Origin of the sequence: Rhodoferax sp. (assembly GCF_037143375.1) — a bacterium.
Classification (GTDB): domain Bacteria; phylum Pseudomonadota; class Gammaproteobacteria; order Burkholderiales; family Burkholderiaceae_C; genus Rhodoferax.
This window is the reverse complement of record NZ_JBAWYV010000004.1, coordinates 1-57,258: the sequence shown is the minus strand read 5'-3', so window position 1 is coordinate 57,258 and position 57,258 is coordinate 1. Positions and strand designations below refer to the sequence as shown.

Below are 57,258 nucleotides of genomic sequence, written 5' to 3'. Positions count from 1 at the left end.
TCGAAACTTATCTGGATAAGTTGGTGAACTGGGGATTTGCTGAAGCAAACTTCGCTTAAGTAGTTCTGCTCGTGAAAAAGCCACCTTCAAGGTGGCTTTTTCACATGGAATGCACTGATAGGCTAGGAGAAACGTGCGAACCTAGCTATGAAAATTGAAGCGTTACTTACTGTTAAATGATTCTCCACCCAGCTTGAATCCGGCCTTTATTCCCTTTTTCTCAAACCAACCCTGGTTCATTTCCAGCACAAAACGAACAGGTTTAGTTGAGCAGTGCGCATCAGTCGTTTGCGGCTTCATATCGGCTAGATTGACGATAGTCCCGTCATCTGCAACAAATGCAGCTGTCAGCGGCAGCAAGGTGTTTTTCATCCAAAAACACTGTTGGGAGGCTTGCTCAAAAATGAAGAGCATGCCTTCAGAAGTAGGCATTTCTTTGCGGTGCATGAGACCGGTAGCCCTTTGCTCAGGAGTGGCAGCCACCTGGGTGTCGATGAGGTGCATACCTGCAGAGAGTTTGATTCGCTGCAAATCCAGTTGCGGTGAATTCTGTGCAAAACAAACGTTGACCAGAGAGATGGTCAATCCAAAAAGCCCGATTGAGATTTTATTCATTCTGCTATTTTCATTTACATACAAATGATTCAGACGAAAAAAATGCCCGCGTTAGCGGGCATTTAAGCTTAAATGGTCAAGAATTTCTTCTTGACTACCTAATTACTTAGCTGCGGAAGCAGCAGCTTTCTTGGCAGGAGCCTTGTCAGCAGCAGGTGCTTTCTTAGCAGCGGCTTTTTCAGCAGCAGCGGCTTTCTTAGCAGCGGCTTTTTCAGCAGCAGCGGCCTTCTTGGCTGCTTTTGCGTCGACTTTGGCTTCGGTCTTGGCAGCAGGTGCAGCAGCAGAAGCGGCAGCAGCAGGTGCAGCAACAGCAGCTTTAGCAGCAGGAGCGGCAGCAGCAACTGGAGCAGCAGCTTTGGCTGGTGCAGCAGCAGGTGCGTCAGCGGCGAATGCGCCAGCAGCAAAAAGACCAGCAACCAAAGCGGCGAGAAGTTTGTTCATTTTTCAGTTTCCTTGAGATAACGTTATTTCAAAAATTTCCTCCCAATCTCTGGAAGGTCTAGTCGTAACGGGGTTGGTTTGACATCGGTTGACAGAAAATCAAATTTATTTGAGACTAGAATTCAAAAATTGTTGAATAAAACTGTCTTTTCATTGGGAAAACGTTCAGGTTTTTCTTCAAAAAAGCGTTAGCCAAACTAATCAACGGAGACTCCAACCCATGTATCAACACATCAAAGTGCCTTCTGAAGGCCAAAAAATCACCGTCAATGCTGACATGACTTTAAATGTGCCTGATCAGCCGATCATCCCGTTTATTGAAGGTGATGGTACTGGCTTGGACATTACACCGGTGATGATTAAAGTTGTTGATGCAGCGGTGGCAAAGGCTTACGGCGGCAATAAGAAGATCCATTGGATGGAAGTCTATGCCGGTGAGAAATCTACCAATGTGTACGGTCCTGATGTGTGGTTGCCAGCAGAAACCCTTCAGGCGTTGCGCGACTACGTGGTGTCTATTAAGGGCCCTCTGACAACGCCCGTGGGGGGCGGTATCCGTTCATTGAACGTTGCCATGCGTCAAGAGCTTGATTTGTATGTCTGCTTGCGCCCCATTCAATATTTTGACGGTGTGCCCAGTCCCGTGAAAGAACCCCATAAAACCAATATGGTGATATTCCGTGAGAATTCGGAAGACATTTATGCCGGTATTGAGTTTGAAGCTGAATCAGATAAGGCCAAGAAAATCATCAAGTTTCTTCAAGAAGAGATGGGCGTAACCAAAATTCGCTTTCCTGATACGTCTGGTATCGGTGTCAAGCCGGTGTCACGTGAAGGAACAGAGCGGCTGGTTCGCAAGGCGCTGCAATATACGATTGACAATGACAAGCCAAGCCTGACGATAGTTCACAAAGGCAACATCATGAAGTACACCGAGGGTGCTTTCCGTGATTGGGCCTACGCTTTGGCTCAAAAAGAATTTGGTGCTGAATTGATCGATGGCGGACCTTGGTGCAAATTTAAAAATCCAAAAACCGGAAAAGATATTGTGGTTAAAGACAGCATTGCCGATGCTTTCTTACAGCAAATTCTTTTGCGCCCCGCAGAATACAGCGTCATTGCAACCTTGAACTTGAACGGCGACTACGTTTCGGACGCCTTGGCGGCACAGGTTGGCGGTATTGGCATTGCACCTGGCGCGAATCTGAGTGACACCATTGCCTGCTTTGAGGCAACTCACGGTACGGCCCCCAAGTACGCGGGTAAAGACTATGTCAATCCGGGGTCCGAAATTCTCTCGGCTGAGATGATGTTGCGCCACATGGGTTGGACCGAAGCGGCTGACCTCATCATCAGTTCAATGAAAAAATCTATCAACAGCAAAAAAGTTACTTATGACTTTGCCCGTTTGATGGATGGCGCGACCCAAGTCAGTTGCTCAGGATTCGGGCAGGTCATGATCGACCACATGTAATCGCGTACAAAGGCCGCTAAAGGCCTAAAACAAAAAAGCCCCAAGTGATTGATTTACTTGGGGCTTTTTGTTTATTCATGCGGATGCTACCCGCGACGCAAATCCCGCGTAAACGGAAACTCCCGGCTACCCGCCACGTTGATGGTGGCTGGCGGCACATTCATTATCCCAGGCGTGTGGCCCATCGCGACAAAGCGTGACATCCGACGGCTTTCGGCCTCGTAGGCATTGACCGGGAAAGTGTCGGGGTTCAAACCGCCCGGGTGCGCGACGTGGTACTCGCAACCGCCGAGTGAGCGTTTCATCCAGGTGTCCACAATGTCAAAGGTGAGGGGCGTATGAATGCCAATGCTAGGGTGCAGCGCCGACGGTGGGTTCCAGGCTTTGTACCGTACACCCGCCACAAATTCACCGGTGGTGCCGGTCGATTGCATTGGCAGCGCCTGCCCATTGCAGGTGATCACGTAGCGGCTTTCGTTCATGCCGGTGACGCGCACTTCCATGCGCTCCAGCGAAGAGTCCACATAGCGGGCGGTGCCGCCCGGTGCGCCTTCTTCGCCCATCACATGCCAAGGCTCCAGCGCATTGCGCAGCGTCAGCTCAATGCTGGCGGACTGGATGGATCCCACAATGGGGAAACGGAACTCGTAGTGCGGCGCAAACCAGCTGCTATCGAAAGCGTAACCCGAATCGCGCATCTCTTGCATGACGTCATCAAAATCCTGCTTGATGAACGAGGGCAGCATGAAACGGTCGTGCAACTCGGTGCCCCAGCGCGAGGCCGGTGCCTTGTAAGGCGTTTTCCAGAAACGTGCCACAAAGGCCCGCAACAAAAGCTGCTGCACGATGCTCATGCGTGGGTGCGGTGGCATCTCAAAAGCGCGCAACTCCAGCAAGCCCAGACGTCCGGTCGCCGAATCGGGCGAATACATCTTGTCGATGGAAAACTCGCTGCGGTGGGTGTTGCCCGTGGCGTCAATCAAAATGTTGCGCAAGGTGCGGTCGACCAACCACGGCGGCATGCTGTGGCCGTGCAGCTCCCGATTTTTGTATATTTGCTCGATGGCGATTTCAAGCTCATACAGCTGGTCATTGCGGGCTTCGTCCACACGCGGGGCCTGGCTGGTGGGGCCGACAAACATGCCGCTGAACAAATAGCTGAGCGAAGGGTGGTTGTGCCAATACAGCAGCAGGCTGGCCAACAATTCTGGCTTGCGCAAGAACGGACTGTCGGACGGCGTCGCTCCACCCATCACAAAGTGATTGCCACCGCCGGTGCCGGTGTGGCGGCCGTCTTTCATGAATTTTTCAGCAGACAGGCGTGACTCAAAGGCGACGTTGTACAAAAACTCGGTGTTCTTGACCAGATCACCCCAGTTGGTGACCGGGTGAATGTTGACCTCGATGACACCCGGATCGGGCGTGACTTGCAGCAGTTTCAGGCGCGGATCACGCGGAGGAGGGTAGCCTTCGAGCACCAGTTGCATGCCCAGTTCTTGGGCTGTGGCTTCGACGGCGGCCAACAGATCAAGGTATTCCTCCAGCCTTTCGAGCGGTGGCATGAAGATGTAGAGTACGCCCGATTTTTCACCAACCGCTTCAGCCTTGGGGCCACTGGCGCGGCGTGGGTCACGCACTTCAACACAGATGGCGGTGCGAGTCACCCAACCGGCGGATTCTTGCGCCTTGGGAGCGGCGGCGAAACTGGCTGGCTCGGCTTGCGTTGCGCTTTGGGCGCTGGCTGACAAGGGCGCAGCCGTGCCGATCGTGGTCGAGGTTTGAAACTTGCGCGTTGCCTCAGTCGCAGGCCCGGTGCCCGACAGGTAAGGCGCTGCGGTAGAGGCTGCTGCTGCCGCGGCCACACTGGCGGTGGCGGTTGGCACATAACGCGTTGCAATGGCTTCGTGCGCCGGCAATTCTTCGCGGGGGGCCGAAGGGTCTTGCGCCAGCATGTAAGGGTAATCGGCCTTGCTAACCCAAGGCTGGGAGTCCAGCGGCAGGCGCAGGCCCATCGGTGAGTCGCCCGGCATCAGGTACAGGCGTTCATCGCGCAGGAACCACGAGCCCGTGGTCCATTCAGGTTTGCCATTGCTGGACTTTTCAGTCACTTTAATGGGCAACACGTAACCAATGACCGAGTCCAGTTTTTGCTCGAACACGCGGCGCAGTCGGGCGCGCTCCATTTCGTCGTCGAGCTTGGAGTTGAACGGATCGACATTAACCGGCAGACGACGCTCGCGCCACAGGTAATAAAACACGTCCTCGTGCGCGCTTTGCATGAATTTGTCAGTGATGCCCAGGCGCGCGGCCAGGGTCATGGTGAAAAGACAGGCGTCATCCGACGTGTAGTGCGTGGGCGTGCGTTCATCGGTGAACAGGGCCGGGTTGGCCCACACCGGTTGGCCGTCAGCGCGCCAATAAATATTCAACGCCCAGCGTGGCAATTGCTCACCGGGATACCACTTGCCCTGACCAAAATGCAGAAAGCCGCCATCGCCATATTCGGCGCGAAGTTTTTGCACCAATTCGGTGGCAAATCCCCGTTTTGTGGGCCCGAGTGCGTCGATGTTCCATTCTGGTGCGTCGCGGTCATCCACCGCTACAAAAGTGGGCTCGCCGCCCATCGTCAGGCGGACATCACCCGCCTTCAACTCTTTGTCAACGGCGCTACCGAGTGCCATCACTTCAGCCCATTGCTCTTCGGAGTAGGGCTTGGTGACACGGGGTGACTCGTAAATACGCGTCACGGCCATGTGGTGCTCAAACTCGACCTCGCACTTGTCCATGCCGCCTTCTATCGGCGCTGCACCGGAGGGCTGCGGTGTGCAGGCCAGTGGAATATGGCCTTCGCCCGCCAGCAAACCAGAGGTGGCGTCCAGCCCGACCCAGCCGGCGCCGGGTAGGTAAACCTCGCACCAGGCGTGCAGATCGGTGAAGTCGACTTCGGTGCCGCTGGGGCCGTCGAGCGATTTCACATCGGGCTTGAGCTGAATCAGATAACCCGACACAAAGCGTGCAGCCAAGCCGCAATTGCGCAGCAGTTGCACCAGCAACCAGGCTGAATCGCGGCAAGAGCCAGAGCCTAAAGTGAGCGTTTCGTCTGGCGTTTGCACGCCGGGTTCCATGCGAATCGTGTAGCTGATGGCCTTGTGCACCATCTGGTTCACATCCACCAGAAAATCGATGCTGCGGCGCTTTTTGAGATCAATGCGCGCCAAGCAGTCCTTCATATTTTCAGTCAGCTCTTCGGTGGCTAAGTAGGGCGCCAGCTCTTGCTTGAGCAGGCTTTCGTACTTGAAGGGGTATTGTTCGGCGCTGGGCTCCAGGAAGAAGTCAAACGGGTTGTACACCGCCATCTCGACCACCAAATCGACCGTGACCTTGAATTCGCGGGTCTTTTTCTCAAAAACCAATCGGCCCTGGTAATTGGCAAACGGGTCTTGCTGCCAGTTGATGTAATGGTCTTCAGGCTCAATTGTCAGCGAGTAAGAAATGATCTTGCTACGGCAATGCGGTGCAGGGCGCAATCGGATCACCTGAGGGCCAAGATTGACCAGGCGGTCGTATTTATAGTGGGTAACGTGGGTCAGCGCAGCGTGAATTGACATAAGTTGTCTCGTTGATGTGGCGAGGAAAAAACCCCGCCGTGTTCAAGTAAAAGCAATGTTAGTGCCACATTGTTGCGGTGGCAGTCAAAGCGGACGTATGAGCGCGTTGGATTCATCGAATCCGGTAAGCGAAATGGCAACTGACACACGATGTGGTCAGTGTTGGGAGTGAATCGAGTGTTTTTTCACGGTCGCCTGTGGCGGCAATCAGCGCAAAAGCACTGGCAGCTTTGTGCCCATCCATGGCGATGGCGTGCATGGCAGGTGGCATGTGTGGCCCCGGTCGGGCCTCAAAAGGTAGTTTTCTGTTTTTACCCATGGCCGTGTTGCCCAGTTCTTGCTCGGCCAAAACGCCTGCTTCTGCAAGTTTCCCGCTAACGGTCAAGCTGATAATTTCGTTGAGGGTGAGTAAATTGGCGCGCATTTGATCGCGTAAGCTCTCGGCCGCCGCCGCTGGTAGCGGTGCCAACTGACGCACATCTTCAGCCTCAACGGCGCTACAAACCAGCACAGCCAAGCACAACGTCAATTTTTTTTTCATCATAATTTCCTTGGTAACGAACTATAAGTGGCCGAAGGTTGAATTTTGATGACGTAACGCTGATTTCAGTCAGTTTTTACGGATCAGGGAAATTCCACTGACGTGAGCCGAGTTGGCAGGTGACTCTATGCACTGAAGTGTTGCGTGTACGATTAAAACCGTCACCCTCAACCAGAAACACACTCGCCATGCCTCACCACCGTAATCCGCGTGCCTTGCTGACACCCGCCATGCACCATGTGCTTGACCGCATGGCGCGTGCTGGTCAGGTGCCGTTGCACGCCCTGTTGCCTACGCAAGCGCGTTTGGCTTATGAGGCCGGTGCAGGCATGCTCGACGTCCCTGCTGTCAAGTTGGCGCGTATTGAGAGTTTTACTCTTCCGGCGCGTGATGGTTTTGAAATCCCCGTGCGGCTTTACGCCCCCTCGCCTGACAAACTGCCCGTGCTTATTTATTTTCATGGGGGTGGATTCACCATCGGCAGCCTCGCCACGCACGATGTGCTGTGCCGCAGTTTGAGTCACTTGAGTGGCTGTGCAGTACTGTCGGTGAACTACCGACTGGCGCCCGAATATCAATTTCCGGTGGCCCAAGACGATGCCTGGGATGCGGTTCAATGGGTCGCAAATCAAGGGGATGTCTTGGGACTGGACACCCGTCGACTGGCGGTGGGGGGCGATAGCGCGGGGGGAACACTGGCTTGCGCTTGTGCCATACAGGCCCGTGATGCTGGCTTGACCTTGGCCCTGCAACTGCTCTTCTACCCCGGTTGCGCGGCACATCAAGACACGCTTTCTCATAAAAAATTCGCCCACGGGTTTCTCATTGAAGAAGACCTGATTAACTATTTCTTCAATCACTACTTGCGCTCGGCTGCCGACCGCGAGGACTGGCGTTTTTCACCCTTGACAGCGCCTGATCTGGACGGCTTGGCCCCCGCGTGGTTCGGGTTGGCTGAATGTGATCCGCTGGTGGATGAAGGTGTTTTGTATGCCGATAAATTACGCGCGTCAGGTGTGGCGGTCGATTTGGAAATTTACCGGGGCGTGGTGCACGGTTTTATCATGATGGGCCGCGCCATCCCAGAAGCCCACCGGGCCCACGCGGATGCCGCGCGGGCGCTAAAAACAGCTTTTTCGGTTTAAATATCTGCCAGCAATGGGTATGGCGCGGGTGCGATGATCAATGCTGGCCCAGTAGCACTGCCATGATGCAACTCACCGGCTTCTGCGGCGCTAACCTGAAGCACCACGATAGCGTCAAACCCGCTCAAACCTGAATCAGCTGGGACTGCCGCAGACTGAGCCACGGTGCCGCAAGGCTGAGTGGCATCGTTTGCCTGAAATATTTCATCGCCTGCCTGAAGGGGTAGGTCTGAATGTACGAGGTAAGCACGTCGTTTCAAGGTGCCGCGAAACTGGCTTCGCGCCACGACTTCCTGGCCGGGGTAGCAGCCTTTTTTGAAGTTCACGCCGCCCACCGATTCGTAGTTGAGCATTTGGGGGACGAACGCTTCAACGATGGGTGCCGTGATCATGGCAATGCCGCTTCTCACCTCGCCCCATTGCCAATCTTGCGTGCTCAGTGCCACACCTTGAGGTGATGCTTCATTTGCGGGTGTCAGGTAAAGCGCCCGCTGGACGCCATCGGCCGGGTAAAGAAAAACCAGGTTTGCAGGCCCTGAATCGACCTTGGCCCAGGTGCTACCTGCGCTGGTAGCTACTAAATCAATAGCGTCACCCGCCAAGCCAAATAAAGCGTAGTCGTCGCTGGCATCGCTCAATTTGGCCTTGGCGCGCATCACGAACATGGCCAAACGCTTCAGGGTGGTGTTCAAAATATCGCGACTACACACCAGCAAAATTTCAGTGTGACTCCGTTTGAAACCCACAAAACTGGCCTGCATCCGGCCCTTGGCTGAGCAAAAAGCTGCCAGACGTGCCTCTGACAAACCCAACAAGGAAAAATCCTGGGTCAACTGGCCATGTAAAAACTTGGCCGCCTCTTCACCCTCGATGCGAATGACACCGAGATGAGTGAGTGGAGCCACACCATTTAATTTGTTTTTCATGCGGTGAATTATCATCGCCCATCAATTTCTTGGAAGGCTGTAGGGCTGTGCGTCGACTCCTGACTTTATTTCTAATTTTTGCGGCACTGGCCGGTGGTGCAGCGGTCTGGTGGCTGAACCAAACCCTGGTTCTCAATGCCGACTCCGTCGACCTTTCTATCGAGCCTGGAACCTCTGTGCGAGGTGTGGCGCTAGCTGCCAACGAGGCCGGCGTTCAGGTCAACCCGTCTCTTCTCTATTGGTGGTTTCGCATGTCTGGGGACGCGCGCCTGATCAAGGCGGGAAGCTACGAAATTACAGCCGACGCCACGCCGCGTAGCCTTCTGAGAAAACTCGTTCGGGGCGAAGAGTCCTTGCGTGCAGTGACCCTGGTCGAGGGGTGGAACTTTAGCCAGGTTCGCGCTGCACTCTCAAAAGCAGAGCAGCTTAGGCAAGATACACGGGGGCTAGAGGCTGATTCGATCATGAATTCTTTAGGCCGGCCAGGTCTGCATCCTGAAGGGCGCTTCTACCCTGACACCTATACCTATGCCAAAGGCAGCAGCGATCTGGCGGTACTTAAGCGTGCCCTGCGGGCCATGGACAAAAGACTGGACGAGGTCTGGCGCCAACGCCAGCCCAACACGATTTTAAAAACACCCGAGCAAGCCCTGATCCTGGCCAGCATCATCGAGAAGGAAACCGGTCGTACCAGTGACCGCGCCATGATTTCCGGCGTGTTCACCAACCGCTTGCGCATTGGCATGATGCTGCAAACCGACCCCACCGTCATTTATGGGTTGGGAGAAGATTTTGACGGCAACCTGCGGCGTCGCCATCTGCAAGCCGACACGCCCTGGAATACTTACACCCGCGGCGGTTTGCCACCCACGCCCATCGCCATGCCCGGCAAGGCTTCTTTGTTGGCGGCGGTGCAACCGGCCCCAACCAAGGCCCTGTATTTTGTGTCGCGCGGTGACGGCACCAGCCAGTTCAGCGCGAGCCTCGAAGAGCACAATCGGGCCGTCAATAAATTTCAGCGGGGACAGTGAAGGCGTATGAAAAAAGGTGGACTTTTTATCAGTTTTGAAGGCATCGATGGTGCTGGAAAATCAACCCACATTGACGGGTTGACGCAAGCGTTTAGGGCGCAGGGCAGGGCCGTCACACTCACCCGTGAGCCTGGCGGTACGCCATTGGCTGAAAAAATCCGAGCCATGGTCTTGAACGACCCGATGGATGCCATGACCGAGGCTTTGCTCGTCTTTGCCGCTCGCCGGGACCATTTGCAACAAGTGATCGAGCCCGCACTCATGCGTGGCGATGTGGTGCTGTGTGATCGTTTTACCGATGCCACCTTTGCCTACCAGGGGGGTGGTCGGGGGTTTGATCTTGAAACGCTATTAATTATGGAGCGCTGGGTGCAGACGAAACGGGGGCTAGAGGGTGATTTCATTAGAAACCCTGATCTGACCGTCTGGTTTGACCTGGCGCCGGAAATTGCGGCCCAGCGTCTGGCGGGCGCCCGAATCCCCGATAAATTCGAGGCCCAGCCGCTTGAGTTTTTCAGGCGCGTGTCAGAAGGCTACCGTCAGCGCATGAACGCGTCGCCCGGTCGTTTCGCCCGGATTGATGCCGACCAGGCGCGAGAAGCCGTTTGGCTTGACGTATTAAAATCAGTGATTGCCCGGAGCTGGCTGGTATGAGCGGCAACGCTTTAGCGCCCTGGATTGCAGTTCAGGCCAAACAATTATTGGCGCAACGCGGCCACGCCTGGCTACTGGCCGGGCCTTCTGGCTTGGGTCAATACAGTCTTGCTTTGGCCCTGGTTCGGGCCTGGTTGTGCGAACACCCCAACGAACAGGGTGCCTGTGACCAATGTGGCAGTTGCCATGCCATTGACGTACGCACCCATGCCGATTTGTGTGTGCTCATGCCTGAAACCGTCATGATTGAGCTGGGTTGGCCCCTGAGCGAAAAAGCCCAATCCGACATTGATGACAAAAAACGCAAGGCCAGCAAGGAGATTCGGGTGGATGCCATGCGCGATGCTGTGGAGTTTTCGCAGCGCACCAGTGCGCGGGGTCGTGGCAAGGCGGTGCTGGTGTTCCCAGCCGAACGCATGAACAATGTGACCGCCAATGCGCTGCTCAAGACCCTGGAGGAACCGCCAGGCGATGTGAAGTTTGTGCTGGCGAGTGAGGCGGCCCACCAACTCTTGCCCACTATTCGCAGCCGCTGTTTGGGGCACAGCATGGTCTGGCCCGACACTGTGACATCTTTAAAGTGGATTGAAGGGCAAGGCATAGCCTCCGCGCAAGCCAGCGTGATGCTGCGTGCCGCAGGAGGGCGTCCCGAGGATGCGCTGCTTTTTTCGCAATCTGGGCGCGACCCGCAGTCCTGGGTCAAGTTGCCTAAAGCCGTTGCGCGCGGCGATGTGAGCATCTTCAAAGATTGGTCACCAGCGCAAGCGGTTGATGCCCTGCACAAGCTGTGTCACGACGTCCTGGCTGTCAAAACCGGTGCGGCGCCACGTTTTTTTGAAGTTACGGACCTTCCTGCAGGCAGTTCTTTGTCTGCACTGACGACGTGGTCAAAAGCACTGGCCGCCACCACCCGCACGGTTGAACATCCTTTTAACGCGGGTTTGATGTTGGAGGCGCTTGTGAGTCAAGCCCAAAACGCCCTAAACTCAAGGCACTAGATTCTGCACATGAGCACCACCACACCCTCTACACCACGCCCCAGCGTCATTCAATTGGCGATCAAGGAAAAGTCGGCCCTCTACGCGGCTTACATCCCCCTGTTTTCAGAGGGCGGCGTTTTTATACCCACGGCGCGTGAATACAAGCTCGGTGACGATGTCTATGTGTTGTTGTCCCTGCCAGAAGACCCTCAGCGTTACCCGGTTGCGGGCAAGGTGGCTTGGGTGACCCCCGCCAAAGCGTCTAATAACCGGACCCAAGGTATCGGAATACTGTTTCCAAAAGACGAAAAATCGCGTGTTCTGAAACACAAAATTGAAGAGATATTGGGCGGCCATCTGGCCTCAGACCGAGCAACGCAAACGATCTAATCGATCTAACGGGTCTACTCAACCTATCGATGCAGAGTCAGTTTCTGCATGTCAGCTATTGTTAATTCATTATGTTTACCGATTCTCACTGCCACTTGAATTTTCCCGAATTGGTTTCTCAGCTTCCGGCTATTCGGCAAGCGATGAGCGAGGCGCAGGTTGATCGTGCCTTGTGTATCGCCACGACGCTGGAAGAGTTTCCAGCCGTTCACGCGTTGGCTACTGAATATGATAATTTTTGGGCAACCGTCGGCGTTCACCCAGACAACGAAAATGTCAAAGAACCCAGCCTTCAGGATCTATTAACTTTGGGTCAGCTGCCTCGGGTCGTCGCTATCGGTGAAACGGGTCTGGATTACTACCGCTTGGGTGAGCGCACGGTGGCTGACATGGCGTGGCAGCGCGAACGATTCATGACTCACATTCGCGCGGCCCGTCGGTTGGACAAACCCCTCGTCATTCACACCCGTTCGGCCTCGAATGATACTTTGGCGATTCTTCGCGAAGCGGGTGAAGATGGCTCCGCAGGATCTGCCGGCGGTGTGTTTCACTGTTTTACGGAGACCGCCGAGGTGGCGCGCGCCGCCTTGGACATGGGTTTCTACATCTCCTTTTCAGGCATTTTGACGTTCAAAAATGCGCAAGATTTGCGCGATGTGGCGGCATTCGTACCCCTCGACCGTATGCTGATCGAAACTGACAGCCCTTATCTGGCGCCCGTTCCTTATCGCGGAAAAACCAATAATCCCTCGTACGTTCCTTACGTTGCGGCTTGTATTGCTGAACTTAGAAAATGCACGTTGGAACAAATAGCCCAAACAACCAGCCATAACTTTGAGGTGCTCTTCAACGGGGTTTTGCAGTGAAGGTATTTGTGGTTTTAAATTTAATTAATAACTTTAAGAATTTCTTTTATCTTATTGTTTTAATTGGGTTTTCTGCGTCTCACGCAGGGTCGTTTGATGACTTCTTCATGGCGATTAAACGAGACGATGCGGGAGTCGTCAGCGCCTTGTTAAACCGCGGTTTTGATCCGAATACGCTTAATCCAGACGGTGAACATGGACTGATACTGGCGCTTCGCGAGCCGTCTTTGAAGGTGATCGCTGTCCTGATCAACTGGCCGAAAACCAACGTTGAAGCTCGAACGCTTCAAGACGAAAGCCCGCTGATGTTGGCTTCATTGCAGGGGTTGACTGATGTTTGCGAACAGCTCATTGTCAAAGATGCAGACGTTAACAAGCCTGGCTGGTCGCCGCTTCACTACGCCGCCACCAATGGTCACCTGTCCGTCATGACCTTGTTGCTCGACAACCATGCTTATATTGATGCCGCTTCACCCAACGGAACCACGCCGCTCATGATGGCCGCTCAATACGGAACGCCTTCGGCGGTCAAGTTGTTGCTTGAAGCCGGGGCTGATCCCACGTTAAAAAATGATTTGGGTTTGTCGGCCCTTGATTTTGCTCAACGCCCGAGTCGTCCGGATGTCATCGAGATCATTGCGTCTTTCATACGCAGCCGGCAATCCAACGGTAGCTGGTAACTTTAATATGCATTTATTCAGTGCTCTTCGCCTTAAGTTTTGGCAAATCTCCCTTCTTTTCCTTCTCGTTCTGGGAGGTTGCAGCACTGTGCCGTCGGTCAATCGGGGTTCTGTTTCGATTGATTCTTCTTCAGTCCCGTCGCGTCTGTCGCAAGGGCAGGCGAACGACATCACCATCTATGCGGTGGGCCTGGTCGGAACCCCGTATCGCTACGGCGGCAACACGCCAGACGCCGGCTTTGACTGCAGTGGCCTGATTGGCTACGTCTATCAGACGAGGGCCGGGGTTGCGCCTCCTCGAACCGTCGCCATGTTGCAAGATTGGGGTCGACCGGTATCTGGTGACAACATTCGCACGGGCGACCTGGTTCTCTTTGCGCAAGGCGACGTGCCCACCCATGCGGGTATTTATGTTGGAGATGGCCGTTTTGTGCACGCGCCATCTACGGGCGGTGAAGTCAGGCTTGACCGTTTGAATTCAAAATATTGGTCTTCCCAGCAGGTGGCCTTTCGTCGGCCATGAATTCGGTTGAAGCTGGCGCAGTGGGCCTTTGGATTCGCTCGATTCAGACCGTGGTCAATCCCCGGTAAAGCATATAGGCGGCCAGCAGATAAAGAATACTGGCGAAAACACGCTTCAGCGGTTTAACCGGAAGCTTGTGCGCTGCTTTGGCGCCCCAAGGTGCTGTTAACACGCTGCAACATGCAATCACACCCAGTGCGGGCAACCAGATGTAGCCAAAAGAATGGGGCGGCAGGTTTTGCAAGCCTTGACCACTGATGACGTAACCCACCACATTGGCCAGAGCAATAGGAAAACCCAGCGCAGCCGAGGTGGCTACTGCGTTGTGGATGGGGACATTACACCAGGCCATGAACGGCACACTCACAAAACCCCCGCCAGCTCCCACCAAGCCCGACAGGAAACCAATCACACCACCGGCGCCCACCAGTCCGACGGTCTCTGGTACTTGACGAGTGGGTGCGGGTTTTTTGTCCAGGAACATCTGGGTCGCCGAGAAACTCACAAAAGCAGCAAAAAAAAGGGCCAACCATGCACCCTTGAGAAGTGCAAAAACCCCCAGGCTGGCAATAACGCCCCCCAGCACAATACCTGGCGCCAGACCTTTGACGAGATCCCATCGCACGGCACCGCGCTTGTGGTGTGCACGCACGCTGGACAGTGAGGTGAAGAGGATGGTAGCCATGGAGGTTGCAATCGCCATCTTGACGGCCAGGTCAGGACTTAAGCCGCGGCCCGACAAGATGATTGTGATGAATGGCACCATCATCATGCCGCCGCCAACGCCCAACAGGCCAGCCAGAAAGCCAGTCGTTAAGCCTAAAAGGGCAAGTTCAACGATCAACTGGGGTTCAAGAATCATGGGGGGTATATAAAAGGGAAGGTGTCTGCAGTGGCACCAGACCGGCATCCTGAACCGGGGTTCAGGTGGGCGAGGTCAGCTGATCATTGGGTCCATCTAACGCGAGATGGTCACGCCTGACCAGCGATGTTCCAAGCCCGGGCTCTAAGAGCATTGGTACAAGAAATATAAAGCCCAGCGAACACTGCAGACACTGAATATTGTAGAGCTGGAATGCGCCAGGATGGACAAAAATCGTGGTTTAAAACAAACGCCCGTCCTCACCCAGAGCAACATTCAGGCGACCCAGAAGAGCGGAGAGTGTGGGGTCATTGCCCTCAGCTTGATCACCCAGCAAGCTGCCTTGCATCATGGCGGGCGGTGTTGCCCGCTCTGGCACTATCGGTTTGACAGTATCGTGATCTGCCAAATCAAAGGCCAGGTTGAGCGCTGCCAGAACAGCGATGCGGTCACGGGCGCGAACTTTTCCGCCATCGCGGATTTTGCACATAGCGGTATCCACACGTTCGACGGCTTCCAGCAAGCGGGAGTCGCCCCCTTCAGGGCAACCCAGCAAATAGCTTTGGCCCATGATCTGCACTTCAAGTTGTTTCATGAGGCACCATTTTGAAGAGGGGTGGCAATTGATTCGGGGAGCCGCTCAAGGAGTGCATCGACCCGTGCGCGGGCAGCGCCGAGCCGGGATTTGAGTGAATCGCGTTCTTGGGTGAGGGATTCGACCTGAGCGCCGAGCAGTGCATTAGTGCGCTGCAGCTCTTCGTAACGGACGAGCAAACGCTCAACACGCTCGGCAATCTGGTCGATTTGAGATGGGTTCGACATAGCCGCCTATTGTAGGGTTTGGATCAGCTTGAGGTTGTAGAATCCTCCCGTTGGTGCTCGCGGCGTGGTTCACACGGCGCAGTTCAACGGGAAGCAGGAGGGAGAAGCTGTTAACAGCCAACCTAACCTGCGCTGCCCCCGCAACGGTAAGTGGACGAATCCTTTGATTCCGCTTCCATCACGGCCACTGAGCGTTCTGAACATGCGCTTGGGAAGGCGATGGAGGTTGCTTCCACCAGCCCGGATACCGGCCAACACGGTGGTTGCACGCTTGCGTGCTGCCGTGACGCTCATGCACTGTCGGGGACGACGGTGAGGGTATTTATTGTTGATTCTTCGAATTTATGAAAACTTGTATTTCCTGCACACGCTTGTCCGTGATGACATTGGCTTTGGCCGCTGCATTTCCCGCTTTGGCGCAAACCCAAACGACACCAGTCCTGAAGGAGGTCGTGGTGACTGCGACGCGATTTGCTGAGCCTGCTGCATCGCTTCCATTTGGCGTCAGCGTTATTACGGCTGAAGAGATTCAGGCCTCGGGTGTTACTTCGGTCAATGAGGCAGTGATGAAGTTGCTGGGGGTTCCGGGGCGTCTGGATACTTCTGGTGGTAATAACTACACGCTGGATCTGCGGGGGTTTGGCATCACTGCTGACAGTAATCAGGTCGTCATTGTGGATGGTTTGCGTCTGAATGAGGGCGATCAATCGACCGCGGGGCTGTCGTCCATCCCCATTGATTCCGTCGAGCGGATTGAGGTTTTGCGTGGAACCGGCTCGGTGCTGTATGGCGAGGGCGCGACAGGCGGTGTCATTGTGGTGACGACCAGGGCGGGCTTAGGTGTGAAGCGCGTTAACTCGGCTCAACTGTATGCGGCCACCGGCAGCAACGGTTTGCAGGATGTTCGGGCGAATGTGGTGCTCGCCTCGGGTGGCTTCTCTATGGACATAGCTGCGGATGACCGCCGTAGTGATGGACACCGGGAAAATTTTGCTTCTGTTTCCAATGGCTTGAATGTTTCCGGGCAGTGGAGTAACGACTGGCTTCGCTTGGGTGCTCGGGCCGGCCAGAACTCGCTGGATAGTCGTCTTCCGGGTGCATTGACGGCGGCGGATTACGTTGCTGATCCTCGCAAGGCTAGCACCATAAGTGACTATGGCTCAATCAAGAAAGATAATTCTGGAGTTTTTGCCGAGGCCAGCGTGGGCGATTGGCAATTGGCCGCTGATGCGAACCAGCGTTCAAAGAAAAATATTGCGTTTATGTTGGGGTGGGGTGGGCTTCAAGGTTACAACGTGGAAGCGTCAAACTACAGCTTGCGAGCCCGCCACGAGGTGAAAATGGGCACGACTACCGCTAACGCCTTCGTGATCGGATACGACCAAAATAATTGGGATAGTGTCGTGACCCATACCACCTCACCCTATAAGTTGATTGGTACTTTGGCATCTGCCGATGCCACCGCTGTTTATTTTAAAGATGATCTAACTTTTCTCGCGACCGGAACCCGTTTGAGTGTTGGCTGGCGTTCGGAAGAAGTGAAAAAAGCAGAGGGATCATCGGGTACAAATTTGAATCCAACTCAGAGCGCGTGGGAGTTGGGTGTAAGTCAGTCTGTTCTGAATGATATGTTGCTTTACGGGCGGTTAGGCAGCAGTTATAGATTACCTAATGTGGATGATTTGGCTTCATTTTCATCAACCGTAACCATAAAAACCCAAACCTCACGCGATTTAGAGCTTGGTGCACGCTGGAAACTGCCAAGTGGTCAAGTTGAACTGCGCTGGTACCGAAATGACCTCAACAACGAAATTGGTTTTGACCCCATTGCCTACGTCAACATTAACTTTGACCCAACCCAAAGGCAAGGGCTGGAACTAGAGGTCAAGCAGGCCCTCAACGCGTCAGTAAACATGCGATTTAACGCGGCAATGCGCGAGGCAAAGTTTACGGGTGGCGTCTATGCCGGCAACGAAATGGCGCTGGTTCCCAAACAAACATTGGCCGTCAGAGCTGATTGGCATCCGCTGCCCGGCCATACCTTGGATGGGGGTGTGAATTGGGTCGCCGAGCAAAGCGCTGATTTCGCCAACGTTTGCAAAATGCCGAGTTACACCACAGTGGACTTGCGTTATGCCTACCAATTTCGCAATGCCGAGTTCGCCTTTGGTGTTGCGAATTTGTTGGATGAAAAATATTACACCCAAGCTTATTGGTGTGATGCAGGTGCTACGACGTCCATCTACCCCGAAGCCGGCCGTGCCTTCACCGCCTCCCTTCGCGTGAAGTTCTAAGCGCTCATCAGCTTCACCACAAGGAAAAATCATGTCTGACGATGCCCTGTTTCTAGCGGAACTTACTCCCCAACGCATCGTCTGCATGACCGAGGAAACCACCGAGTGGCTTTACCTGCTCGGTGAAGAAAGCCGCATTGTCGGCATCTCCGGTTACACCGTGCGACCAGCGCGGGCGCGGGCTGAAAAACCCCGCGTCAGCGCCTTCACCAGCGCCAAGATCGACAAAATCCTCGAACTCAAACCCGATTGCGTGTTCGGTTTTTCCGACATGCAGGCCGACATTGCCGCCGCCCTGATCCGTCAGGGCGTGCAGGTGACAGTGTTCAACCAGCGTAGCGTGGCCGAGATTTTTGCCATGCTGTACCAAGTGGCGGCGATGGTGGGGCAGGGTGCGCAAGGGTTGGAGAAGATTGCGCTCATGCAGCAGCAATTAGCAGCCATCAAAACACAAGCCGCCAGCCTGCCGCGTCGCCCCAAAATTTTCTTTGAAGAATGGGACGTGCCCCACATCAGCGCCATTAAATGGGTGTCCGAACTGATGGGTATTGCCGGGGGCGATGACTGCTTTCCTGAACTGGCAAGCCAGTCATTAGGCAAAAACCGCATCATTGCCGATGGCGATGAGATCGTCCGGCGCAACCCCGACATCATCATCGGATCGTGGTGTGGGAAGAAATTCCGGCCCGAAAAAGTGGCGGGCCGTCCCGGTTGGGAAAACGTCAATGCCGTTAAAAACAAACAACTGTTCGAGATCAAATCGGCCGACATCCTGCAACCCGGCCCCGCCTCGTTGACCGATGGTGTGGCGCAACTGCACCGCATCGTGATGGACTGGAGTCGCCTCCATGTTTGAACCTCGCCTAACGCTAGCCCGCAGCGAATTCATCCTGGGCGGTCAAAAAAGTGGCAAATCTCGCCGCGCAGAAATGCTGGCGCGCGACTGGCTGGCACAGTCCACCAGCCACCGCGCCGTGCTGATCGCCACCGCCCAGCCGTGGGATGACGAGATGCAGCAGCGCATTGCCCGCCACCAGACCGACCGGGCCGTGCGCGTGCCCGGCATGACCACCGTTGAAGAGCCGCTGGCGCTGGCTGAAAAAATCACCGAACTCAGCCGCCCCAACACACTGCTGGTGGTTGATTGCCTCACGCTGTGGCTGACGAATCAGATGATGCCAATGGCGTCATCCCTCACCCCAGCACTCGCCCAAGAGGATCTAGGGACTGTAGAGGCGGCTTCTGATCAAGAATTTTTAAGAAATCAGCCTCTAGCCCCCGTACATCATGCGCAAGCAGCTATTTTATTAATAGCAATCTCCAGCGCGCCCGGCCCAGTGATTCTGGTCGGTAACGAGATTGGCCTGGGCGTGATCCCGATGGGCTCCGAGGTGCGCGCCTTTGTCGATGCGCTGGGCACGCTCAACCAGCAAGTGGCCGGTGCCTGCCAGCGCGTCACCTTGATGGCGGCCGGTTTGCCACTGACTTTGAAAGAAACGCCATGGCAATGAATCAACCCAGTCGTTTTTTTGCGCTCTTTAGTCATCTCGGACGCGGGGCGGTAGTGGGTTTTGCGCAGGTCAAGGAGGAGCCCGCAACGCGGGCGGGGGACACGAAGCAGAACCCACTGCCGCCCCGCGTCCTGGCAGCACTGTCTTTGACCTTAGCGTTCACGCTTTCTGGTACCTCCCACGCCCTGCAAGTCACCGACGACCGGGGCCTGGTTGTTACTTTCGATAAAACCCCCATGCGCATCGTCAGCCTGTTGCCCTCGCTGACCGAGACCGTGTGCGAGCTGGGCCAATGCCAGCGCCTGGTCGGTGTTGATCGCTATTCAAACTTCCCGGCAAGCTTGCAAAAACTGCCGCAAGTGGGGGGCGGTCTGGACCCCAATATCGAAGCCATCGTGGCGCTCAAACCCGACGTGGTACTGATGGCTATTTCTTCGCGCGCTGGCGAACGCTTGCAGTCCCTGGGCATCAAGGTCGTGGCGCTGGAACCCAAAACCCATGCCGATGTGAAGCGCGTATTGGAAACAATCGGTCAGCTGTTGCAAGTGCCCGATGCCCAGCGCGTCTGGCGTGTGATTGATGCCGGCGTGCTGGCCGCAGCGCAGTCGCTGCCTGCCAAAGTCAAAAATACGCGAGTTTATTTTGAGGTCAACCGCGCGCCCTATGCCGCCGGTGAAGCCTCTTTTATTGGCGAAACACTGACGCGTCTCGGCGCTAAAAACATCGTGCCTGCCAGCCTCGGCCCGTTTCCCAAACTCAACCCCGAGTACGTCGTGCGCGCCAACCCCGATGTGATCATGGTCGGCGACCGCAACTACGCAGGCATGGAAGGACGCCCCGGCTGGCCCGGCATTCGCGCCATCAAGGAGCGTCGGGTGTGCGTATTTACCGTCGAGCAGTCTGATGTGGTGGTGCGCCCCGGGCCCCGCATGGCTGAAGGCGCCCGCATCATGGCCCAATGTTTAGGGGATAAATCGCAGTGACCGATATTTGCCGTCAGCAACGTATCGCCTCTTTGTTGGGGCTGGGCTTGTTGTTGGCAAGCGTTGCTTTGCTGTTGATCGGTGCCAGTGTCGGCAGCACCGGTTTTGAGAGTGTGCTTAAAGCCTGGTCAGACCCTGTAGCGATGCAAATCGTGTGGGACATTCGCCTGCCACGCACGCTGGGCGCCTGGACCGCAGGCGCGCTGCTTGGCCTGGCTGGCGCCGTGGCGCAAGGCTTGTTTCGCAATCCGCTGGCCGACCCGTATTTGCTGGGCAGCGCATCGGGCGCTTCGTTGGGCGTGTCGCTGGCGCTGGTGTTTTTTGGCGTGTCGCCGTTTGCCACCCAATGGCTGGTGCGCTTGGGGCTGACCGGGGCGGCGTTTGCCGGGGCGGTCGGTGCGGTGCTGCTGACGCTGCTGTTGGCCAAAGGCGTGCAACACACCTTGCGCCTGCTGCTGGCCGGGGTGATTGTGGGCGTGGTGCTGGGTGCTTTTGCCTCGCTCACGATGCTGATGGTGCCCGAAGTGACGCAGGCCATGCAGGCTTTTATGCTGGGTAGCACCGGCTTTGTGGGCTGGACTGCTTGCGCGCTGATGGCCGTAGTTTGGATGGTCTGCATGGTGGTGGCCTGGATGCTCAGCCATGCGCTGGATGGTCTCTCGTTGGGCGAAGCTACGGCCGCCAGTTTGGGCTTGCCGCTGGCGCAAATGCGCGTGGCGCTGGTCGCGGTAATGGCCTTGGCTACCGGTACGGCGGTGGCGCAGACCGGCTTGGTTGCCTTTGTGGGCTTGGCCGCGCCTCATCTGGTGCGCTCGGTGTGCAAAACCACCCATGGCCGCCTGATTTTTCTGTCCAGCCTGATGGGTGCCGTCTTGCTGATGGCCGCCGACATGCTGGCGCGTTGGCTGATCGCGCCTCAAGAGTTGCCGGTGGGCGTGCTCACGGCGGTACTGGGTGGCGGCTATTTGCTGTGGCTGATGCACCGTAGCACCCGTGCATCTTCTGGGGCTGCGCTGTGAAAAATACTATAAATTCAATAGCTATCCAGGCAGACGCCATAAGGGCTAGCCTCGGAAATGTTCAAGTTTTACATGGGATTGACCTCGCGTTGCAGAGTGGCTGCTGGACCAGCATCGTGGGGCCCAACGGCGCGGGGAAGTCAACCCTGCTCAAAGCTTTGGCCGGGCTGCTGCCCCACACCGGCACGGTCACGCTCTTGGGCCAGTCGTTGGCCAAAATGCCGGGCCGCATGCGGGCCCAGCAACTCGCCTGGCTGGGTCAAAACGAAAACTCAGGCGAAGATTTGACGGTCTGGGATGTCGCCATGCTGGGCCGATTGCCGCATCAACCCTGGTTGGCCGCCCCGAGTGTTGCTGATCAAGTCGCTGTCGAACAAGCATTGCGTGCCACCCAAGCCTGGGAGTGGCGTGGCCGAACGCTGGGCCAACTCTCCGGCGGTGAGCGACAGCGCGTGTTGCTGGCCCGCGCTTTGGCGGTGCAGGCGCAGGTGTTGCTGATGGACGAACCGCTGGCCAACCTTGACCCGCCGCACCAGGCCGACTGGCTGGTGGTAGTGCGCGATTTGATTGCGCAAGGAAAGACGGTGGTGAGCGTGCTGCATGAAATCTCGTTTGCGCTGCACGCCGACCAAATGGTCATCATGGCAAAAGGGAGCGTGACGCACCAAGGTGCCTGCGCCGACCTCGCCACCCATCGCGCCCTTGAAGATGTGTTTGACAAACGCATCACCATTCACGCCCTAGCTGAACAGTGGGTCGCTCTGCCTAATTAATGGGGGTCAGAACCTCATTAATTTCAAACTTTAGATTTTTCAAAACAATCGTGATCTGACCCCCATTAAAACTATGCACATCGAAACAGCTCCGACTGAGAAGCCCTACGAAAAAGCCGAAGGCGAACGCCGTGGCATCGTCATCGTCAACACCGGTGACGGCAAAGGCAAAAGCACGGCCGCCTTTGGTCTGGCCTTGCGGGCGCACGGGCGCGGCAAAGCGGTCAAGATTTTCCAGTTCATGAAAGTGCCCAGCGCCCGCTTTGGCGAGCACCGCATGTTCGAACAGTTGGGCATCCCGATTGAAGGTCTGGGCGACGGTTTTAGCTGGAAGAGCCAGGATCTGGAGCATTCCGCGCAGCTGGCCCGCGACGGCTGGCAAAAAGCCAAGACGGCCATCCTGAGCGGCGACTACTTCATGGTGACGCTGGATGAAATTACCTATCCCTTGATTTACGGATGGATGCCGATTGACGACGTGCTGGAGACCCTTAAAACCCGCCCCAGCCATGTACATGTGGTGCTGACTGGCCGCCGTTGCCCGCCGGAGATCATTGAGTTGGCCGACACCGTGACCGAGATGCAAATGGTGAAACACGCGTTCAAGGCGGGGATTCCGGCACAGCGTGGCATTGAGGATTGAGCATGACCTACAGCGTCAAAGAGATTTTTTACACCCTGCAAGGTGAAGGCCAGCACGCCGGGCGCCCGGCCGTGTTTTGCCGCTTTGCCGGTTGCAATTTATGGAACGGCGTTGAAGCCAGTCGGGCCAGTGCCGTTTGCCAGTTTTGCGATACCGATTTTGTCGGGACGGACGGCGTTGGTGGCGGCAAGTTCAACGACGCACCAACCTTGGCGGACCGCATTAACCAGCTATGGCCCGTGTCTTACCCGGATCACAAATATGTGGTGTTCACCGGCGGCGAGCCTTTGCTGCAATTCGATGTCGCGTTGATTGTCGCCCTGCACCAAGTGGGTTTTGAGATTGCCATCGAAACCAATGGCACCTTGCCGGTGCCCGAAGGAGTGGATTGGGTGTGCGTCAGCCCCAAAATGGGCGCCGAGTTGGTGGTGCTTCAGGGCAACGAAATCAAGGTGGTGATTCCGCAGATGGGGCAACCATTGTCCGAGTACGAAGCCCTCGCGTTTGAGCACCATTTTGTTCAGGCGATGGATGGCCCGTTGCAAAAAGAGAACTTGCAACTCGCCATTGCCTACTGCAAAGCGCATCCGCTGTGGAAGCTCAGTCTGCAGACGCATAAACTGCTTCAAATCCCTTAACTTCGCCCAGAAGCCCTGAACATGCTCACCATCACCCGAAAAATGGAATTCGATGCCGGTCACCGGATTCCTGACCACAACAGCCAATGCCGCAACCTGCATGGCCACCGCTACACCTTGCTCATCACCCTCACAGGAGAGGTGGTTGAAAAAGCCGGTGAATCCGACAACGGCATGATCATGGATTTTGGCGATATCAAGGCGCTGGCGAATCAGTATCTGGTCAACCTGTGGGACCACGCCTTTATCGTCTATCAGGGCGATACCCAGGTGCGCGAATTTCTGGACAGCATGCCGGACCACAAAACGGTCGTCATCGACCGCGTGCCGACGGTCGAAAACCTGGCCAAGATTGCCTTCGATACTCTAAAGGGCGTTTACCAGGATCGTTATGGCCGCCACCTGTCGCTGACCAAAATCACACTGTATGAAACCCCCAATTGCTGGGCTGAGATCGATGGTTAAGGCGAAGCCGTTGACGGTCAACTTTGTCTGCAATCTGCTAATTCAGACCTGATTTCTCCGATGTTTTTTACCTTCATTCCGCTCACCAGTACCGGCTTGGAGGCGTTTGTTTTTTCTGCGGCGTTGCTACTTGCCTTGGTGATCGACCACTTTTTAGGCGAGCCCGCATCGCGGTTTCACCCGGTGGTGTGGATCGGTAACTACCTTGCTTGGGCCGGGCGCAAGTTGCAGCGCGTGGCGCGGCAGGAGCTGTTGTTTACACCGCAGGCTGGCGCTGATCAAGCGCAAGACCTTAAGGCTTTCTGGCTTGCAGCCCTTACGTGGTCTGCGGGAGTAGCTATATTTAGCATAGCATCTTACTTGTTTCAAATCGGGTTGATGTGGTTGCCCTTGGTGCTTGGACCCTGGGCCGGTGGCGTGCTCGCGGCGCTGTTGCTGGGCGTGGCGCTTAAGCCGATGTTGGCCTGGGCGATGTTGCGCAGCGAGGTGCTGTCGGTTGAAGCCGCATTGAACCCCGCGCAAGGTGGTTCGCTGGCAGCGGGGCGTGAGCGCCTAAGCTGGCTGGTGAGTCGTGAGGTAACTCATTTGACTGAAACCCAGGTGCGCGAAAGCGCGATTGAGACACTGGCCGAGAACCTGAACGACTCGGTCGTCGCGCCGATTTTCTGGTTCGTTCTGCTGGGCCTGCCGGGTGCCGCGCTCTACCGGCTTGCCAACACCGCCGACGCCATGTGGGGTTACCGGGGTGTTTACAAGGGCCAAAACTGGGAGTGGGCGGGCAAGTGGGCGGCGTGGGCCGACGACGTGCTGAGCTGGATTCCGGCGCGCATCACCGCTTGGCTGCTGGCCTTGGTGTTCTGGCTGCAGACGCTGGCCAGTGCACGCCCGCAACTGATCGACGCCATCAGCCCCGATCAAAATGCGCCGGATTCAAACCCTTTTATGGCACGACTGCGCGACGAGGCACGCCGCACCGCGTCCCCCAACAGTGGTTGGCCGATGGCTGCGATGGCGCTGGCGCTGGGTGTGAGCCTGCAAAAACCGGGCGTCTATGTGCTCAACGCCGCCGGCCGAGCGCCGCTGGCGCAAGACACGCAGCAGGCCACCGTTTATGCATCAAAAGTGCTTGTAGCCCTCGTATTCATTGCGCAAGCAGCTATTTACTCAATAGCGTATGGAGTGAGCCGATGAACCCGCGCATTCACGGTGGCCCGGACGCTTTGGGCGTGCCAAGGTTTGATTTTTCGACCAACAGCAACGCCTGCGGCCCGTGCCCCAGCGCCTTGGCCGCCGTGCAGCAAGCCGATGCCACGCGCTACCCCGATGCCAGTTACACCCATCTGCGCGCGCAGTTGGCGCAGTTTCACGGGGTTGAGGCTGGGCGCGTGGTCCTGGCAGGCAGCGCCAGCGAGTTCATTTTCCGCATCACCGCGTATGTTGCGCAGCGGCTTAATGGCCAGACCGGACAGGACCAAACTGGCGAGTTGTCGGGCAGGGGCCAGATCCAAGGCCGCGTGTGCCTTCCGCCTCACAGCTACGGCGACTACGCTCAAGCCGCGCAAGCCTGGGGCTTGGCCGTGACGCGGCAAGCTGACAGCGCGCAATTGGTTTGGGCCTGCGAACCCTCCAGCCCGTTGGGTGGGGCGCACGCTTTGTGGCCAGCCGAACTAATCAACGCTTACCAAAGCGAAGTTCAAAGTGGAGATTCAAATTCAGCTTCGCAACCCGAAACTAACCGCTCTGAGCGCTTCAAAGGGGCTGGTCAAACACCGCTGGTACTCGACCGCGCCTACGAAACCCTACGTCTGAGCGGTCAGCCCAGCCTGACGGACGACAAACTTTCTCAAGTCTGGCAACTATGGACACCCAACAAAGCGCTGGGCCTTACCGGCGTGCGCGCTGCCTATGTGATTGCGCCGCTTGGCGCCGAAGAAACGGTCACCGCACTGGAGCGCTTGTGCCCGTCCTGGCCAGTCGGCGCTCATGGCGTGGCGATGCTGCAAGCCTGGGTGCAGCCTGAAGTGCATGCCTGGCTGGCCAGTAGTTTGCTGACCTTGAGAGCCTGGAAAACCCGCCAGATCACCCTGTTGCAAAACCTGGGCTGGCACTGTCTGCCCAGCGACGCCAATTTTTTCTGTGCGCGTCCAGCGCCGGGTTGTGACCTGTCAACTCTTCGCGCCAAAGGTATCAATCTGCGCGACACCACCTCGTTTGGCTTGCCTGGCCATGTGCGGCTCGGCGTGTTGCCGCCACAGGCGCAGGATGCGCTGGAATTTGAGTTGCAAAAGTGCGATGTGCCGGCCATTGAGGCTGCACAAAATCAACCAGAATTTAGTGTTCCGTTTAAAGCCAGCAGAACCACTGAGTTGGCCTGAAAAGTTAAAAAATGACAGATCCCCTAAAACCCCTTGCCAAATGCGTGATGGTGCTCGGCACCACCAGCGGTGCTGGCAAAAGCTGGCTGACCACCGCGCTGTGTCGCCACTACGCTCGTCAGGGCCTCAAAGTAGTCCCTTTCAAAGCGCAAAACATGAGCAACAACGCCCGCGTCGTGGCTGGCACTGTCTCCGCAGGCGCTGGTGTTGACGTGAGTTTGGCCAGTGCCGGTGGCGAAATCGGCAGCGCCCAGTACTTTCAGTCGCTCGCGGCCCGCGCCGTGCCCGAGGTGCGCATGAACCCGCTGCTGCTCAAGCCCGAGCGCGACACCCACAGTCAAGTCGTGATGATGGGGCAGGTTGATGAAGCGCTGACCGCCATGCCGTGGCGCGGGCGCAGCCTGAAGGTCTGGCCGCAGATTGCAGCAGCGCTTGACGAACTGATAGCCGAGAACGACGTGGTGGTGATTGAAGGCGCGGGTTCCCCAGCCGAGATCAACCTCTCAAGCAGCGACATCGTCAATATGCGAGTGGCGCTGCACAGCAACGCGGCTTGCCTACTGGTGACCGACATCGACCGCGGTGGCGCGTTTGCCCATCTGTACGGCACTTGGGCGCTGCTGCCGGAAAACGAGCGAACGCTGATCAAAGGCTTTGTGCTGAACAAGTTTCGCGGCGACGCCAGCCTGTTGGCCCCCGCGCCGCAGATGCTGCAAGACCTCACCGGCATTCCCACGGTGGCCACGCTGCCGATGTGGTGGCAGCACGGTTTGCCGGAAGAAGACGGGGTATTTGATGACCGCAGCACAGCCAAGGGTGCCGTGACAAAAACGGTGGCCGTCATCGCCTACCCGCGCATCAGCAATCTGGATGAGTTTCAACCGCTCAAGAACATTCCTGGTATTCGCCTGCAGTGGGTGCGCTCGCCCTCGGAGTTGGTGGGTCTGGTGCCGACCGACTGGATCATCCTGCCGGGCTCCAAAAACACCAGTGGCGACCTGGCCTGGTTGCGCGAGCAGGGACTGGACGCGGCCATTGCCAAGCATGCAGGGCAGGGCGGTGCGGTGCTGGGTATTTGCGGCGGCCTGCAACTGCTGGGCGAGGCGCTGATTGACCCGCACGGTATTGATGGCAATGCGCCCGGCTTGGGCTTGTTGCCCTTGGTCACCGTGTTTGAAACTGAAAAAACCGTGCGTCACACCCAGGCGGTGTTTGATGTCAGCATTGCCCTGCATGACAAGCTGTTTAAAACCGATGACGTGCATGGCGAAATCCAAATCAAAGTGTCGACGCCGTGGGCCACCTTGGCGGGTGTGCAAGTAACCGGCTACGAGATTCACCACGGCCAAACGGCGCAGCACCCTGCCATGGCCAAAGCCGGTGACGTGGCGCGCATCGTCATGCCCGGTGGCCTGGCCTGGCAGAACGCCTCAGGCAACGTGCTGGGCCTGTATTTGCACGGTCTGTTTGAAGATGCCGCCGCTTTGCAAGCCTTGTTTGGGGACAGCATGCAAGGCCCGGTACCGACGCTGGACGTCGTTTTTGATGGCCTGGCCGACTTCATTGAACAACATTTTGAAGCCGGTGTTTTAGCCGGTTTGATTGCCTGATTTTTTACTGAACCAACTCGAAGAACCCTTATGAACACGACTTTGCCGACCCTGGCTGACATCCGCGCACCCGCCCTCACGCAAGCCCTGCAACACAAGCTCAACAACAAAACCAAGCCGTTGGGCTCACTCGGTCGGCTTGAAGCGCTGGCGCTGCAGTTGGGTGAAATCCTGGGCACTGAATCACCGGTGATGGACCAGCCCCAAATGGTGGTGTTTGCCGGTGACCACGGTCTGACTGCCCGAGGTGTCTCCGCGTTTCCAAGCGATGTGAGCTGGCAGATGGTGGAGAACTTTTTGGCTGGAGGCGCAGCGGTGAGCGTGCTGGCACGCCAGAACGGCATCAGCCTGACTGTGGTTGACTGCGGCGTGAATCATGACTTTTTGGCCGGTCTGCCTGCAGGCACCCAGCGCCCCGGCTTGCTGGTGCGCAAGGTGGCCGGTGGTGAAAAGGGCACGGCCGATTCGTCGGCGCAAGCCGCCATGACCGCCGCCCAATGCCAGCAAGCGCTGCAAAACGGACGCGACATCGTCAAGGGTTTGCCGGGCAACGCGCTGTTGCTGGGTGAAATGGGCATCGGCAATACCTCGGCGGCATCCTTGCTGCTGGCCCGTTTGACCGGTCTGGACATTGAGGTGTGCACCGGCGCCGGTACCGGTCTGGACGCGCCTGCGGTAGTGCGTAAAACAGCGGTGCTGCGCGAAGTGCTGGCCTTTCATCCACAGGCAACCGCGCCGCTTGAAGCGCTGGCCGCTTTGGGGGGCTATGAGATTGCCACCATGGTCGGTGCGGTGATGCAAGCCGCTACCGAGCGCCGCGTGGTGGTGGTCGACGGCTTTATTGCCACCTCGGCAGTGCTGGTTGCGCATGCGCTGCAACCGCTGGTGTTGCAGTCATGCGTGTTTGCGCACCGCTCGGGGGAACGCGGCCATGAGTTCATGTTGCAGTACCTCGGCGTGCAAGCACTGCTCGATCTGGGCTTGCGTCTGGGCGAAGGCTCGGGTGCGGCGCTGGCGTGGCCGCTGTTGCAATCGGCCTGCACCATCCTGCGTGAGATGGCCAGTTTTGAGTCGGCCGGTGTCTCTGAAAAATCGGAGACTACGCCGGTTACTGCGGCCTGATTTCTAATCTGATTTGGTTGCGGCTGACTCCCTCCGCAGGAGGCTTCCTCAATCTAGCGCCTGGGCTTTATCCGCTACCAACAGCACCGGCGGTGAAGTGATATGCGAGACAGGGAAGAAATGGTTTCGCCCTCCCAGCGTTGGCCACACCGGCACACCCTCCCATGTGACGCTCAGGGTGTGGAAAGTGAGCTCGCCAAGCTGCTCAGGTTTTGCGCGTCGGTAAGCCACGGCGCAGCCTGGGCATAGACCTGCGCGTTCAACACATCGTTCATGCCCGCGACAACCAGCGCCACGACGGCGGACCACAGCGCACTCTGCAGCCTAGTTGTGCGCGAATCGAGCTGTGCATGCTCTTGCATATCGCGCGTCGTGTAAAACAACACTCGTTTAGCCAGGTACTCGCGTAGCAACGTGCGTACTGCGGCGGCCTTAACCTGGTTCAACAGATCGGCGCGAACGAACTCGGTGCCAATTGCGCTGGTCGTAGCGGCTCACGGCCATCGAGAAGCTGAAGCCAATGAAGAGGCTGAGCAGCGAGAGCACTAATACGATCAGCGGGGCGTTCAACATCGACATAGACGTAGTCGCTGGTTTATGGAACGCTGAAGACTTCTCAGCCTGCATTGGGAGCAACAGCGGCAGGGTCGCACGGAAAGTCCAATCGTACGCGCCACCATCAGTGCTGGTCGCGTAATAGCGCGGGCCGCCGCTGAACTCGATCGGCTGGCCGTCATGATTGCCTCTACGTAGGCGAAGAAACAAAAGTATTTACATCTATGCCATTCCTCGATTGAGAATTCGCATTAGTTTCATCCTTTAAAAAACTCGCGGCCCATTGCATTTGATAACTCGTGCTCCAGGAAGCCGCTGGTCGTGTGACCCTCAGACTCAGATTGTTGCGGTTAGCTGTTATTGCGGACGGCGAGTCAATCCTTGCATTTCGACCAAAAAATGTGTTTCGTCTGGGGGGAACTGGCGCAAGTGCTGGGTAAAATTGAACTTCGGGTTTGTTGGGTCCTATAGTTCAAAACTTCCTAATTGGAGGTTGCGGCTAGAAGGCATCTGAATATTCCGGTCGATCGGTGGTCGCTGACCAATGTTACGGTTCAGCATTACGTCTTCGACCTCACGCCAGACATGTTGAAAATTATCTATGCTTTGTGTATGTGCAAGGCCTAGTCTGTACTGACCTTCAGTCGATAACCGCCACATATTTTCGGACTAAGAATTTACCTTGACATCATGAACATTCAGCGCAAATGGAAGGAACACAGTGTCTGGCAAGCACTGGTGGGGTTGGTTATGGTTGCCGTGCTGCCGTTGCTAATCTTTGGTGGCGGCGTTGCCTGGATGATCGTTGACCAAAAGAAGTTGGCCATTGCTGATAACTTGAAGAGCACCACCAGTGCACTGAGAGTGGCTGTTGACCACGAATTGCTAGGTCAGATGAAGCAAGTCGAAATTCTGGCGACAGACGCCAGCCTCGACGCCGATAACTTGGCCGCTTTCATAATGAATGCCAAGCGAGTGATCGCAACCAACGGCAAATGGTTTACGGTGTCTCTGATCGATCCAAGATCGCATGCCATTGTCGCCACTACTGCTACACCGGTTGCGGGGGCGTTGGCCAGTGTTGCATCAAATGCAGTGGATGATGTTTTTAAGACGCGCAAGTCCATGATTGTTGGCGCGTTCACTTCTGGCGTCGTCACAAAGAAGCCGTTCTCCCTTCTCATGGCACCCGTCTTTCGCAACGATCAAGTTCGATTTGTGTTATCTGTCGCGATGGATCCCAATGCAATCAATAGTTTGTTTGCGGAACAGAATCTACCTTCGACATGGACGGGTGCAATCATTGACAGTCGTCTGGTATTAGCTGGCCGCTCACGTGACCCGGAACGCTATGTGGGTGTTCCTGCTACGCCCTCTCTGGCGAAACCGATTTCTGCTTCACAAAGCGGACTCTTCACCGCCATCAATCAAGAGGGAAACACCGTCTACACCGTATTCGACCGCTCAGTAGTGACCGGATGGTCGATGGTCATCGGTATTCCCGCAAAAGAAGTGGAAGAGCCGATTCAACTTGTCTTAAAGCAACTTATTCTGGCTGCTACAGCTCTGCTTGCTTTTGCGTTGGGTTTGGCATGGCTGGTTGGACTTGAGATCGTTCGAAGGCAGCAGGCTGAATCACAACTTAACAAAGATATTGAAGAAAAATCTGCACAGCTCGAGACAATCTTCGCTTTGAGTCCGGATGGTTTTGTATCTTTTAATGCAAGCCATTGCGTAAATTATGTAAGCCCGGCGTTCTCACGGCTTAGTGGATTTTCAATAAAGTCCGTTTTGGGGCTGAATGAATTTGATTTCTCAGAGAAGTTGGCAAGCGCATGCATTCCGACGCGGCGATTCAGTGGGATCGCATCCATGATGACGAAGCAGGTCGAGGACCAAGGTCGTGATCATCATTTTAAAAACACTATTGTCGTTGCCGCTCCCGGCAATAAGGTTCTCCGCATCGCATTACGGAAAGGTACTTCTGATTCGGTCTCACAAATTTTGCACATTCGTAATGTCACTCATGAAACTGAAGTTGAGAATCTTAAGAATGAGTTCTTGGCCACCGCAGCCCATGAATTGCGCACGCCAATGGCTAGCATTTTGGGGTTTTCCGAGGTGCTCCTCAATAGTGATTTCGACGAGGATGAACGACACGAAATGACGTCCATCATTCACAGGCAGTCAGTGCTAATCGCCAAGATCATTAACGATCTTCTCGACCTCGCCAGAATTGAGGCAAGAAGGGGTGATGACTTCATTCTGGAAACTGCAAACATTCATGACCTTGTCACGAAAACAATCAAAGACTTCAAAGTTCCCGAGCATCGCGACTTTCCTATAGTGGTTGCCGCATCCGAGTCACTCAATATCAACGTTGATTGTGGAAAATTTCAGCAGGCGTTAACCAACATAATTTCGAACGCCTATAAGTACTCCCCCGAAGGCGGCAATGTCATCATTAATTTCAGAATAAAAACCGAGAAAGACAGGCAGTTTGTTGGCGTAACCGTCATTGATCAGGGTATCGGCATGACAGCTGCTCAGCTAGAGCGAGTGTTCGAACGATTCTATCGTGCGGATACTTCGGGCAAAATTCCCGGAACGGGATTGGGCATGAATATTGTCCAAGAGATAATCGAAATTCACCATGGTCGTGTTGACGTTCACAGTACGATGGGCAAGGGGACGACGGTTACGGTTTGGCTGCCAAGAGCAATTTAGTCGAAACGATTGAGTGGACTAAATACTGCCGTTCTAGCCAGTCGCCTGTGTACCGGGTTTTGATTTTTCTCCATGCAGATGTTCAATTTTGAAGGCCTTCTGAAAAAATGATGGGATTCAAAAGATGAAAACCGGCTTCGCAAGATCTGCATGAAACTGCTATTGAATGTGCGAGATAAAAAGCTCCTAAGCTTGAACAACCAATTTAGTTTGAAGGTTGACCAACCCAAGTGGCAATCAGGTCAACAACCTCTTTTTCCTTTCCTATGTAGCCGTGATAGTGCATTGGTTCACATGGGTCGCCCGTTGGATCGGCGCCGCCGCTAATTAAAATGGTCTTTTTGATGGGTGAATTTTTCAGGCCATCTGCAATGTTCTTAGCCTCATACGGTGTGCATACCTTGCAAGCATCTTGTTCGTGATGCACAACCAGCACCGGAACCACTATTTTGCTCAATTCTTGGGTTGGCACCGCACCCTTGATTCGATAGGCGGTGATAGACGATGTGAGAACGATCCCTGCGATGTTCTGACCACCGTCATGGATCGCAGCAGCGGTGGCTGAAATGGTGCCCATACTGGTTCCAATCAACCAAATCGGCACGGGACTTTTTAACTTGATGGCTCGAAAAATTGCTTGGTTATCCAGATTATGGTTTTCACCAATGCGGGTGACTCCATCAAGGGTGGGTACATCCGTAGCCCTGCCGACCAAAACAAGGTTGAAAGGGTGGGCTGCAAAAAGTTTTGCAGATCGAATTAGAAAATTCGAACTGCTGGGCCAGCCGTCATCGCCAATTTTTCCGTACCCGCCACCACCACCGGAATACAGCACCAAAGTCGCAACAGCCTTTTCATTCCAGATTGTGTAAATTGGAAGAACAGCACCACGAGTCTCAATCTTGACGACATGACCTTGAAGCACTTCATTGGCCCTAGTAAAGTTGCTGAAGCTGGTCATAGCCAGAAAATAGACAATTAGAAATAATCTGTACTTCATGCTCATTTATTTCTCCAACGTTAAATTGTTGGTCATGGAATTTGATCCGTGACTCCATGGACAAAGTACCACTATCCTAATCCGACGTCACACGCTAGCTGATCAAAAGCAGGCTGGATTCTCCAATTGCAAGCCCAGTCCACTGGCCCGCTGAGATTGCCGAACGATGGCTTGTTGCAGCAGACCCGCTTGTCCCTCAATCAGCGTGAAACGCTCCCGCGCACGGGTGATGCCGGTGTAAATAAGTTCACGCGTCAAGATCTTGGCACCACCCGGTGGCAGCACCAAGGCCGTATGCAAAAACTCGGAGCCCTGGCACTTGTGAACCGTCATGGCAAAAGCAGTTTCCACATAAGCCAGACGGCTCACCCCGACGGAGCGCAAGCTGTCGCCATCGAGGAAGTAGACGCGCAGGGCGGTGGCGCCCCGGGTGCCTGGCAGTGCCACCCCCACATCGCCATTAAAAACCCCGAGTTCCGGGTCGTTGCGGGTGACCATGACCGGTCGCCCCACAAACCATTCACCCTTTGGATTTAAAAGTCCCGCACTCGTCAAGGCCTTCTGGATCGACTGGTTCAAACTGCGGGTGCCCCAATCTCCGTCATGGACCGCGCACAGCAGACGAAAACGATCAAAAGCTACCAACACAGTTTTGACCCAGGTGTCGTGACTGCTGGTGTCTTGCAGCGCTTGGACAGGGCGTTCGCTGATGAGGCGCAAATAATCCGCAAAACAGGCAGTCGCACCAGGGCGACCACGGACCGCCAAGTTCAAGACCGTCTCGACGCTCGGATGGTGGGTCGCCTGCAATACCGCCGTCGTATCGTGCGTGATCAATGACTGGGCCAATTCGCTGTTACCACCATTGATCGCCAGCGCCAGTTGTCCGATCAACCCGCCAAAGCGGCGACTCTTGCGCAGCATGACGGTTTGCTGCGCCAACGGGGTGGTTTGGGTGCTGGGAGCGAGAAACTCATTCGGCAGGACTTGGCCGGTCACCGCCAGCGCATAACGGGCTGTCTCCAGGTCGTAATGCCCGTTACCGGCATCCCGACAAAGATCACCCAGCACGGCACCAGCTTCCACAGAGGCCAGCTGATCTTTGTCACCCAGCAAGATCAGCTTGGCGCCAGGCGGCATGGCTTGCAGCAAGGCCGACATCATCTCCAGATGAATCATTGATGCCTCATCCACGATCAGGATGTCCACATCGAGCAAGTGGTTGGCATTGAAACGAAACTGACGGGTGTCGGGGCGGGCACCCAACAAGGAGTGCAGGGTTCTTGCGGCGCCAATGCGTTTGGTAAACGTTTCCAGATCAAGGTCCTGACCCAGACGCTTGCTCAACTCCTGCAAGGACGCATCAATCGACTGACGCAGTCGGGCTGCGGCCTTGCCGGTTGGAGCTGCCAGCGCGACGCGCAACCGCTGAGGCTCTTTATCCGTGGCCAACAGCAAGGCGAGCAGTCGGGCTGCGGTGTACGTCTTGCCCGTGCCTGGGCCACCGGTGATGACGGTGAGGCTGGCGCGCAAAGCCACCGCACAGGCCAGCTTTTGCCAATCCACCTCTTTTGGCGCAGACACGTCAGTGGCGGTTGGATCAAACAAACGGTCTAGCCATTGGCGTGCCAAGGCTTCATCTATGGTCTGGCTCGCCGCCGTTCGGTGCAAGACCTCGCTGGCCACCTGACATTCATGCAGCCAGTAACGGCGCAAATACAGCAAAGGTTCGGTTGTGGTGCCCCCCAGCACCAGAGGTTGGCCACGATCCGCTTGGGCTTGCACTGCATCCTCGCCTTGGACCAAAGTAACCGAGCGCACCAGGGGACTCTCAAGCAAGGCGGCCAGCCAGTCTGACAAGCTGGTGGGCAAGGTTTGCCACAAGGCTTTCAGATCATCTTGGGCCGCCGCGGGCCAGGCCAGCACTTCATCGGGTTGTGTCACCAGCAGGCGCAGGGGCAGACAGGTGTGGCCACGCCCCTCCATTTGTGCCAAGACGGCGGAACTCACCAGTAAGACGGGCGAGGCTGCAGGATCGAGTTCGTGCATAAAAGCGGCCAGTGCGCTGTCCAGGCGGCGCAACCAGCCCTTGTCGGCCCAACTGTGCAGGGTGCTCAACGGATTGACCGGCAATTTAGCCGCGTGGTCAGGGGCGGCGATCAAGGTGGCGGTCATGGCAAGGCTCGGGTCATGGGTTATCGTGTAGCTGTTCATGCTGGCAAGGCCTCTTCGCCCAACATGGCATCAAGGGCATCGAGCAAGGGTAGGCAGGCGGGAATCAGATAAACCCCGTTTTGCGGCCCCTTGATGCCGCGCAGGAACAGGTACACCGCTCCTCCCAGATGGTCCTCGGGGCGGTAACTGCGCCCGAGTCGCTGCTTTAACAAGCGATGCAGGGCCAACAGATAAATGGCCGCCTGGACGTCATAGCGGTGCTTGGCCATGGCATGGGCCAGCGTGTCATGGTCATAAGCTGCATCGTCTTCGCCCAGATGATTTGACTTGTAGTCCAGCACCCAGTATTTGCCTTGGTGTTCAAACACCAGGTCGGCAAAACCCATCAACATGCCATGCAACTGGCGCTCTACCAAGCCAGGCCGTTCCACCCCCGGCAACAGGTGAAGCCGACACTGGGCATCGATTTCTTTGGCCTCCATATGTTTTGCCGGCAGCCAGAATTCCATCTCCGGCAAGACATCAACCAGATCGGCCAGTGCGGTGTTCGGGCCCGGCAGCGTGGTCTGCACTACATCAGTGAGCCAGGACACAACCTCTTGCGCCTGCGCGCCACGTCCGGCGCGTTCACAGCGGCGTTGCAAACGCGTGGCCAGCGGTTCGCTCCCAGCCAAGGTGAAATTTTCAGTCGCCAGCCATTCAAGTTGATTGTGCAGAAAATTGCCGGCTTCAGCGCCGCGCGCAAACTTGTGCCATGCCGCAGGGTTGGCAAGTTTCGCCGCACGTTCAAGGGCTTGCTGAACGTCAGCACTAAATTCCAACTCATCGTCCGCCGGTCTGGGCGTTTGGAGCGGTGACAAGGCTGATGCCGCCCAGGTTGGGGTCAGATCCCTGGCCAGGCGAGAAAAGCTGCCGATCGTCCAATGGCGCTCGAAGTCAGCTTGGTAAGGGGGATGGCTATGTAACGCGACCTCTGCCTGGCTGCGACTCAATGCGGTGCAGGGGGTAGAGAGTGCGGCCGGTTGCAGCACCACCGCAGGGCAGTTGGAGGCAAATTTTTCCAAAGGAATAAGCCAGTCGGCGGCCGATATCGGGTCGGTGCCACCGAGCAAATAACCGGCGGCACTGTGGTGGGAGATGCAGGCCTCACTGTTGCCGGTTTTAAGCGCTGAAAAACCCACCCACAAGGCATGGCGGGCGCGGGTCAGTGCCACGTACAGCAGACGCAGGTCTTCGCGCAGGCGGTCTTTGTCTGCAAGTGCCAGTTCATCTTTACTGAACTGCAGCAGCAGTTCGCGCTGACCTGCCGCGTTGGCGAGGTTGACGAAACTGGTCGTTCTGTTGTCTTTGGCTCTGTAGCTGGTGGCGTAGGGCAAACATACCAGGGGATATTCCAAGCCCTTGCTCTTGTGAATGGTGATGACCTTGACCAGATCGGCATCGCTTTCGAGTCGCACGACCTGGTCATCGCTCTGGGAACTCCCTTCGCTCATTTCATTGAGCAACCAGCGAATCAGGGATTGCTCGCCGTCGAGGGTTCTGCTCGCTGTTTGCAGCAACTCCGCCAGATGCAAAAAATTGGTCAGTTTGCGCTCGCCATCGGGGGCAGCGAGCCAGCGTGATGCCAACCCCAGCTGATGCAAGGTTTGGCGCAGCATGGCCAACACACCCTGCATTTGCCAGACAGTACGCAATTGGCGCAATTGTTCGCTGCGCGCATCAAAGGCGTCGTCGTTGTTGGCCAGCCAGCCCAATTCATCCAGGCTCAAACCCACAGTGCGAGTGGCAAGACCGGCTCGCACCAGTCGCACATCCTGCGGCGTGGCGACTGCGCGCAACCAATGCACCAGGTCCTGTGCCTCGTTACTGTCAAAGACAGAGTCTTTGTCGGACAGGTACACCGAGGCTATTCGACGACGTTCGAGTTCGCGCCTTACGGCAGCCGCTTCCTTGCCGGTGCGCACCAGGATGGCAATATCTGCCGGGCGTAGCGGCTTGAAGCTGGCCGCTTCGCCGTTGACACCGGCGGTAGCAAAACCAGCTTGGCTGTCGTTGAGCCAGGCTGAGATTTGCTCCGCGCAGCGAGCGGCAAACAGCTTGCGCATGCCGTCCGAATTGCGAATTTCGAGGTCATGCACCAGCGTCATGGCGGGCACCGGCCCCCGAGCATTGACCAGTTGTTCTGTGCGGCCGTGGGCCTGCACCTTGACGAAGGGCAATGGGTTGTCGTCACTCTGGCGGTACATGAAGGCGCCTTCGCTGCGTGCGTCATCGGCTTGGGCAAACCAGTGGTTCACGACCTCGATCAAGGTCTGGGTCGAGCGGTAATTGGTCTCCAGCATGTAATGACGCCCTGCGGTGGCCCGGCGTGCTTGCAAGTAGCTGTAGATGTCCGCGCCACGAAAGCCATAGATTGACTGTTTTGGGTCGCCGATCAGCAGCAACGCACTGTGGGGATCATTGGATTCGGTCTGGTAGATATGGTCAAAAATTTGGTACTGCAGAGGCGAGGTGTCTTGAAACTCATCAATCAGGATGACCGGATACTGGGCCAGAATGCGCTCACGCAAGCGCGTGCCATTTTCTCCAGCCAGTGCGGTGTTTAGCCGGTGCAGCATGTCCGCAAAACCGAAGCTGGCACTTTGGCGTTTGAGTTGCAACAGCCGTTGGGCGACCGTAGCCGCAGCATGCAGTCTTACGGCCACGCTGATCTCTGGTAGCTTCTCGAGTGCGGTTTGAAGTTCAAGAAATTCAGAGAACTCAGACGGCAAATGCAAGTACGCGGCCCCGGCAAGGCGCACCTTTTCCATGCCACTGGGTGTTAAGCGTTCCCAGGCCGTTTTCCCCATTTTTTGTTGCGGGGTTTCCGCGATATCGCTTTCAGCCCAATCTTTAAGCGCGCCCAACCAGGTTTCGAAATCTGCTTTTCTAAGCGTTTTCCAACCATGATCCTTGGCTGGCAATTGGCTGTTGAGCCAGTCCTGCATGGTTTGAGCCCGCACCGCCCAACCGACTTTGAGTTGGTTCAGGGCGACAGCACGCTGCGCAGTGGCTTCGGTCAGCACCTCTCCCAGTGTCCCCTGCCCAGCCTGTGCCGGGATGTCCTGGCTCATCAGGTCGCGCAGGTCAGCACTGAGTTTGTCGACGCCACTCCAAATGGTCAGCACTTGGGCCAGCGGCTCTGGAGTCAGGGGGTAGCAGGCCTGGCGCCAGTAATCGTGGGTGGCTTCGATGCGCATCGTTTCTTCATCCGCCACCAGTTCTTCGTCAAACAAACAACCGCTGTCAAAGGCGTGCTCTTTCAGCATGCGTTGGCACCAGGCATCAATGGTGTGCACTGAGGCGTCGTCCATGCTTTCAGCCGCCATGGCCAAGGCAAAAGCGGCGCGGTTGCGTTCTGTTCCTGGTGCGTAGTCGGCCATCAAGCTGATCAGGAAGGTGTCGCCCGGGTCAGGTAGTTTTTCGTCCCGAAAACATTGCGCCGCAATAAGCAATCGCTCGCGAATCCGGTCTGACAGTTCCCGCGTGGCGGCCCGGGTGAATGTCATCACCAGAATCTCGGAGGGCCTTAGTGGGCGCACGAATCCATGTGCGCCGCCATGACCGAGCACCAGACGCAAGTACAAGGCCGCGATGGTCCATGTTTTGCCGGTGCCGGCACTGGCTTCTATCAGGCGGCTACCCCAGAGGTCAAAGGTGGCTGCGTTCAGCACCTGGCTGGCGGGCTCGCTCATGGGAAGGGTCATGGACGCTTGTTCCTGTTGAATCTGAAAAGTCATCATGCGGCACGCTCATCAAACACGGGCTCGGTGCTGTGAAAGCGGGCCGTTACGTGCGCAGTCGCCCATAACAAGAGCGGCGCATAAACTTGCTGCGCCAACGCCTCGAAGCGGCCATCCGAAGTCAGGGCCTCAAAGTCCGCGAACATGCGGGCCAGGCAGGGCTCGTTCGACTCACCACTGATCATGTAGCCGCCATCGTATTGCGATGCGGCATCTTTCTCCGCCAACCAGGCCAGTGCCGTTTTGGGTGGTAAGGGGAGGGCTGCGTTCATGCCTTCTCGCCAAATAGACAGCAGTAGGCTCAAGGTCTCCTGCGCTTCGTCCTGAGGCATGGGCGAGATGTCCAGCACGCCATCGCGCCCGACCAGAACGCCGTGAGCGCAGATGCCACTGGCCGAAATTGCCAGGCTGCGCACCCACGGGCCGAGCAGTTTGTCGCGGCGGGCCGCTGGCTTCTTGGCTTTCTCCAGCAGCTTGCCGGGGTCGAGTTGCAGCCAGGCGGTGGTCATGCCCGTTTCTGAACCGGGCACCGGGTCCCTCAGGCACTCGCCCAGGCTCAAGTGGTCGATCCAGTCTTCCAGCACCACATCGCCCGTTTGCAATCGAACCGATTGCCGATCAGCCGGGTACGGAAAGCGGGCCTGCGCGGTATGCCAAGCCTGTAGCATCGTGCTCAGGGTTTCTTGCAACGTTTGTTGCTTAAGTTCTCCCAGCCCTTTCAGCGGCAACTCACCGGCAATTCTGAGTTGGTTCAGGGCGTGCGTGACACTGTCTTGCTCCTGTGCATCATGGGTCTGTGCCGTGGTCAGCAGAGCCTGGATCAGCCCGTATTCATCAAGGGCGTTAACTGCGAAACATTCTTCGTCAGCATTCTCTTCCTGGTCTTCTTCAAAAGTCACCAGCAAGCGCTGTCGAAAGAAGGCTTTCACCGGATTACGCAGAAAGCGGGTCAACTGGATCAGCGTTAGCGGGATATTGGCGTCCGGCACAAAGGCGGGTAGCGGTGCGATGGCTTTGGGGTCGTCATTTTGCTGTGCAGCATCGGCAGTTTCCGACTCCTGGTGCTCATGCGCCGCCCGCCACTCCCGGGCATAGGTCACCAAAGGGCTCCCGGTTTCAAAATACCGCCGGCTAAACGGTTGCAGGGGATGGTGGGTGGTCCGGTCTGACACCACGTTCTGGCCCCAGCCCGCATTCAAGTAATCCCGCAATTGCGACACCAATACTGAGGGCGGTTGTTCGCTGTTGTCGCGCACACTGCGCCCGCACCAGCTGACATAAAACAGTCGGCGCGCTGACAGCAAAGCCTCCAGCATCAATTGGCGGTCATCATCACGGCGCGAGCGGTCTCCCGGGCGCGAGGTGCCGGGCAAGCCCATCAGGTCGAAGTCGCTGCGCATGCTGCGCCGGGGGTACTCGCCATCGTTCATGCCCAGCAAGCAAACCACTTCAAACGGAATGGCGCGCATCGGCATCAAGGTGCAAAAAGTAACACCACCGGCCTGAAAACGCTGGTTCAGCTTGGGAACTTCCATCGCCTCCATCCAGGCTGAGCGGGCCACAATCAGTGGCACCTCTTGCGCAAAACTGGCTTGCTCGCAGGCCAGTTGCCAAGCCACCAGCCCGTCTTCAAGCGCGCTGAGCGCCTGCTTGTCTGTCTCTGATTCGGCCTTGACCATCTCAGCCAGTAAATTCCGGCCTCGTTCCGCCCAGATCGCGGGGGTCGCCGGTGTGCTGGACACGCTCCACCAATTCACCAGCGCCTGCAACAGATGGGCCAGCGAGCCGGCCAATTCCGCTTCGAGGCCACCGACTTCGGCATAAGGTTCAATATCGTTGAAGTTGCCCAGGGGTTCGTCCACCGCCACCATGCCACTGGCATAACCCAGCAACATGCGGCGCAGACCAAACCAGGCACTGTTTTGATCGCCACAGGCCAATAAACCCAAATCAGCGCGATGCTCTACGTTTAAGCCCCAGCGAATGCCGGCCCCCACCATCCATTGGGTGAGCTTCGGCAGGGACCCCTGATCAATGCCAAAACGGGCCGCTATGGCGTTCACTTCCAGTAGATCAACCAGTTCGCTCATGCAGCAACGCTGTTGCGGCAGTCGCAGCAACCAGTCCAGCGCGCCAATCAACGGGCTACTGGTTTTGGCGCTCATGTCGGCAATGTCAAACGGAATGAAACGAGCATCACCGCGTTTGTACTGGCCAAAGACCGCCCGGATGGCGGGCGCCATTTGCTCAATATCGGGCACCATCACAATCACATCACGCGGGTTCAGGGCCACCTCCTTGGCGGGCTCGGCCAACAATTGCAGCAGTTGGTCGTGCAGAATTTCGAGTTCCCTCACTTTGCTGTGAGCGCTGTGAAAGACGATGGAGTGGTCAGTTGCGGCCAATGGCGTTGCAATGTGGTCCGCTAACGGCACCAAGTCACGGATGCGGTTTTGCACCTGCTTGAGCAGGGGCGTTTGTTCGTCGTCCTCGGTCTCATCAAACAAATCAATGCGGGCCAGCTCGAACTTGAGGCGACTTTGCTCGGCATCGTCAAAGACATCGAGCTGACGGATGAAATCGCGCCCCTGGCGGCCCCAGGCCGCCAGTAGCGGATGGGAATGGGCATGCATATCTTCCAGTGGCAGGGTGGAGAGCTCCCGACCCTGGCGCAAGGGTTGGCGCCTGCGCACTGATTGCAGCAACTCACGGCCATCCATGATGTCGCCCCAATAAAAGCGGCACGGGTTGGGGATCGCCAACATGACCTGGCTGTGCGGCGCCAAGGCCGCCAACGCCTGCAAGGTGCTCCAGGGGATCTGGCTCATGCCGAACACAATCACCCGTTGCGCCACTTTGCTGGCCAACGGTTCCCCCGATTCCAGGCGCGCCAAGACCCGCTGATGCAATTGGGGCCGGATGCATTGCTGCTGTTGCGCGTCCAATGTCTGCAGCACTGCGCGCCACAACTGCGGCTGCCAGCGCTGCTCGGGTGGCAATTCAGTGATGGCGCCATTCGCCAATATCAGGTGATCTTTACCTTGGGCCCAGGCATCGAGCCAATCGGCACGGTAGTTTTGGTACTGGTCAAACAGATCGGCCAGTTTGGCAGCCAGTTGCAGCATGCGGTCGGGCTCGTCTGCTTGGAGAAAACCCGCTACGGGGGCAAAGTCAGGCTCCGTCATCAAGGCCGGCAGCAACTGCATCAGGCGCCAGATCATTGGAACCTTGTCCAAGGGGGAGTCTTTGGGGACCGCATTGCGGCCCAACACCTGCCGGTAGGTGCGCCACAGAAAACGCGAGGGCAACTCAACCCGGGTGGCGGCACAGACGCCACCGATGCGCGCCAGCTCCATCTTGATCCATTCGGCCATGCCGTTGCTTTGCACCAGAATGACTTCTTCTTCAAGCGGATTCAGGGGGTGCCGGCGGAACCAGTTGATCACGACCTCAGCCAGGTCTTCGGCGCGGTTGCTGTGAAAGGCAATGAAGCCTGGCTGTAAAACGAGAGGGGCGATGGAGTTCATGAAAGCAGGCGAAGCGCCGGGCAATAGGGTGTTTTCGTCAAGGATATATTGACTGAATCTAATCCCTCATCATGCCGTATTGACGGTTCATTCAACCCGAAATGACTCAAAGAGCGCAATTCGGATTTTTTACTGGCTATTTTTTAGAATGTATCTGCAGCAAAGCTGCGCAATCGCGCAAAGCGAAAGATTGAGAGGCAAGTGCCACTTCTAGTAATTCGGATGAGTAAGCGGCGTCGTTATGAAAACGTGCCAAGTCAATCCAGCGACCTTGACCTGTCATGAGCCATTTGAAATCGACTTCGGCCAGCAACGCAACGCATGCATCGGCTCGGGTTACTTCAGTAAACATAGAGAATGTCCTGTTACGAAAACACAAACGGCACCCTGAGGTGCCGTTTGAAAGTCATGACCCAAAGGTCATCAGCACTTAAGCCTTTTTAGTGGCTTTCTTGACAGCGTCAACGGTTTGAGTCGTTGCAGCGGCAAAGTTGGACTTGGCTGTTTCCACTGCTTTAGCGGCTTGAGCTTGTGCGGACTCAATGGCGTTTTGACCAGCAGTCATCGCATTTTTGAAGGCTGCAACAGCAGACTCGCTACCTGCAGGCGCATTCTTGGTCAAGTTTTCAACCACGCCGCTGAAAGCTTTTTTGGCTTCTGCGGTTTTGGCTTCAACAGCTTTTGTCAATTCAGCGCTGCTGTCAGTCACGATGGACTTGACTTGTTCTGCGTAAGCAGCAGATTTGTCAGCCAAAGGCTTGACCATAGCAGTTTGAAGAGCAATCACTTCTTGAGCATCTTTGGCGCCCAGAACAGCTTTCACATGGCTCATGGACTCGGCCACGGCAGTTTTGGAAGCGGCCATGTTGAGTTCGACCAGTTTTTCCACGCCAGCAAATGCCTGGCTGGTGATGCTTTCCAGTGCTTGCAGGTTGGCTTTGTTGGTTTCGATAAATTGTGCAGCGGTAGTGTTCATTTTGTAATCCGTTAATTGATGGGTTGAATCTGGTGCTTGCTCTAAAAAGCCCTGAAAGCTATTTATGTTGCAGTGCAGCATGAATGAATTGTAAAGGCGATACTTGGTTAAAAGTAGAAATATGTTGCACTGCAACAATCATTAGGGGTGCTGGCCTAACTCACCCGGGGAATTCAATACAAGCGGTCATGGCGTAGCGTCAAACCCTCTGGGCGGCAAGCACGCGGTTCGACACTTCAACCCAAACGCTGTCACCGTTTGCAGGCTTCACTTGGAGAACGGCATTGCGAGGCAGGCCGCTGACGTGGCGCGTCACGACGTCCAAACCCCAGCCATGGGTTACAACCAGTACCCGAACTCCGCGGTGACGCGAACCAATTTCTGTACACGCCGCTATCAAACGATCAGAAAATTCCTCCATGGATTCACCGCCCACAAACTCGGCTGCGGGGTTGCGTCGCAGAATCTGTTCGAGCAACGCTGGATTCAGTTCTGCTAATTCGCTTTTCGGAATGCCCTGGATAGCACCGAAATGTCTTTCTTTCAGACCTTCATGACAACAGGGCGGCGGGAGCCCCAAAACCCTGGCCACTATTTCTGCTGTTTCTTGTGCGCGAAGCAAGGGGCTCGACCAAACTGCCGAAAAACCCGTATTGATTCGATTTTGAGCCAACTCGTGTGCTTGTTTGCGTCCTTGCTCGTTGAGCGGAACATCAAGCCAGCCTTGCAAAATGCCACGCTTGTTCCAGTCGGTTTCGCCGTGACGCGTAAGGCAAAGTTGAGCGGTGTTCATTTAATCAGTCAGTTCACAGCAATCCTAACCACTTAAGTGCTTAATGCAATCTGATCAGGCCGTGCAAGGGTGGTGCAGTAGATAATTATTCTTTGCGCAAATTTTTACTTGACGGACTGAGTAACATGAAAATTATTAAGACCCTATTTGCTGCTGTCTTGCTTTCAGCAGTGGCTTCACTATCGTTCGCCCAAGCTTCCGCAGCAGCCTCATCTCCCCCGGGTTCCAACGCTTCAGCCAAAGCGAAACATCAAAAATCTAAGCAAGCGACGAAAAAGAACACTAAAGCACGTCATCCAGCCAAAAAATCAGGGAAAGCAGCCTCTTCTAGTAAGTCAAATTCAAAAGGACCCGGCTTGGAAGCTTATTGATATTTTGATGACATCCCTGTTAACCATGAAAAGTGATCGAGAAAGTGCAGTAGGACGGTTTACCAAAATTTCCAAAAGCTTTTTTTTGCCACGATTTTCTGACGTGGTGCCTCTGCGTTGGACGCTTTGCTATCGATTCCCATGGCTTCAAGGCTGTCCGAATGGCTTAAGCCCTTACCGCGCAAGTAGGCGTATTGATATTCAGGAGGCATCTTGAATTTCAGTTTAAAGCCATCTTCCAAATGTTCCTCAACCAACTTCTGGAACTTTCCCCACTCCGGGATGTGGTCATTGTTTTTGGCTATTTGCTTGCGCACAAAGGCTGTAGCTTGTTCAATAATTTTGTTATCCACGGTTCAATCACTTTTTGGGTTGCGGTGTTTACCAAGAAAAAGTTTTAAGTTTGGTAGAACGTTGGCCTTATTCTGACCAATTTTGCATATTTACCAAGATAAAGGTTTGCGACTTTATCAAAAAAATGCTGCTTTCAAAAACGTGATGTTGGGACTGACTCCAAATTTCAGGGTGTTGGTGATGGCTTGCTTTATTTTGGCGTCCTGACGCACAAACGAAGCCACCATGCCGTGGTTGTCGGCCAGGAGCGAGTGCTCCAGGTTTCCTAATGTTTCTCGACTGACAAAAAACCGATGCGCCACGCCCTGAATATCCACTGTGAATGAAATACCGTCGCCGATTTCGGTGTCAATTCGGGTATTTTCAATGGCAAGTTGGGTCATGAACGTCCTTTTTATGAAAAAAAATACTATCAATAAAATAGCTGCTCACGCATATTACACGGGGGCTAGAAGGTCTTTTTAATCAAATTAGCGGCCTGTTTTACCAGCGCCGGGCCTTTGTAGATCAGACCGGTGTATATCTGCACCACATCGGCACCGGCCTTGATTTTGCTCACGGCATCCTGCGCGCTCAAAACGCCGCCTACCCCGATGATGGGATAGTCTTTGCCTAAGGCACTGCGCAATTGCGCAATGATTCGGTTGCTCATTTCCAGCACGGGTGCCCCCGACAAGCCGCCAGTCTCTTCGGCGTGGGCCAAGCCCTTGACGGCATCGCGACTCAGGGTGGTGTTGGTGGCCACCACGCCGTCCATGCCGTGGCGTTTGAGCGTGGCGGCAATCACCGCCACTTGCGCTTCATCCAGATCAGGGGCGATTTTGACGAACAACGGGGTGCGTTTGCCATGGCGAGCGGCCAGCACTTCACGGCGTTGCGCAATGGCGCCCAGCAAACCATCCAGTGCTTCGTCGCTTTGCAGGGCGCGCAGGTTTTTGGTGTTAGGGCTGGAGATATTGATCGTCACGTAGTCGGCATAAGGGTAGACGCCATCGAGACAAATCAGGTAGTCGTCGGTGGCATTCTCAATAGGCGTGGCCGCGTTCTTGCCGATGTTGAGACCCAGCAGCATCGGCATTTTTTTACCTTCGCCCGCATTTTGGCGTTGTTGGTACAAGGTGGAGCGCTTGACGTTGGCAATGAAAGCTTCCAACCCCTCGTTGTTGAACCCCAGTCGGTTGATGAGCGCGTTGGCCTTGGGCAAACGAAACATGCGCGGCTTGGGGTTGCCGGGCTGGGCCAGGGGTGTGACGGTGCCGACTTCAATAAAACCAAAACCCATGGCGCCCAAGCCATCGATGCACTTGGCATTTTTATCGAGCCCGGCGGCCAGGCCCACCCGGTTGGGAAACGTGAGTCCGGCCAACTGAATTGGATCATCGACCCGGCCTTCGCAATAAGCCAGTTGCAAAGGCGTGCCTTGGGCGCGCGCCAAGGCGTGCATGGTGAATTCGTGGGCCGTTTCGGCATCCATGCTGAATATAAAAGGACGGGCGAGGGCGTAGGGGATGAGAGACATGGATAATTCCTGAAATTTCTTGTAACTCACCCCATTTTCTCAGATGACCAACCTCACACCCTCCAACACCCCTGTGCTTACTCAAGATGAACTCAAAACCCTGGTCGGTCAAGCGGCGCTGCAGTATGTGGTGCCGGGCGAAATAGTCGGTGTTGGCACGGGTTCTACCGTGAACAAATTCATTGACGCGCTGGCCTCCATGAAGGATCAGATCAAGGGCGCTGTTTCCAGCTCAGTGGCCAGCACCGAACGTTTGAAGGCGCTGGGCATTCCGGTGTTTGACTCCAATGAGGTGGCGGAGTTGTCGGTTTACATCGATGGCGCTGACGAGATTGATGGCCAGGGCAACATGGTCAAGGGCGGGGGTGCGGCGCTCACACGCGAAAAAATCGTAGCGGCGCAGTCCAAGGTGTTTGTCTGTATTGCCGATGAGTCCAAGCTGGTTGAAACTCTGGGCCAGTTTCCGCTACCGGTTGAGGTGATTCCGATGGCCGCCAAACGCGTGATGCAGCAGTTTGCTGCCATGGGCGGTAAAGCGCACATTCGCTTGAAGGAAGGCCAACCGCTGGTAACCGACAACGGCCAGATCATTGTGGATGTGCTGGGCTTGAAAATTACCGACCCGCTGGCGTTTGAGTCACAGGTGAGTCAGTGGCCGGGTGTGGTGACCGTGGGAGTGTTTGCCCATCAAAAAGCCAAGGTGTGTTTGCTGGGCACCGCCACCGGCGTTAAAACGCTGACTTTCTGAACGCGCCAGCGTTACTTGCCGATAGATTAAAAAGTAATGCCCGCCGGGTTGGATCGGGTGTCCACGGGGGGGCTGCTCGGCATGGGCGCCCGCTGGTTTTCTTCGGCTTTGGCGGGGGGGGCTGGTTTTTGAAGCACCACCAATGGCGTTGCGACCGCGTTGCGGAAACTGGCCGGTAACAGCGAGGTTTTTGGGTAACCTGCGGCATCCAGAAACTGCGTCCACTCGGAATCCGAGAAGCCCTTGATCTGCTGGCCACCAATCGTCAAAAACGGCAAGGAGCTCTCGCCACTAATGCGCTGCAAGGCTTCAGCATCCTCTGCTGTATTGACTGTTTTCTCGGTAAACGGGACGCCCCGGCTACTGAGCAAAGCACGGCCAGAACCACAAGGGGCGCAGTTGTTGGCGGTGTAAAGCGTCACTGGGTACTTGCTGGCCACCTGGCGTAACTCAAACGGCAGCGCCGCGCCGCCATTAACCAGGGGTTTACCACCGGGACCGGTGGCGGTTGCGTTGTCAGAAGGGGCTGGCGCTTTGTCGGAATACGTGACTTTTCCATCGGGCCCGACCAAACGGTATACCGTCTGGGCCTGTACCTGGCCTGCCAGCAGCAGTGCCGCACTGCCCAGCAGGGCACAAGCGGCGAGAATATTTAGGCTGGGTTTGAACATGATTCTTGTCATGGAATTCTCCGTTACGTTTGTTCGGCCATGCCCTGATGGCGTAGCAAGGCGTCCAGATTGGGCTCGCGCCCACGAAACGCCTTGAAGGACTCCATCGCCGGACGGCTGCCACCGGCTTCCAGAATGGCCTCCCTGTATTTTCTACCGGTCTGCGCATTTGGCAAGCCATCAAGCCCCGCCGTTTCTTCAAATGCGGCGTAGGCGTCGGCGCTCAGCACCTCGGCCCACTTGTAACTGTAATAGCCCGCCGCATAGCCGCCGGCAAAAATATGGCTGAAGGTATGGGCCGTGCGGCTCCAGGCCGGTGGCTGCAATACCGATATCTCGGCACGGACTTTTGCCAGCAGCGGCATCAGGTCAAGCGCCGGGTCATGGGCCGTGTGCAGCAGCATGTCAAACAAGGAAAACTCGATTTGGCGCAGGGTTTGCATGCCACTCTGGAAGTTTTTGGCCGCCAGCATTTTGTCAAACAGGGTGCGCGGCAAGGGTTCCCCGGTGTCGACATGGGCGGTCATGTCCTTGAGAACATCCCACTCCCAGCAGAAGTTTTCCATGAACTGGCTGGGCAACTCCACCGCATCCCACTCCACGCCGCTGATGCCGGAGACATCGCGCTCGTTCACTTGCGTCAGCAGGTGGTGCAGACCGTGTCCACATTCGTGAAACAGGGTGGTGACATCGTCGTGCGTGAGCAGCGCGGGCTTGCCGTCCACGCCATCGGCAAAGTTACACACCAGATGGGCGACCGGCGTTTGCAGTTGATGCGTGTCCGGGCGCAGCCAGCGTGCGCGCACATCGTCCATCCAGGCGCCGCCGCGCTTGCCCTTGCGGGCTGCCGGGTCCAGGTAAAACTGCCCCACCAGTTGGCCGGCCCGTTCCAGTCGGTACAACGCAACATTCGGGTGCCAGACCGGTGCCTTGTCTTCTTTGATCGCCACGTCAAACATGGATTCAACAATCTTGAAGAGGCCTGCCAGCACCTTGGGGGCTGTGAAGTACTGCTTGACTTCCTGTTCGCTGAAGGCGTAGCGTGCTTCCTTGAGTTTCTCGCTGACAAAAGGCCAGTCCCACGCTTGTGGGTCGGCCAGGGCCAGCTGTTGCGCCGCAAACTCGCGAAGGTCGGCCAGGTCTTTTTCGGCGTAAGGCCGGGCCTTGGTGGCGAGGTCGCGCAAAAAGGCAATGACGTGGGCGGGCGACTCGGCCATTTTTGGCACCACCGAGAGTTCACCAAAATTTTGGTAGCCCAAGAGCTTAGATTCTTCAAGGCGCAAGGCCAGTATTTCGGCAATCAGGGTTGAGTTGTCGAACTTTTGGGCCTCGACGTCGGCCTGGTCCGAAGCGCGGGTGACGTAAGCCCGGTACAGTTTTTCGCGCAGGGCGCTGCTTTTGGCAAACTGCATGACCGGCAAGTAGCAAGGCATCTTGAGCGTGAGCTTGTAGCCTTCCTTGTCATCGGCCTTGGCCGCTGCCAGGGCCGTTTGTTTCACATCGTCCGGCACGCCATCCAATTCTGATTCTTGGGCGAAATAAGCAAAGGCATCGGTGGCATCCAGTGCGTTTTCGCTGAACTTCTGGCTGAGTTCGGCCTGACGCTCCTGAATGGCCGCAAATCGCTCTTTGTCTGCACCGACCAAATCGGCACCCCCCAGCACAAAGTTGCGCATGGCGTTCTTATGCGCCTGACGTTGCTCGGTGTTGAGTGTTGCCGGGTCAATCGCCTTGTACTTGGCGTACAGGCGTTCATCGGCACCCAGGCGGGTGAAGAATTCGGTGATTTTGGGCAGGGCTTCGTTATAAGCCGCGCGCAACTCAGGCGTGTCGGCCACGCTGTTCAAGTGGCTGACCGCACCCCAGGCGCGCCCGAGCTTTTCGGTGGCTACATCCAGCACGCTGGCAATATTTTCCCAACGGGCCACGAACTCAGGCTTTGTGACAACCTCCAGCGCGGTACTGGCATCGGCCAGCAGCAGGTCAATGGCGGGCCCCACATGGTCTGGTGTGATCTGGTCAAAGAGCGGCAAGTCGTCAAAAGATAGCAGAGGATTATTCATGTGTCCGGATTCGTTGGGGCTGGGTTGTCAAAATCAGTTTCTCTACTTGGCGGCGCGTTCCGCCGCTTCAAGGGTGTTGACCAACAACATGGTAATAGTCATGGGGCCAACCCCACCCGGTACGGGGGTGATATGGCTGGCCACTTGCTTGACGCCGGCAAAATCCACGTCACCACACAGCTTGCCCTCAGCGTTGCGGTTCATGCCCACGTCAATGACGATGGCACCGGGCTTGACCATGTCGGCGGTCAATACATTTTGCTTACCCACGGCGGCCACCACCACGTCAGCCTGACGCGTGTGAAAACCGATATCAGCGGTGGCGCTGTGGCAGACCGTGACCGTGGCATTGGCTTGCAGTAGCAAGAGCGCCATCGGTTTGCCCACGGTGTTGCTGCGGCCAATGACGACAGCGTGCTTGCCGCGCAAATCAATGCCGGTGCTCTCGATGAGTTTCATGCAACCGTAAGGCGTGCAGGGCCGAAAGCCGGGTTGACCGGTCATCAATTCACCTGCGCTCAAGGTGGCGTAGCCGTCCACGTCCTTGCTGGTGGAAATAGCCTCAATCACCTTGTGCGGGTTGATGTGCTTGGGCAAGGGCATTTGCACCAGAATGCCGTGAATCGTGGGGTCGACATTGAGGGCGGCGATTCGGGTCAGCAGATCAGCTTCAGACAGCGTGGCCTCAAATTTCTCAAACACCGAATGCACGCCGGTGTCCAGGCAACCCTTGACCTTGTTGCGCACATAGACCGCGCTGGCCGGGTCTTCGCCCACCAGAATTACCGCCAGGCCGGGCGTGACGCCGCGGGCTTTGAGCGCGATAACGCGGGTGGCGATGTCAGCGCGAAGTTGCGCCGAGAGCGCCACGCCATCAATGATCTGAGCGGTTTGGGGTAGTGTCATGATTTCAGTTCTATAAATAAAAAAGCCCGCTAGTCCATATGGGGCGGGCGTGAGTAGCTATGAAAATATGAGTCATTGCAGGACAGACCAATCATTAAGCAGTAATTTTGCTCTGTCCTTAACTGATTCAGGTCAGGTTTTGGCGGCGGTTTGCCCCAACGCGATTTTCAGCAGGTCTGCCACCGTGTTGGCGTTGAGTTTCTCCATGATGTTGGCGCGGTGCGCTTCCACGGTTTTGATGCTGATGCCGAGGTCGTCGGCAATCTGCTTGTTCAAGCGTCCGGCAACGATGCGCTCCAGCACCTGAGACTCACGAAGCGTCAGGCGGGCCATCAGGGCGCCCCGACTGGCTTGACTTTGGTGTTCGGCAAACGAGTCTTTGGCCTGGTCGAGCATGCGCTCCACCAGCGACACCAATTGGTCTTCCTTGAAGGGCTTCTGGATGAAATCCATGGCGCCTTTTTTCATGGTGTCCACCGCCATGGGCACGTCGCCGTGGCCGGTGATGAACACAATCGGCAGTGGCGAGTGGATCTCGATCAGGCGGCTTTGAAGCTCCAACCCGGTCATGCCGCCCATGCGGATGTCCACAATCAAACAGGCCACTTCACGGGCGTCATAACGGCTTAAAAAAGACTCTGCCGACTCGAAACATCGAACCCGGTAGTCTTTGCCCTCCAGTAACCATTGAAGCGAATCACGGACCGCTTCGTCATCATCCACCACGTAAACCGTGCCTTTTTTGGGTATCAAACTCATGTTTACTCTGGCGTCCTTGGTTGTAGTTCGACGGGTTGTGCTGCCAACGGCAATATTTCTGTCACTGGGATCCAGAAGGAGAAACAGCACCCCGTCAATTCGGCGCCATTGTAGAGGTTCTCCGCTTTCATCCGACCCATGTGCGACTCAACGATCGAGCGGCACAAGCTCAAGCCAATGCCCATGCCATCGGCCTTGGTTGAATAAAAAGCTTCGTACAAACGTGCCAAAACTTCAGGCGCCAGCCCCGGGCCGGTGTCCGTGACGGTGAATTCAATCACCGGCTTGTCATCCACCAGCTTGGGCACCACCCGCAACTTGACGTTGCGCAGGGCGGTCGGTCGTTGGGCCGAGTCAATGGATTCAGCGGCATTTTTGAGCAGATTGACCAGCACCTGCTCAATCAAAATGGGGTCCACCATCAAGGCCGCCATGCGGGGCGCTGCGTAGTAAGTGAGGCGCACATTGCGTCGGCGCAGTTCGATCTCGGCGAGTTCAACCGCTTCATCCACCATGTTGCTGATTTCAGACAGGGTGCGGTTGGGCTCGCTGCGTTTGACGAAAGAGCGGATGCGCTGAATGATCTGGCCGGCCCGGTGCGCTTGCTTGGCGGTTTTTTCCAGCGCCCCTAACAAGTCTTCTTCAGTGATTTGTTTGGATTTGATGCGCGACACCATGCCGTTGCAGTAGTTGTTGATGGCGGTCAGCGGTTGGTTCAGCTCATGCGCCACGCTCGACGCCATTTCGCCCATGGTGATCAGACGGCTGGCTGTTTGAGCGCGCTCGGTTTGGGCCGCCGATTGTTTTTCTGCCACTCGTCGGGCCGTGATGTCACTGGCAATGACCATCTGGGCCAATCGGCCATCGACCCAGCTCAGGTAGCGGGTGCGTACCTCCAGCCATTTGCCCAGGGGTTCCAGATAGACCTCGGCGCTTTCGGCCTCGGATTCGGCCAGCGCGTTGGCGGGGAGCCCTGCATAGGCATCCACGTTGTCAAGCGGCTCGTCGCTGTGTGCGGGTGCCGGTACCCCCGCTTGGGCGGCCAGTTGCAGATGCCCACCTGCCTGCGTGCCAAACCAGAGCCGGTAGAGCTTGTTGGCAAAAAGCAGCTCGTCGCTGCCCAGGGGGGCAACCGAAATGGACGCATCCAGCGCTTCCAGCACCGTGGTGAATCGTTCGTGCGAGGCGGACAATTGCTCACGAATCCGATTGGGCTCGGTGATGTCGGTCATGGAGGTCATCCATCCCGTGTGCAGGCCACGGGCATCGATCAAAGGAGAGACGTAGAGCCGGGCGTCAAACAGTGTGCCGTCTTGTCGCTTGACGCGCATTTGAATGCCCCCCGCGAGGGTCTTGCCCGAGAGTTCCTCCTCCAGTCGGGAGGTCAACAGATCGCGGTCGTCCTGCGGCCAGTAGGGGAACGGCGCCACGCGTCCCACCAGATCGTTCTCGCTCCAACCGGTCATCTGACAAAAAGCGGCGTTCACATAGGTAATGCGACCCTGCAAGTCAAGCGCCCGCATGCCCGTGAGCATGGAGTTTTCCATGGCCCGACGAAATACCGTTTCTGACTCAAGCGCGTGCTGTGTTTGCAGGCGCCGCCGGCTGTGGCGCCAGTTGGCAATCAACATCCACGCCGTCATGGTGCTCAGCACCACCACAAGCCAGAAAAGTGCGCTACCGATCACGCCCAACGACGTGCGGTAGGCCTGCCCCTGGATTACCAGACCATTGCCCACCGGCGACACGGGTACCTGGTAAATGTTGGCGGCTCTGTCCCAAGGCAGCAGGTTGCGTTTGCGTGTCGGAATGCTGGTGCCTGCCAGCAGACCCTGATTGGCATCATGAAATGAAATGGCGTACCGGGCGGAAACCTCTGCCGGAACCCCGTAGCGAAACAAACCATCGACCGAGTACTCGGCGAGCAATACCCCTGAAAAACCGGCACGGTCAATCAAGGGGATGTGCAACTGCAGGGTGGCGGGCGTGTCTGCTGCGGCCATGCTTTGCGAGTAAATGGGTTGCTGCAATTCTCGCGTGAGGCTGTAATTGCTTTCCGTTTCATCGAGTTTGAGTGTGCTGCCGACGGTGCGGATCTGGTTGGGCGAGAGGCTGGCAGAGCCGTAGTTGGCCTTGATCCTCTTGCGCTCATCGATCCAGGTCAGGCCCTGCATTTCGGGGTACTGGTTGATCATGGCCTCGGCCCGACTCTGAAACTCATCCACATCGAGTTCGTGGTTGATTATTTCGCGGGCAATGAGCATCAGTTGCTCTTGACGCTCCAGCAGGCGCAGGCGCAAACGCTGATGGGTGTACTCCACATCGCGCTGAACGGCTTCATGTTCGCGGTCAATTTCTTCGAGTCGCAAATAGCCGAACGCTGCCACGATGGCGGCCAAAAACAAGAGCACGGCGGCCAGCGGCGCCAGCGCTGCAAAACGATCCTGGCTGTGTGGCGACAACCGGTGCCACCAATTTTTGAGGCTTGCAGCGGGGTGCAAATCTTTGAGACGCAAGGCGTTGATCAGGCGGTTAAAAAACATGGTTCCTAGTGTAGGTGACACTGGATTTGGGCTGTGAAGCAAGGCTTGTCAATTGTGCTGACAGGCATCAGTCAGGAATGTTGAATTAATTTTGCATTATGAAATCAAAAAGCATAGTTTGAAATTTACTAAAAATATGCGAAAATTAATTCACGATGCAATGTGTTGAATCACACTAATATTCGTGAGTTAAAAAAACCCAGGAGACAACATGTCAGTAGATCCCAAGAACATCACCGGCTCGCTCCCGCAGGACGCGGACAGTCAGGAAACCCGTGAATGGATGGACGCTCTGTCCGCCGTCATTCAAAGTGAGGGCCCTGAGCGCGCTCACTATTTGTTGGAGCAATTGCTGGGCCATGCGCGTCAAAGCAGCATCGACATGCCGTTTTCAGCCAACACCGCCTATATCAACACCATCCCTACTGACAGCGAAGTACGTTGCCCAGGCAACATCGAAATTGAAGAGCGCCTGCGCGCCTACATGCGCTGGAACGCGATGGCCATGGTGGTCAAGGCCAACCGCCACCACCCCGTTGATGGCGGTGACCTCGGTGGTCACATTGGTTCCTTTGCCTCACTGGCCCACATGTTTGGCGCCGGCTTCAATCATTTCTGGCACGCCGAGAATGAAAACCACGGCGGCGATTGCCTCTACATCCAAGGCCATGTATCGCCCGGCGTCTATGCCCGCGCTTACCTTGAAGGCCGCCTGACCGAAGACCAGTTGCTCAATTTCCGCCAGGAGGTGGATGGCAAGGGTCTGTCGAGCTACCCGCATCCCAAGCTGATGCCCAATTTCTGGCAATTCCCAACGGTTTCGATGGGCCTTGGCCCGCTGATGGCGATCTATCAAGCTCGTTTCCTCAAGTACCTGCATGCCCGTGGCATTGCTGACACGTCCAACCGCAAGGTCTGGGTGTTCTGCGGCGACGGCGAAATGGACGAAGTTGAATCCCGCGGCGCCATCGGCCTGGCTGCCCGTGAAAATCTGGACAACCTGATTTTTGTCATCAACTGCAACTTGCAGCGTCTCGATGGCCCGGTGCGCGGCAACGGAAAAATTGTGCAGGAACTCGAGAGCGAGTTCCGTGGCGGCGGCTGGAACGTTATCAAACTGCTGTGGGGCAGCGAGTGGGATCCACTCTTGGCGCGTGACAAAGACGGCGCACTCAAGAAATTGATGATGGACACGCTGGACGGTGATTACCAGTCCTTCAAAGCCAATGACGGCGCTTATGTGCGCAAACATTTCTTTGGCCGTGACCCACGCACGCTTGAAATGGTCGCCCACATGAGCGACGACGAAATTTGGGCGCTGCGCCGTGGCGGCCATGACCCGAAAAAGGTCTACGCCGCTTACCACTCCGCCGTGAACCACACCGGCCAACCCAGTGTGCTGCTGATCAAGACCGTCAAGGGCTTTGGCATGGGCAAGAGCGGTGAAGGCAAGAATAACGTTCACCAGACCAAGAAACTCACCGATGACGACATCAAGATCTTCCGTGACCGTTTCAACATCCCGATTCCTGACAGCCAGATTGCTGACATTCCGTTCTACAAACCGGCGGATGACACCCCTGAAATGCAGTATCTGCACGAGCAGCGCAAGGCACTGGGTGGCTACTTGCCCCACCGCCGCGTCACGGCCGACGAGCAATTTACCGTGCCGTCGCTGGAAACCTTCAAGTCGGTAATTGAACCCACCGCGGAAGGCCGCGAAATTTCGACCACCCAAGCCTATGTACGCTTCTTGACCACGCTCTTGCGTGACCAAGCGCTCGGCCCCCGCGTAGTGCCAATATTGGTAGACGAAGCCCGTACTTTTGGTATGGAAGGCCTGTTCCGCCAGATCGGCATCTACAACCCGGCCGGTCAAAACTACACCCCGGTTGATAAAGACCAGGTTATGTACTACCGCGAAGACAAAGCGGGCCAGATTCTGCAAGAAGGCATTAACGAAGCAGGCGGCATGGCCAGCTGGATTGCGGCGGCCACGTCGTACTCCACCAACAACCGCATCATGGTGCCGTTCTACGTGTACTACTCCATGTTCGGCTTCCAGCGCATTGGCGATCTGGCTTGGGCCGCTGGCGACATGCAGGCACGCGGCTTCTTGCTGGGCGGCACCTCCGGGCGCACCACGCTCAATGGCGAAGGCCTGCAGCACGAAGACGGCCACAGCCACATTCTGGCGGGCACCATTCCGAACTGCATCAGCTACGACCCGACCTTTGCACACGAAGTTGGCGTCATCCTGCACGAAGGCATGAAGCGCATGGTGGAGCGCCAAGAGAATGTGTATTACTACATCACGCTCTTGAACGAAAACTACCCCATGCCCGGTCTCACCGTGGGCACCGAAGCGCAAATCATCAAGGGCATGTACCTGTGCAAGCCTGCCACCGATGCAGCCAACACCATGCGGGTGCAGTTGCTCGGCTCCGGCACCATCCTGCGCGAATCGATTGCGGCGCAAGCCTTGCTGGAACAAGACTGGGGCATCGCCGCCGACGTCTGGAGCTGCCCAAGCTTTAACGAACTGACTCGCGACGGTCAGGACGCTGAGCGCTACAACCTGCTGCACCCTGCTGATGAGCAACGTGTGCCGTTCGTTGGCCAACAACTGGCAGGCTCGACCGGCCCGGTGGTGGCTTCGACCGACTACATGAAGGCTTATGCCGAGCAGATTCGCTCCTTCATTCCGAAGGGCCGCACCTACAAAGTGCTGGGCACCGACGGTTTTGGCCGCAGCGATTTCCGCAGCAAACTGCGCGAGCACTTCGAGATCAACCGCC

General features: G+C 56.3%; 52 protein-coding genes and 1 riboswitch (1 of these 53 only partly in view). Of the genes, 27 read left to right on the top strand and 25 right to left on the bottom strand.

The window, feature by feature from the left end; all coding sequences use genetic code 11:
• Nucleotides 1-59, top strand: partial view of a Fe-Mn family superoxide dismutase gene (locus WCG50_RS01390; protein ID WP_336897764.1) — the 3' end only. Its footprint begins 523 nt before the window's first position; the window shows 59 of its 582 coding nt (coding positions 524-582); the start codon falls outside the window, past its left edge; its stop codon occupies nucleotides 57-59.
• 103 nt (nucleotides 60-162) lie between these two features.
• On the opposite strand, the gene WCG50_RS01385 is transcribed toward WCG50_RS01390, so the two are convergent.
• On the bottom strand, nucleotides 163-615 hold the full coding sequence (locus WCG50_RS01385; protein ID WP_336897763.1) for a DUF192 domain-containing protein: 453 nt from the start codon (nucleotides 613-615) through the stop codon (nucleotides 163-165).
• A 102-nt stretch (nucleotides 616-717) separates the two neighbouring features.
• Entirely contained in the window at nucleotides 718-1,056 is a 339-nt protein-coding gene (locus tag WCG50_RS01380; protein WP_336897762.1) for a hypothetical protein, read from the bottom strand.
• A 220-nt stretch (nucleotides 1,057-1,276) separates the two neighbouring features.
• On the opposite strand from WCG50_RS01380, the gene icd reads away from it, so the two are divergent.
• Nucleotides 1,277-2,530 carry an NADP-dependent isocitrate dehydrogenase gene (gene icd / locus WCG50_RS01375; protein ID WP_336897761.1) on the top strand — a complete coding sequence of 418 codons (1,254 nt, stop codon included), beginning with the start codon at nucleotides 1,277-1,279 and terminating at the stop codon, nucleotides 2,528-2,530.
• A gap of 86 nt (nucleotides 2,531-2,616) precedes the next feature.
• On the opposite strand, the gene WCG50_RS01370 is transcribed toward icd, so the two are convergent.
• Entirely contained in the window at nucleotides 2,617-6,138 is a 3,522-nt protein-coding gene (locus WCG50_RS01370) for a transglutaminase family protein (protein ID WP_336897760.1), read from the bottom strand.
• Between the two features lie 112 nt (nucleotides 6,139-6,250).
• On the bottom strand, nucleotides 6,251-6,679 hold the full coding sequence (locus WCG50_RS01365) for a cytochrome C (protein ID WP_336897759.1): 429 nt from the start codon (nucleotides 6,677-6,679) through the stop codon (nucleotides 6,251-6,253).
• 188 nt (nucleotides 6,680-6,867) lie between these two features.
• On the opposite strand from WCG50_RS01365, the gene WCG50_RS01360 reads away from it, so the two are divergent.
• Nucleotides 6,868-7,824 (top strand): alpha/beta hydrolase, encoded by a 957-nt coding sequence (locus WCG50_RS01360; protein ID WP_336897758.1) that lies wholly within the window; start codon nucleotides 6,868-6,870, stop codon nucleotides 7,822-7,824.
• Here the strand turns inward: WCG50_RS01360 and WCG50_RS01355 are convergent.
• Nucleotides 7,821-8,750 (bottom strand): folate-binding protein, encoded by a 930-nt coding sequence (locus tag WCG50_RS01355; RefSeq protein WP_336897757.1) that lies wholly within the window; start codon nucleotides 8,748-8,750, stop codon nucleotides 7,821-7,823. The two genes, WCG50_RS01360 and WCG50_RS01355, sit on opposite strands and share 4 nt — an antisense overlap.
• Before the next feature lie 47 nt (nucleotides 8,751-8,797).
• On the opposite strand from WCG50_RS01355, the gene mltG reads away from it, so the two are divergent.
• The 7 genes from mltG to WCG50_RS01320 all read left to right on the top strand — a co-directional run bounded on the left by mltG (nucleotide 8,798) and on the right by WCG50_RS01320 (nucleotide 13,874).
• Nucleotides 8,798-9,781, top strand: a complete 984-nt coding sequence (mltG, locus tag WCG50_RS01350; protein WP_336897756.1) for an endolytic transglycosylase MltG — start codon at nucleotides 8,798-8,800, stop codon at nucleotides 9,779-9,781.
• A gap of 6 nt (nucleotides 9,782-9,787) precedes the next feature.
• A complete protein-coding gene (gene tmk / locus WCG50_RS01345; RefSeq protein ID WP_336897755.1) occupies nucleotides 9,788-10,435 on the top strand; it encodes a dTMP kinase in 648 nt (215 codons plus the stop codon).
• Nucleotides 10,432-11,433: a DNA polymerase III subunit delta' gene (locus WCG50_RS01340; RefSeq protein WP_336897754.1), complete on the top strand. Its 1,002-nt coding sequence runs from the start codon at nucleotides 10,432-10,434 to the stop codon at nucleotides 11,431-11,433. Before tmk ends, WCG50_RS01340 begins: the two co-directional genes overlap by 4 nt.
• A gap of 9 nt (nucleotides 11,434-11,442) precedes the next feature.
• Nucleotides 11,443-11,805, top strand: coding sequence for a PilZ domain-containing protein (locus WCG50_RS01335; RefSeq protein ID WP_336897753.1), 363 nt, complete (start codon nucleotides 11,443-11,445; stop codon nucleotides 11,803-11,805).
• A 71-nt stretch (nucleotides 11,806-11,876) separates the two neighbouring features.
• Entirely contained in the window at nucleotides 11,877-12,671 is a 795-nt protein-coding gene (locus WCG50_RS01330; protein ID WP_336897752.1) for a TatD family hydrolase, read from the top strand.
• 23 nt (nucleotides 12,672-12,694) lie between these two features.
• Nucleotides 12,695-13,351, top strand: a complete 657-nt coding sequence (locus WCG50_RS01325; RefSeq protein ID WP_336897782.1) for an ankyrin repeat domain-containing protein — start codon at nucleotides 12,695-12,697, stop codon at nucleotides 13,349-13,351.
• Between the two features lie 88 nt (nucleotides 13,352-13,439).
• Nucleotides 13,440-13,874 (top strand): C40 family peptidase, encoded by a 435-nt coding sequence (locus WCG50_RS01320; RefSeq protein WP_336897751.1) that lies wholly within the window; start codon nucleotides 13,440-13,442, stop codon nucleotides 13,872-13,874.
• A gap of 43 nt (nucleotides 13,875-13,917) precedes the next feature.
• Here the strand turns inward: WCG50_RS01320 and WCG50_RS01315 are convergent, their stop codons facing one another.
• From WCG50_RS01315 to WCG50_RS01305, 3 genes are all read right to left on the bottom strand, one after another.
• Complete coding sequence (locus tag WCG50_RS01315; RefSeq protein ID WP_336897750.1) at nucleotides 13,918-14,736, bottom strand: sulfite exporter TauE/SafE family protein; 819 nt, start codon at nucleotides 14,734-14,736, stop codon at nucleotides 13,918-13,920.
• A 241-nt stretch (nucleotides 14,737-14,977) separates the two neighbouring features.
• Complete coding sequence (locus WCG50_RS01310; RefSeq protein WP_336897749.1) at nucleotides 14,978-15,331, bottom strand: cell division protein ZapA; 354 nt, start codon at nucleotides 15,329-15,331, stop codon at nucleotides 14,978-14,980.
• Nucleotides 15,328-15,558 (bottom strand): DUF904 domain-containing protein, encoded by a 231-nt coding sequence (locus WCG50_RS01305; protein WP_336897748.1) that lies wholly within the window; start codon nucleotides 15,556-15,558, stop codon nucleotides 15,328-15,330. Before WCG50_RS01305 ends, WCG50_RS01310 begins: the two co-directional genes overlap by 4 nt.
• Before the next feature lie 34 nt (nucleotides 15,559-15,592).
• Nucleotides 15,593-15,829, top strand: a riboswitch (cobalamin riboswitch).
• Between the two features lie 109 nt (nucleotides 15,830-15,938).
• On the opposite strand from WCG50_RS01305, the gene WCG50_RS01300 reads away from it, so the two are divergent.
• The 13 genes from WCG50_RS01300 to cobT all read left to right on the top strand — a co-directional run bounded on the left by WCG50_RS01300 (nucleotide 15,939) and on the right by cobT (nucleotide 28,991).
• Nucleotides 15,939-17,852 (top strand): TonB-dependent receptor, encoded by a 1,914-nt coding sequence (locus WCG50_RS01300; protein WP_336897781.1) that lies wholly within the window; start codon nucleotides 15,939-15,941, stop codon nucleotides 17,850-17,852.
• A 31-nt stretch (nucleotides 17,853-17,883) separates the two neighbouring features.
• Nucleotides 17,884-18,708, top strand: a complete 825-nt coding sequence (locus tag WCG50_RS01295) for a cobalamin-binding protein (protein WP_336897747.1) — start codon at nucleotides 17,884-17,886, stop codon at nucleotides 18,706-18,708.
• Complete coding sequence (locus WCG50_RS01290; RefSeq protein WP_336897746.1) at nucleotides 18,701-19,363, top strand: bifunctional adenosylcobinamide kinase/adenosylcobinamide-phosphate guanylyltransferase; 663 nt, start codon at nucleotides 18,701-18,703, stop codon at nucleotides 19,361-19,363. The genes WCG50_RS01295 and WCG50_RS01290 overlap by 8 nt, the downstream gene beginning before the upstream one ends.
• Complete coding sequence (locus WCG50_RS01285) at nucleotides 19,354-20,346, top strand: helical backbone metal receptor (protein WP_336897745.1); 993 nt, start codon at nucleotides 19,354-19,356, stop codon at nucleotides 20,344-20,346. The genes WCG50_RS01290 and WCG50_RS01285 overlap by 10 nt, the downstream gene beginning before the upstream one ends.
• Entirely contained in the window at nucleotides 20,343-21,365 is a 1,023-nt protein-coding gene (locus WCG50_RS01280; protein ID WP_336897744.1) for an iron ABC transporter permease, read from the top strand. Before WCG50_RS01285 ends, WCG50_RS01280 begins: the two co-directional genes overlap by 4 nt.
• Nucleotides 21,366-21,373: 8 nt before the next feature.
• Nucleotides 21,374-22,138, top strand: a complete 765-nt coding sequence (locus tag WCG50_RS01275; RefSeq protein WP_336897780.1) for an ABC transporter ATP-binding protein — start codon at nucleotides 21,374-21,376, stop codon at nucleotides 22,136-22,138.
• Between the two features lie 73 nt (nucleotides 22,139-22,211).
• Nucleotides 22,212-22,781 (top strand): cob(I)yrinic acid a,c-diamide adenosyltransferase, encoded by a 570-nt coding sequence (gene cobO, locus WCG50_RS01270; RefSeq protein WP_336897743.1) that lies wholly within the window; start codon nucleotides 22,212-22,214, stop codon nucleotides 22,779-22,781.
• A 2-nt stretch (nucleotides 22,782-22,783) separates the two neighbouring features.
• A complete protein-coding gene (gene queE, locus WCG50_RS01265) occupies nucleotides 22,784-23,419 on the top strand; it encodes a 7-carboxy-7-deazaguanine synthase (protein ID WP_336897742.1) in 636 nt (211 codons plus the stop codon).
• 21 nt (nucleotides 23,420-23,440) lie between these two features.
• The gene (gene queD / locus WCG50_RS01260) at nucleotides 23,441-23,884 is read left to right on the top strand and encodes a 6-carboxytetrahydropterin synthase QueD (protein ID WP_336897741.1); all 444 of its coding nucleotides are present in this window, start codon (nucleotides 23,441-23,443) and stop codon (nucleotides 23,882-23,884) included.
• 60 nt (nucleotides 23,885-23,944) lie between these two features.
• Nucleotides 23,945-25,075: an adenosylcobinamide-phosphate synthase CbiB gene (gene cbiB / locus WCG50_RS01255; protein ID WP_336897740.1), complete on the top strand. Its 1,131-nt coding sequence runs from the start codon at nucleotides 23,945-23,947 to the stop codon at nucleotides 25,073-25,075.
• On the top strand, nucleotides 25,072-26,259 hold the full coding sequence (locus tag WCG50_RS01250) for an aminotransferase class I/II-fold pyridoxal phosphate-dependent enzyme (RefSeq protein ID WP_336897739.1): 1,188 nt from the start codon (nucleotides 25,072-25,074) through the stop codon (nucleotides 26,257-26,259). Before cbiB ends, WCG50_RS01250 begins: the two co-directional genes overlap by 4 nt.
• 11 nt (nucleotides 26,260-26,270) lie before the next feature.
• A complete protein-coding gene (locus tag WCG50_RS01245) occupies nucleotides 26,271-27,869 on the top strand; it encodes a cobyric acid synthase (RefSeq protein ID WP_336897738.1) in 1,599 nt (532 codons plus the stop codon).
• Nucleotides 27,870-27,899: 30 nt separating this feature from the next.
• Complete coding sequence (gene cobT, locus WCG50_RS01240) at nucleotides 27,900-28,991, top strand: nicotinate-nucleotide--dimethylbenzimidazole phosphoribosyltransferase (RefSeq protein ID WP_336897737.1); 1,092 nt, start codon at nucleotides 27,900-27,902, stop codon at nucleotides 28,989-28,991.
• 173 nt (nucleotides 28,992-29,164) lie between these two features.
• Here cobT and WCG50_RS01235 read toward each other — a convergent pair whose 3' ends face one another.
• Together WCG50_RS01235 and WCG50_RS01230 are read right to left on the bottom strand one after the other, a co-directional pair.
• On the bottom strand, nucleotides 29,165-29,377 hold the full coding sequence (locus WCG50_RS01235) for a hypothetical protein (RefSeq protein ID WP_336897736.1): 213 nt from the start codon (nucleotides 29,375-29,377) through the stop codon (nucleotides 29,165-29,167).
• Between the two features lie 46 nt (nucleotides 29,378-29,423).
• On the bottom strand, nucleotides 29,424-29,756 hold the full coding sequence (locus WCG50_RS01230; protein ID WP_336897735.1) for a hypothetical protein: 333 nt from the start codon (nucleotides 29,754-29,756) through the stop codon (nucleotides 29,424-29,426).
• Nucleotides 29,757-30,236: 480 nt separating this feature from the next.
• Here WCG50_RS01230 and WCG50_RS01225 point away from each other — a divergent pair, with 480 nt between their 5' ends.
• Nucleotides 30,237-32,273, top strand: a complete 2,037-nt coding sequence (locus WCG50_RS01225) for an ATP-binding protein (protein ID WP_336897734.1) — start codon at nucleotides 30,237-30,239, stop codon at nucleotides 32,271-32,273.
• A 205-nt stretch (nucleotides 32,274-32,478) separates the two neighbouring features.
• Here WCG50_RS01225 and WCG50_RS01220 read toward each other — a convergent pair whose 3' ends face one another.
• The 7 genes from WCG50_RS01220 to WCG50_RS01190 all read right to left on the bottom strand — a co-directional run bounded on the left by WCG50_RS01220 (nucleotide 32,479) and on the right by WCG50_RS01190 (nucleotide 44,526).
• Nucleotides 32,479-33,279 carry an alpha/beta hydrolase gene (locus WCG50_RS01220; protein ID WP_336897733.1) on the bottom strand — a complete coding sequence of 267 codons (801 nt, stop codon included), beginning with the start codon at nucleotides 33,277-33,279 and terminating at the stop codon, nucleotides 32,479-32,481.
• 96 nt (nucleotides 33,280-33,375) lie between these two features.
• Nucleotides 33,376-35,487, bottom strand: a complete 2,112-nt coding sequence (recD, locus tag WCG50_RS01215) for an exodeoxyribonuclease V subunit alpha (RefSeq protein ID WP_336897732.1) — start codon at nucleotides 35,485-35,487, stop codon at nucleotides 33,376-33,378.
• Nucleotides 35,484-39,230 (bottom strand): exodeoxyribonuclease V subunit beta, encoded by a 3,747-nt coding sequence (recB, locus tag WCG50_RS01210; protein WP_336897731.1) that lies wholly within the window; start codon nucleotides 39,228-39,230, stop codon nucleotides 35,484-35,486. The genes recD and recB overlap by 4 nt, the downstream gene beginning before the upstream one ends.
• Entirely contained in the window at nucleotides 39,227-42,757 is a 3,531-nt protein-coding gene (recC, locus tag WCG50_RS01205; RefSeq protein ID WP_336897730.1) for an exodeoxyribonuclease V subunit gamma, read from the bottom strand. Before recC ends, recB begins: the two co-directional genes overlap by 4 nt.
• Before the next feature lie 136 nt (nucleotides 42,758-42,893).
• On the bottom strand, nucleotides 42,894-43,109 hold the full coding sequence (locus tag WCG50_RS01200) for a hypothetical protein (RefSeq protein ID WP_336897729.1): 216 nt from the start codon (nucleotides 43,107-43,109) through the stop codon (nucleotides 42,894-42,896).
• 78 nt (nucleotides 43,110-43,187) lie between these two features.
• Nucleotides 43,188-43,733, bottom strand: a complete 546-nt coding sequence (locus tag WCG50_RS01195) for a phasin family protein (RefSeq protein ID WP_336897728.1) — start codon at nucleotides 43,731-43,733, stop codon at nucleotides 43,188-43,190.
• Nucleotides 43,734-43,932: 199 nt separating this feature from the next.
• The gene (locus tag WCG50_RS01190) at nucleotides 43,933-44,526 is read right to left on the bottom strand and encodes a histidine phosphatase family protein (RefSeq protein WP_336897727.1); all 594 of its coding nucleotides are present in this window, start codon (nucleotides 44,524-44,526) and stop codon (nucleotides 43,933-43,935) included.
• A gap of 125 nt (nucleotides 44,527-44,651) precedes the next feature.
• Here WCG50_RS01190 and WCG50_RS01185 point away from each other — a divergent pair, with 125 nt between their 5' ends.
• Nucleotides 44,652-44,897 (top strand): hypothetical protein, encoded by a 246-nt coding sequence (locus tag WCG50_RS01185; protein ID WP_336897726.1) that lies wholly within the window; start codon nucleotides 44,652-44,654, stop codon nucleotides 44,895-44,897.
• 59 nt (nucleotides 44,898-44,956) lie between these two features.
• On the opposite strand, the gene WCG50_RS01180 is transcribed toward WCG50_RS01185, so the two are convergent.
• The 3 genes from WCG50_RS01180 to WCG50_RS01170 all read right to left on the bottom strand — a co-directional run bounded on the left by WCG50_RS01180 (nucleotide 44,957) and on the right by WCG50_RS01170 (nucleotide 46,770).
• Nucleotides 44,957-45,250, bottom strand: a complete 294-nt coding sequence (locus tag WCG50_RS01180) for a hypothetical protein (protein WP_336897725.1) — start codon at nucleotides 45,248-45,250, stop codon at nucleotides 44,957-44,959.
• 117 nt (nucleotides 45,251-45,367) lie between these two features.
• Nucleotides 45,368-45,634, bottom strand: coding sequence for a hypothetical protein (locus WCG50_RS01175; RefSeq protein WP_336897724.1), 267 nt, complete (start codon nucleotides 45,632-45,634; stop codon nucleotides 45,368-45,370).
• Between the two features lie 65 nt (nucleotides 45,635-45,699).
• Nucleotides 45,700-46,770, bottom strand: coding sequence for a quinone-dependent dihydroorotate dehydrogenase (locus WCG50_RS01170; protein WP_336897723.1), 1,071 nt, complete (start codon nucleotides 46,768-46,770; stop codon nucleotides 45,700-45,702).
• 43 nt (nucleotides 46,771-46,813) lie between these two features.
• Here WCG50_RS01170 and rpiA point away from each other — a divergent pair, with 43 nt between their 5' ends.
• Nucleotides 46,814-47,518, top strand: coding sequence for a ribose-5-phosphate isomerase RpiA (gene rpiA / locus WCG50_RS01165; RefSeq protein ID WP_336897722.1), 705 nt, complete (start codon nucleotides 46,814-46,816; stop codon nucleotides 47,516-47,518).
• A 26-nt stretch (nucleotides 47,519-47,544) separates the two neighbouring features.
• Here rpiA and WCG50_RS01160 read toward each other — a convergent pair whose 3' ends face one another.
• From WCG50_RS01160 to WCG50_RS01140, 5 genes are all read right to left on the bottom strand, one after another.
• The gene (locus WCG50_RS01160) at nucleotides 47,545-48,201 is read right to left on the bottom strand and encodes a glutaredoxin family protein (protein WP_336897721.1); all 657 of its coding nucleotides are present in this window, start codon (nucleotides 48,199-48,201) and stop codon (nucleotides 47,545-47,547) included.
• Nucleotides 48,202-48,212: 11 nt separating this feature from the next.
• A complete protein-coding gene (locus WCG50_RS01155; RefSeq protein WP_336897720.1) occupies nucleotides 48,213-50,252 on the bottom strand; it encodes a M3 family metallopeptidase in 2,040 nt (679 codons plus the stop codon).
• Nucleotides 50,253-50,294: 42 nt separating this feature from the next.
• Nucleotides 50,295-51,158 (bottom strand): bifunctional methylenetetrahydrofolate dehydrogenase/methenyltetrahydrofolate cyclohydrolase FolD, encoded by an 864-nt coding sequence (gene folD, locus WCG50_RS01150; protein WP_336897719.1) that lies wholly within the window; start codon nucleotides 51,156-51,158, stop codon nucleotides 50,295-50,297.
• 132 nt (nucleotides 51,159-51,290) lie between these two features.
• A complete protein-coding gene (locus WCG50_RS01145; protein WP_336897718.1) occupies nucleotides 51,291-51,917 on the bottom strand; it encodes a response regulator in 627 nt (208 codons plus the stop codon).
• Between the two features lie 2 nt (nucleotides 51,918-51,919).
• Complete coding sequence (locus WCG50_RS01140) at nucleotides 51,920-54,460, bottom strand: PAS domain S-box protein (RefSeq protein ID WP_336897717.1); 2,541 nt, start codon at nucleotides 54,458-54,460, stop codon at nucleotides 51,920-51,922.
• A 211-nt stretch (nucleotides 54,461-54,671) separates the two neighbouring features.
• On the opposite strand from WCG50_RS01140, the gene aceE reads away from it, so the two are divergent.
• A partial coding sequence (gene aceE / locus WCG50_RS01135; RefSeq protein ID WP_336897716.1) for a pyruvate dehydrogenase (acetyl-transferring), homodimeric type occupies nucleotides 54,672-57,258 on the top strand: 2,587 nt, incomplete at its 3' end.

Excerpts from the sequence above, each read along its gene's own strand:
- WCG50_RS01385 (WP_336897763.1), bottom strand. The coding sequence starts at position 615 with ATGAATAAAATCTCAATCGGGCTTTTTGGATTGACCATCTCTCTGGTC.
- WCG50_RS01380 (WP_336897762.1), bottom strand. The coding sequence starts at position 1,056 with ATGAACAAACTTCTCGCCGCTTTGGTTGCTGGTCTTTTTGCTGCTGGC.
- icd (WP_336897761.1), top strand. The coding sequence starts at position 1,277 with ATGTATCAACACATCAAAGTGCCTTCTGAAGGCCAAAAAATCACCGTC.
- WCG50_RS01370 (WP_336897760.1), bottom strand. The coding sequence starts at position 6,138 with ATGTCAATTCACGCTGCGCTGACCCACGTTACCCACTATAAATACGAC.
- WCG50_RS01365 (WP_336897759.1), bottom strand. The coding sequence starts at position 6,679 with ATGAAAAAAAAATTGACGTTGTGCTTGGCTGTGCTGGTTTGTAGCGCC.
- WCG50_RS01360 (WP_336897758.1), top strand. The coding sequence starts at position 6,868 with ATGCCTCACCACCGTAATCCGCGTGCCTTGCTGACACCCGCCATGCAC.
- WCG50_RS01355 (WP_336897757.1), bottom strand. The coding sequence starts at position 8,750 with ATGAAAAACAAATTAAATGGTGTGGCTCCACTCACTCATCTCGGTGTC.
- tmk (WP_336897755.1), top strand. The coding sequence starts at position 9,788 with ATGAAAAAAGGTGGACTTTTTATCAGTTTTGAAGGCATCGATGGTGCT.
- WCG50_RS01340 (WP_336897754.1), top strand. The coding sequence starts at position 10,432 with ATGAGCGGCAACGCTTTAGCGCCCTGGATTGCAGTTCAGGCCAAACAA.
- WCG50_RS01335 (WP_336897753.1), top strand. The coding sequence starts at position 11,443 with ATGAGCACCACCACACCCTCTACACCACGCCCCAGCGTCATTCAATTG.
- WCG50_RS01330 (WP_336897752.1), top strand. The coding sequence starts at position 11,877 with ATGTTTACCGATTCTCACTGCCACTTGAATTTTCCCGAATTGGTTTCT.
- WCG50_RS01315 (WP_336897750.1), bottom strand. The coding sequence starts at position 14,736 with ATGATTCTTGAACCCCAGTTGATCGTTGAACTTGCCCTTTTAGGCTTA.
- WCG50_RS01310 (WP_336897749.1), bottom strand. The coding sequence starts at position 15,331 with ATGAAACAACTTGAAGTGCAGATCATGGGCCAAAGCTATTTGCTGGGT.
- WCG50_RS01305 (WP_336897748.1), bottom strand. The coding sequence starts at position 15,558 with ATGTCGAACCCATCTCAAATCGACCAGATTGCCGAGCGTGTTGAGCGT.
- WCG50_RS01300 (WP_336897781.1), top strand. The coding sequence starts at position 15,939 with ATGACATTGGCTTTGGCCGCTGCATTTCCCGCTTTGGCGCAAACCCAA.
- WCG50_RS01295 (WP_336897747.1), top strand. The coding sequence starts at position 17,884 with ATGTCTGACGATGCCCTGTTTCTAGCGGAACTTACTCCCCAACGCATC.
- WCG50_RS01290 (WP_336897746.1), top strand. The coding sequence starts at position 18,701 with ATGTTTGAACCTCGCCTAACGCTAGCCCGCAGCGAATTCATCCTGGGC.
- WCG50_RS01285 (WP_336897745.1), top strand. The coding sequence starts at position 19,354 with ATGGCAATGAATCAACCCAGTCGTTTTTTTGCGCTCTTTAGTCATCTC.
- cobO (WP_336897743.1), top strand. The coding sequence starts at position 22,212 with ATGCACATCGAAACAGCTCCGACTGAGAAGCCCTACGAAAAAGCCGAA.
- queE (WP_336897742.1), top strand. The coding sequence starts at position 22,784 with ATGACCTACAGCGTCAAAGAGATTTTTTACACCCTGCAAGGTGAAGGC.
- queD (WP_336897741.1), top strand. The coding sequence starts at position 23,441 with ATGCTCACCATCACCCGAAAAATGGAATTCGATGCCGGTCACCGGATT.
- cbiB (WP_336897740.1), top strand. The coding sequence starts at position 23,945 with ATGTTTTTTACCTTCATTCCGCTCACCAGTACCGGCTTGGAGGCGTTT.
- WCG50_RS01250 (WP_336897739.1), top strand. The coding sequence starts at position 25,072 with ATGAACCCGCGCATTCACGGTGGCCCGGACGCTTTGGGCGTGCCAAGG.
- WCG50_RS01245 (WP_336897738.1), top strand. The coding sequence starts at position 26,271 with ATGACAGATCCCCTAAAACCCCTTGCCAAATGCGTGATGGTGCTCGGC.
- cobT (WP_336897737.1), top strand. The coding sequence starts at position 27,900 with ATGAACACGACTTTGCCGACCCTGGCTGACATCCGCGCACCCGCCCTC.
- WCG50_RS01225 (WP_336897734.1), top strand. The coding sequence starts at position 30,237 with ATGAACATTCAGCGCAAATGGAAGGAACACAGTGTCTGGCAAGCACTG.
- WCG50_RS01220 (WP_336897733.1), bottom strand. The coding sequence starts at position 33,279 with ATGAGCATGAAGTACAGATTATTTCTAATTGTCTATTTTCTGGCTATG.
- recD (WP_336897732.1), bottom strand. The coding sequence starts at position 35,487 with ATGAACAGCTACACGATAACCCATGACCCGAGCCTTGCCATGACCGCC.
- recB (WP_336897731.1), bottom strand. The coding sequence starts at position 39,230 with ATGATGACTTTTCAGATTCAACAGGAACAAGCGTCCATGACCCTTCCC.
- recC (WP_336897730.1), bottom strand. The coding sequence starts at position 42,757 with ATGAACTCCATCGCCCCTCTCGTTTTACAGCCAGGCTTCATTGCCTTT.
- WCG50_RS01200 (WP_336897729.1), bottom strand. The coding sequence starts at position 43,109 with ATGTTTACTGAAGTAACCCGAGCCGATGCATGCGTTGCGTTGCTGGCC.
- WCG50_RS01195 (WP_336897728.1), bottom strand. The coding sequence starts at position 43,733 with ATGAACACTACCGCTGCACAATTTATCGAAACCAACAAAGCCAACCTG.
- WCG50_RS01190 (WP_336897727.1), bottom strand. The coding sequence starts at position 44,526 with ATGAACACCGCTCAACTTTGCCTTACGCGTCACGGCGAAACCGACTGG.
- WCG50_RS01185 (WP_336897726.1), top strand. The coding sequence starts at position 44,652 with ATGAAAATTATTAAGACCCTATTTGCTGCTGTCTTGCTTTCAGCAGTG.
- WCG50_RS01175 (WP_336897724.1), bottom strand. The coding sequence starts at position 45,634 with ATGACCCAACTTGCCATTGAAAATACCCGAATTGACACCGAAATCGGC.
- WCG50_RS01170 (WP_336897723.1), bottom strand. The coding sequence starts at position 46,770 with ATGTCTCTCATCCCCTACGCCCTCGCCCGTCCTTTTATATTCAGCATG.
- rpiA (WP_336897722.1), top strand. The coding sequence starts at position 46,814 with ATGACCAACCTCACACCCTCCAACACCCCTGTGCTTACTCAAGATGAA.
- WCG50_RS01160 (WP_336897721.1), bottom strand. The coding sequence starts at position 48,201 with ATGACAAGAATCATGTTCAAACCCAGCCTAAATATTCTCGCCGCTTGT.
- WCG50_RS01155 (WP_336897720.1), bottom strand. The coding sequence starts at position 50,252 with ATGAATAATCCTCTGCTATCTTTTGACGACTTGCCGCTCTTTGACCAG.
- folD (WP_336897719.1), bottom strand. The coding sequence starts at position 51,158 with ATGACACTACCCCAAACCGCTCAGATCATTGATGGCGTGGCGCTCTCG.
- WCG50_RS01145 (WP_336897718.1), bottom strand. The coding sequence starts at position 51,917 with ATGAGTTTGATACCCAAAAAAGGCACGGTTTACGTGGTGGATGATGAC.
- WCG50_RS01140 (WP_336897717.1), bottom strand. The coding sequence starts at position 54,460 with ATGTTTTTTAACCGCCTGATCAACGCCTTGCGTCTCAAAGATTTGCAC.